Source organism: Paraflavitalea sp. CAU 1676 (assembly GCF_029223285.1).
Taxonomy (GTDB): domain Bacteria; phylum Bacteroidota; class Bacteroidia; order Chitinophagales; family Chitinophagaceae; genus Paraflavitalea.
The window spans coordinates 461,374-519,044 of record NZ_JARHUJ010000001.1 but is presented as its reverse complement, the minus strand read 5'-3'; the positions used below and the strand labels follow the sequence as shown (position 1 = coordinate 519,044).

The 57,671-nt window shown below is 49.1% G+C and carries 44 protein-coding genes, 1 tRNA gene and 1 riboswitch (2 of these 46 only partly in view); of the genes, 22 read left to right on the top strand and 23 right to left on the bottom strand.

Annotated features, from left to right (window positions below; translation table 11 throughout):
- Both P2H89_RS02175 and P2H89_RS02170 read right to left on the bottom strand, forming a co-directional pair.
- A protein-coding gene (locus tag P2H89_RS02175) for a DUF4271 domain-containing protein (protein WP_275824846.1) crosses the window boundary here: on the bottom strand, positions 1 to 342 show its start. The gene continues 708 nt to the left of window position 1, outside the view; the window shows 342 of its 1,050 coding nt (coding positions 1-342); its start codon is at positions 340 to 342; its stop codon lies beyond the left edge, outside the window.
- 135 nt (positions 343 to 477) lie between these two features.
- Positions 478 to 2,292, bottom strand: a complete 1,815-nt coding sequence (locus P2H89_RS02170) for a BamA/TamA family outer membrane protein (protein ID WP_275824845.1) — start codon at positions 2,290 to 2,292, stop codon at positions 478 to 480.
- 47 nt (positions 2,293 to 2,339) lie between these two features.
- On the opposite strand from P2H89_RS02170, the gene hemW reads away from it, so the two are divergent.
- Complete coding sequence (gene hemW / locus P2H89_RS02165) at positions 2,340 to 3,461, top strand: radical SAM family heme chaperone HemW (RefSeq protein ID WP_275824844.1); 1,122 nt, start codon at positions 2,340 to 2,342, stop codon at positions 3,459 to 3,461.
- Between the two features lie 171 nt (positions 3,462 to 3,632).
- Here hemW and P2H89_RS02160 read toward each other — a convergent pair whose 3' ends face one another.
- The 5 genes from P2H89_RS02160 to P2H89_RS02140 form a co-directional block, all read right to left on the bottom strand.
- Positions 3,633 to 4,667, bottom strand: a complete 1,035-nt coding sequence (locus tag P2H89_RS02160) for an NAD(P)H-dependent glycerol-3-phosphate dehydrogenase (RefSeq protein WP_275824843.1) — start codon at positions 4,665 to 4,667, stop codon at positions 3,633 to 3,635.
- Between the two features lie 120 nt (positions 4,668 to 4,787).
- Positions 4,788 to 6,161, bottom strand: coding sequence for an efflux RND transporter periplasmic adaptor subunit (locus P2H89_RS02155; RefSeq protein WP_275824842.1), 1,374 nt, complete (start codon positions 6,159 to 6,161; stop codon positions 4,788 to 4,790).
- Positions 6,162 to 6,198: 37 nt separating this feature from the next.
- Positions 6,199 to 7,653 carry a TolC family protein gene (locus tag P2H89_RS02150; RefSeq protein ID WP_275824841.1) on the bottom strand — a complete coding sequence of 485 codons (1,455 nt, stop codon included), beginning with the start codon at positions 7,651 to 7,653 and terminating at the stop codon, positions 6,199 to 6,201.
- Positions 7,654 to 7,888: 235 nt separating this feature from the next.
- The gene (locus tag P2H89_RS02145; RefSeq protein WP_275824840.1) at positions 7,889 to 9,064 is read right to left on the bottom strand and encodes a PLP-dependent aspartate aminotransferase family protein; all 1,176 of its coding nucleotides are present in this window, start codon (positions 9,062 to 9,064) and stop codon (positions 7,889 to 7,891) included.
- 3 nt (positions 9,065 to 9,067) lie between these two features.
- On the bottom strand, positions 9,068 to 10,402 hold the full coding sequence (locus P2H89_RS02140; RefSeq protein ID WP_275824839.1) for an APC family permease: 1,335 nt from the start codon (positions 10,400 to 10,402) through the stop codon (positions 9,068 to 9,070).
- 277 nt (positions 10,403 to 10,679) lie between these two features.
- Between P2H89_RS02140 and P2H89_RS02135 the strand changes: the two genes are divergently transcribed.
- The 12 genes from P2H89_RS02135 to P2H89_RS02080 all read left to right on the top strand — a co-directional run bounded on the left by P2H89_RS02135 (position 10,680) and on the right by P2H89_RS02080 (position 21,630).
- A complete protein-coding gene (locus P2H89_RS02135) occupies positions 10,680 to 12,728 on the top strand; it encodes a TonB-dependent receptor (RefSeq protein WP_275824838.1) in 2,049 nt (682 codons plus the stop codon).
- Positions 12,729 to 12,868: 140 nt separating this feature from the next.
- A riboswitch (cobalamin riboswitch) is annotated at positions 12,869 to 13,122 on the top strand.
- A gap of 121 nt (positions 13,123 to 13,243) precedes the next feature.
- The gene (locus P2H89_RS02130) at positions 13,244 to 15,226 is read left to right on the top strand and encodes a TonB-dependent receptor (protein ID WP_275824837.1); all 1,983 of its coding nucleotides are present in this window, start codon (positions 13,244 to 13,246) and stop codon (positions 15,224 to 15,226) included.
- Between the two features lie 17 nt (positions 15,227 to 15,243).
- Positions 15,244 to 15,834 (top strand): DUF6580 family putative transport protein, encoded by a 591-nt coding sequence (locus P2H89_RS02125; protein WP_275824836.1) that lies wholly within the window; start codon positions 15,244 to 15,246, stop codon positions 15,832 to 15,834.
- Positions 15,835 to 15,930: 96 nt separating this feature from the next.
- On the top strand, positions 15,931 to 16,872 hold the full coding sequence (locus P2H89_RS02120; protein WP_275824835.1) for an ABC transporter substrate-binding protein: 942 nt from the start codon (positions 15,931 to 15,933) through the stop codon (positions 16,870 to 16,872).
- On the top strand, positions 16,859 to 17,083 hold the full coding sequence (locus P2H89_RS02115; RefSeq protein WP_275824834.1) for a cysteine-rich CWC family protein: 225 nt from the start codon (positions 16,859 to 16,861) through the stop codon (positions 17,081 to 17,083). The genes P2H89_RS02120 and P2H89_RS02115 overlap by 14 nt, the downstream gene beginning before the upstream one ends.
- The gene (locus tag P2H89_RS02110; RefSeq protein ID WP_275824833.1) at positions 17,070 to 17,600 is read left to right on the top strand and encodes a bifunctional adenosylcobinamide kinase/adenosylcobinamide-phosphate guanylyltransferase; all 531 of its coding nucleotides are present in this window, start codon (positions 17,070 to 17,072) and stop codon (positions 17,598 to 17,600) included. The genes P2H89_RS02115 and P2H89_RS02110 overlap by 14 nt, the downstream gene beginning before the upstream one ends.
- A 9-nt stretch (positions 17,601 to 17,609) precedes the next feature.
- Positions 17,610 to 18,332 carry a diphthine--ammonia ligase gene (locus P2H89_RS02105; protein ID WP_275824832.1) on the top strand — a complete coding sequence of 241 codons (723 nt, stop codon included), beginning with the start codon at positions 17,610 to 17,612 and terminating at the stop codon, positions 18,330 to 18,332.
- The gene (gene cobT / locus P2H89_RS02100; protein WP_275824831.1) at positions 18,329 to 19,396 is read left to right on the top strand and encodes a nicotinate-nucleotide--dimethylbenzimidazole phosphoribosyltransferase; all 1,068 of its coding nucleotides are present in this window, start codon (positions 18,329 to 18,331) and stop codon (positions 19,394 to 19,396) included. Before P2H89_RS02105 ends, cobT begins: the two co-directional genes overlap by 4 nt.
- Before the next feature lies 1 nt (position 19,397).
- The gene (locus P2H89_RS02095) at positions 19,398 to 20,210 is read left to right on the top strand and encodes an adenosylcobinamide-GDP ribazoletransferase (protein ID WP_275824830.1); all 813 of its coding nucleotides are present in this window, start codon (positions 19,398 to 19,400) and stop codon (positions 20,208 to 20,210) included.
- A gap of 33 nt (positions 20,211 to 20,243) precedes the next feature.
- Positions 20,244 to 20,846, top strand: coding sequence for an alpha-ribazole phosphatase (gene cobC / locus P2H89_RS02090; RefSeq protein WP_275824829.1), 603 nt, complete (start codon positions 20,244 to 20,246; stop codon positions 20,844 to 20,846).
- Positions 20,847 to 20,972: 126 nt separating this feature from the next.
- Positions 20,973 to 21,551 carry a MarC family protein gene (locus P2H89_RS02085; RefSeq protein ID WP_275824828.1) on the top strand — a complete coding sequence of 193 codons (579 nt, stop codon included), beginning with the start codon at positions 20,973 to 20,975 and terminating at the stop codon, positions 21,549 to 21,551.
- Positions 21,552 to 21,558: 7 nt separating this feature from the next.
- Positions 21,559 to 21,630: transfer RNA gene (locus tag P2H89_RS02080), tRNA-Arg, on the top strand.
- 227 nt (positions 21,631 to 21,857) lie between these two features.
- On the opposite strand, the gene P2H89_RS02075 is transcribed toward P2H89_RS02080, so the two are convergent.
- Positions 21,858 to 23,321, bottom strand: coding sequence for a RagB/SusD family nutrient uptake outer membrane protein (locus tag P2H89_RS02075; RefSeq protein WP_275824827.1), 1,464 nt, complete (start codon positions 23,319 to 23,321; stop codon positions 21,858 to 21,860).
- A 20-nt stretch (positions 23,322 to 23,341) separates the two neighbouring features.
- Positions 23,342 to 26,506: a TonB-dependent receptor gene (locus P2H89_RS02070; protein WP_275824826.1), complete on the bottom strand. Its 3,165-nt coding sequence runs from the start codon at positions 26,504 to 26,506 to the stop codon at positions 23,342 to 23,344.
- A gap of 973 nt (positions 26,507 to 27,479) precedes the next feature.
- Here P2H89_RS02070 and P2H89_RS02065 point away from each other — a divergent pair.
- From P2H89_RS02065 to P2H89_RS02050, 4 genes are all read left to right on the top strand, one after another.
- Positions 27,480 to 28,220 (top strand): hypothetical protein, encoded by a 741-nt coding sequence (locus tag P2H89_RS02065; protein ID WP_275824825.1) that lies wholly within the window; start codon positions 27,480 to 27,482, stop codon positions 28,218 to 28,220.
- A gap of 42 nt (positions 28,221 to 28,262) precedes the next feature.
- Complete coding sequence (locus tag P2H89_RS02060; RefSeq protein ID WP_275824824.1) at positions 28,263 to 28,796, top strand: sigma-70 family RNA polymerase sigma factor; 534 nt, start codon at positions 28,263 to 28,265, stop codon at positions 28,794 to 28,796.
- 12 nt (positions 28,797 to 28,808) lie between these two features.
- On the top strand, positions 28,809 to 30,167 hold the full coding sequence (locus P2H89_RS02055; RefSeq protein ID WP_275824822.1) for a hypothetical protein: 1,359 nt from the start codon (positions 28,809 to 28,811) through the stop codon (positions 30,165 to 30,167).
- A gap of 102 nt (positions 30,168 to 30,269) precedes the next feature.
- Positions 30,270 to 31,826 (top strand): M20/M25/M40 family metallo-hydrolase, encoded by a 1,557-nt coding sequence (locus P2H89_RS02050; protein WP_275824821.1) that lies wholly within the window; start codon positions 30,270 to 30,272, stop codon positions 31,824 to 31,826.
- Between the two features lie 57 nt (positions 31,827 to 31,883).
- Here the strand turns inward: P2H89_RS02050 and P2H89_RS02045 are convergent, their stop codons facing one another.
- A complete protein-coding gene (locus P2H89_RS02045; RefSeq protein ID WP_275824820.1) occupies positions 31,884 to 33,083 on the bottom strand; it encodes a DUF5009 domain-containing protein in 1,200 nt (399 codons plus the stop codon).
- Between the two features lie 112 nt (positions 33,084 to 33,195).
- Positions 33,196 to 33,732 carry a hypothetical protein gene (locus P2H89_RS02040; RefSeq protein ID WP_275824819.1) on the bottom strand — a complete coding sequence of 179 codons (537 nt, stop codon included), beginning with the start codon at positions 33,730 to 33,732 and terminating at the stop codon, positions 33,196 to 33,198.
- Positions 33,733 to 33,970: 238 nt separating this feature from the next.
- On the opposite strand from P2H89_RS02040, the gene P2H89_RS02035 reads away from it, so the two are divergent.
- From P2H89_RS02035 to P2H89_RS02020, 4 genes are read left to right on the top strand one after another with little or no spacing between them, the layout of a single operon-like run.
- The gene (locus tag P2H89_RS02035; RefSeq protein WP_275824818.1) at positions 33,971 to 34,696 is read left to right on the top strand and encodes a hypothetical protein; all 726 of its coding nucleotides are present in this window, start codon (positions 33,971 to 33,973) and stop codon (positions 34,694 to 34,696) included.
- Position 34,697: 1 nt separating this feature from the next.
- A complete protein-coding gene (locus P2H89_RS02030) occupies positions 34,698 to 37,472 on the top strand; it encodes a TonB-dependent receptor (RefSeq protein ID WP_275824817.1) in 2,775 nt (924 codons plus the stop codon).
- A 10-nt stretch (positions 37,473 to 37,482) separates the two neighbouring features.
- Positions 37,483 to 38,631: a DUF4249 domain-containing protein gene (locus tag P2H89_RS02025; protein ID WP_275824816.1), complete on the top strand. Its 1,149-nt coding sequence runs from the start codon at positions 37,483 to 37,485 to the stop codon at positions 38,629 to 38,631.
- Positions 38,632 to 38,662: 31 nt separating this feature from the next.
- Positions 38,663 to 41,074, top strand: coding sequence for a hypothetical protein (locus P2H89_RS02020; RefSeq protein ID WP_275824815.1), 2,412 nt, complete (start codon positions 38,663 to 38,665; stop codon positions 41,072 to 41,074).
- A 313-nt stretch (positions 41,075 to 41,387) separates the two neighbouring features.
- On the opposite strand, the gene P2H89_RS02015 is transcribed toward P2H89_RS02020, so the two are convergent.
- The 9 genes from P2H89_RS02015 to kdpA all read right to left on the bottom strand — a co-directional run bounded on the left by P2H89_RS02015 (position 41,388) and on the right by kdpA (position 51,816).
- The gene (locus P2H89_RS02015) at positions 41,388 to 41,918 is read right to left on the bottom strand and encodes a DUF6265 family protein (RefSeq protein ID WP_275824814.1); all 531 of its coding nucleotides are present in this window, start codon (positions 41,916 to 41,918) and stop codon (positions 41,388 to 41,390) included.
- Between the two features lie 413 nt (positions 41,919 to 42,331).
- Complete coding sequence (locus tag P2H89_RS02010; protein WP_275824813.1) at positions 42,332 to 44,035, bottom strand: ATP-binding protein; 1,704 nt, start codon at positions 44,033 to 44,035, stop codon at positions 42,332 to 42,334.
- 7 nt (positions 44,036 to 44,042) lie between these two features.
- On the bottom strand, positions 44,043 to 45,167 hold the full coding sequence (locus P2H89_RS02005) for a sensor protein KdpD (RefSeq protein WP_275824812.1): 1,125 nt from the start codon (positions 45,165 to 45,167) through the stop codon (positions 44,043 to 44,045).
- Between the two features lie 22 nt (positions 45,168 to 45,189).
- Positions 45,190 to 45,804 carry a GNAT family N-acetyltransferase gene (locus tag P2H89_RS02000; RefSeq protein WP_275824810.1) on the bottom strand — a complete coding sequence of 205 codons (615 nt, stop codon included), beginning with the start codon at positions 45,802 to 45,804 and terminating at the stop codon, positions 45,190 to 45,192.
- A 19-nt stretch (positions 45,805 to 45,823) separates the two neighbouring features.
- Entirely contained in the window at positions 45,824 to 46,183 is a 360-nt protein-coding gene (locus tag P2H89_RS01995; RefSeq protein ID WP_275824809.1) for a hypothetical protein, read from the bottom strand.
- Between the two features lie 73 nt (positions 46,184 to 46,256).
- Entirely contained in the window at positions 46,257 to 47,330 is a 1,074-nt protein-coding gene (locus tag P2H89_RS01990) for a porin (protein WP_275824808.1), read from the bottom strand.
- 55 nt (positions 47,331 to 47,385) lie between these two features.
- Entirely contained in the window at positions 47,386 to 47,949 is a 564-nt protein-coding gene (locus P2H89_RS01985) for a K(+)-transporting ATPase subunit C (RefSeq protein ID WP_275824807.1), read from the bottom strand.
- An 18-nt stretch (positions 47,950 to 47,967) separates the two neighbouring features.
- A complete protein-coding gene (gene kdpB, locus P2H89_RS01980; RefSeq protein WP_275824806.1) occupies positions 47,968 to 50,016 on the bottom strand; it encodes a potassium-transporting ATPase subunit KdpB in 2,049 nt (682 codons plus the stop codon).
- Positions 50,017 to 50,103: 87 nt separating this feature from the next.
- Positions 50,104 to 51,816 carry a potassium-transporting ATPase subunit KdpA gene (gene kdpA, locus P2H89_RS01975; RefSeq protein WP_275824805.1) on the bottom strand — a complete coding sequence of 571 codons (1,713 nt, stop codon included), beginning with the start codon at positions 51,814 to 51,816 and terminating at the stop codon, positions 50,104 to 50,106.
- 550 nt (positions 51,817 to 52,366) lie between these two features.
- Here kdpA and P2H89_RS01970 point away from each other — a divergent pair.
- Positions 52,367 to 53,626, top strand: coding sequence for a dicarboxylate/amino acid:cation symporter (locus P2H89_RS01970; RefSeq protein ID WP_275824804.1), 1,260 nt, complete (start codon positions 52,367 to 52,369; stop codon positions 53,624 to 53,626).
- Here the strand turns inward: P2H89_RS01970 and P2H89_RS01965 are convergent.
- From P2H89_RS01965 to P2H89_RS01955, 3 genes are all read right to left on the bottom strand, one after another.
- The gene (locus P2H89_RS01965; RefSeq protein WP_275824803.1) at positions 53,618 to 54,964 is read right to left on the bottom strand and encodes a sigma-54 dependent transcriptional regulator; all 1,347 of its coding nucleotides are present in this window, start codon (positions 54,962 to 54,964) and stop codon (positions 53,618 to 53,620) included. The genes P2H89_RS01970 and P2H89_RS01965 overlap by 9 nt on opposite strands.
- An 89-nt stretch (positions 54,965 to 55,053) precedes the next feature.
- Positions 55,054 to 56,991, bottom strand: a complete 1,938-nt coding sequence (locus tag P2H89_RS01960) for a T9SS type A sorting domain-containing protein (RefSeq protein WP_275824802.1) — start codon at positions 56,989 to 56,991, stop codon at positions 55,054 to 55,056.
- A gap of 209 nt (positions 56,992 to 57,200) precedes the next feature.
- Positions 57,201 to 57,671: the final stretch of a lycopene cyclase family protein gene (locus P2H89_RS01955; RefSeq protein WP_275824801.1), read on the bottom strand. It continues 672 nt past the right edge of the window; the window shows 471 of its 1,143 coding nt (coding positions 673-1,143); its start codon lies beyond the right edge, outside the window; the stop codon is at positions 57,201 to 57,203.

Below are 57,671 nucleotides of genomic sequence, written 5' to 3'. Positions count from 1 at the left end.
ATATGGGTGATTGCGCACTGCGGCCTGAAATCCTTCAAAGGTGTTCTCAACAGGATGGCTCTCTTCTTTGAGCCGGGCTGTCACGAGACTATCACTGGATTTTGCCGCAATCCGGACCAGTGAATCACGATAGATCGAATCGCGCCTGGCGGCTTGCAGCGCTCTTGCCAGAGAATCGGGCTTTTTCCGGACCACTGGCACCTTTCGTACACTCGTATCTTTTACGACCGGTGCCTGGGGCACAGCCGTATCGGGGGGACGCACCGCTGAATCCTGGGCTTGTGCAACGAAGTATAGGGACGACAGGATACAAGAGAAAACGAGTAGTACAATTTTTTTCACCAGCAATAATTGGGTGTGCAAAAGTATTAAGAATCTTTGGAGAACGACAAAGTGCCGTGCTTCATTATTTAAACCCGGAAGAAGTTTACATAAATCGCCACTCCTATTATATTACAAGGCTCCGTAAGGCAATCATCAAAAATAATTCACATAACCCAAATGGATCTTCGACTGGCGCAGGTTGAATTTGGCATCGTCGCGCTTGCCGGCCGCATAGGAGATATTAAAGATACCTGCTTTGGTTTCAAAGGCCATCCCCAGCCCCACTCCCAGAAAGGCATTGCTCACGTTGACCGCAGGCACCGAGTTTTTGGCCCAGCCCAGATCGGTAAAGGCAAACAAGAAAGAGTTCTGTCCCAATAAATACCGGTACTCCAGCGTACTGACGGCGTAGCGGGATGCAAATATGCTCTCCTCGTCAAATCCACGCAGCAGCCTGTAACCGCCTATCTGGAAAAGCTCGTTACGGAAAATACTGGGACTCTCAAACCATCCTCCACTCACTCCCAGTTTCAGTGCAGAAGCCCTTGTGAGCCGGAAATAATGGGTATAAGCCAGTTTGACCCTGAATTGATACGCATTCAGGTTTACCGTATCGTACAGACTATTAAAGTCAAAATCAGGGGCGCCTTCATCGCGCAACTTTACGATCGAGCTGTTCTTATTGATCTTTTTGGTACCAGCCGATAAGTTGATCAAAAACTCATTGCCACGCCGTGGGTTATAACGATAATCTGTATTGAACCACTCATAGTTCACCCCAATGTTTACAGAACGGACATCCGCCTCGGTGGGCAGCTTCCGGGAATTCTTTACCTGAAAGGTATCTACTGTAAGCAGGTTGGAGGTAAGGTTCTGCAGGTAAACACTGCCTGTTTTATTGGCCGCCAGCGCATATTGCAGCCCCAGCAGCAAACTGATATTGACAAAAGAGGAGTCCTTCTTAAAGAGGTCGAACCCAAAATTGATCCCAAATGGCGAATTGAATAAGTAAGGATAGGCGAATACGATATTGAGCCGCGGCGATTTCACCTGCACCTGCTGCCAGTTAAGTCCGATTGTTTCCCCGCCGCCCAGCGCATTCTTCAGATTGATGGTAGCTTCCCCTGTCACCAACAGTTTGTTATTGACCGTTTGATCGCTGGCGGGCAGAAAGCCTACCAACACGTTGACCTGACTGCTCTTTTTGGGAGCGAGGTAAACATTGAGGATCGATCCGGTGCCAAGCATGGTAAGATCCCAGGATTGCTGCTCCTGCACATAGGGCAATTCGTGGATCTTCTTACTGATGGTTTGTAGACGGTCTTTCCGGAAGACACTACCATTAGGTATGCCAAGGTAATGTTGCAGGAAGACGTCCGACAGCTTTGCACTGCCTTTATTGGTGATGCTGTCGATCCGATAAAGCGGGCCTTTGTCCACTTTCAGGGAAGCTTCATACGCATCGCCCTGAACATTGATACTGTCGAGGCGTACCCGGGCAAACGGATGACCATTGTTTTCAAGGTAGTCAAGTATACGCTGCTGAAGATTTTGCAGGGAATTAAAGTCCACCGGCTTCTGTGCTGCGCCTTTCCTGTTTGCCCAGTTCAGCTGTTCGAGAATTTTGCGGTCTACGGAATCCATATTGAGCCGCGCCCATTGCAAGGGCTCGCCCACATACAATTGCAGGGATGCCGAAAGGCTGTCGTATATAACACTGTCGACCGAAGCTGCCGGATATCCCTTAGCGCCCAGAACAGCCGGCAGGGCATTCACATATTCCACACACTGATCGCCATTCCGGAAATCGGTTTGGAGGCGCAGGTTCCGGACAATGAAAATGGAATCTTTGTCTACCGAATTGATCTTCAATCTATACTGGGCCGATAGCAGGCAGGGCAGCAGAAGAAGGATGATCGCGATGCCCCCGCTGCCCATATGCCGATATACTGCTACCTTTGCCATCATCCGTTTCAACAATTGAACTGTAATATCCGATAAAAATACGGAACCCAATGGCAGGCATCTATCTCCACATACCCTTTTGCAAACGTGCATGTCATTATTGTAATTTCCATTTTTCAACGACGTTACGACTCAAGAACGATTTTCTGGATGCTTTATTGAAGGAGATCGAACTGCAGAAAGACTATCTAGGCACCGAATCGGTCGAAACCATCTATTTTGGCGGCGGCACGCCATCGCTTCTTACCGCCAATGAACTTCAACGCATACTTTCGGCATTGGGGAATACCTTCAACATTGCGCCTGGCGCCGAAGTGACCCTCGAAGCTAATCCCGATGATATTACCGCCTCGTTATTGTCGGAGTGGCGGGGCAATGGGGTGAACCGATTGAGTATCGGCATACAATCTTTTTTCGAAGAAGACCTGCAATGGATGAACCGGGCTCATACGGCCCGGCAGGCTATCGACCAACTCGAGTTGGCATTACAGCAATTTGACAACATGACCATCGACCTGATCTACGGCACGCCCACCCTGTCGGATGAACGCTGGCAGGAAAACGTGCAGCGCGCTTTGTCCCTGAAAATACCTCACCTGTCCTGCTATGCGCTGACTGTGGAGCCGAAAACCGCGCTTGACAAAATGATACAGAAACACCAGGTCAGTAATGTACAACCCGACGACCAGGCGCGTCAGTTCCTCCTGTTAATGGACTGGGCAGGGGCAGCTGGTTATGAGCATTATGAGATCTCCAACTTTGCCTTGCCGGGACATCGCAGCCGGCACAACAGCTCGTACTGGCAAGGAAAGAAATACCTCGGGCTTGGCCCGTCGGCACACTCCTTCGATGGTAAAGGTCGACAATGGAACATCGCGAACAACGCCCTATATATTCAATCGCTTGTCAAAGGCACGGTACCCTTCGAAGAGGAAATACTGACAGCCGATCAGCGGCTGAATGAATATATTATGATCTCGTTGCGGACGATGGAAGGATTAAACCTGGAGCAGGTGAAGGTATTGGCCGGAGAAAAGGTCATGAATGAGATCCACCGGCAAAGCCTACGATACATTGATCAGCAATTGTTGACCGAAAAACACAATCGGCTGACTTTGACCAAACAGGGGAAATTATTTGCAGACAGGATGGCGGGTGACCTGTTTGTTTAGGAAATACATTAACCCAAGAGAAGGTTAGGCTTATACGTTAATGCTCTCCTTTGTGGCCTTTGAGGTATTTCACCAATTCCACCAAAGAAAGTATCCCGATGATCACCAGGATGGCAAAGGGGCCATATGCTTGAAATGAGAAAGGCATAATCTTATAACAAGGTACACATTTTAGACCAGTACGGTTTCTATTTGTTTAAATCCAGTGCCAGGTTTAACATTTTCCCACAGTATCCGGTAAACGGCGGTGGCAATAGGCATATCCGCCTGAACGGCTTGATTTATGTCATGAATACATTTACACGCATAATACCCTTCAGCCACCATGTTCATTTCCAGTTGGGTAGCCCTCACCGAATATCCCTTACCGATCATATTACCAAAAGTTCGGTTACGACTGAACAGTGAATAGCAGGTTACCAGCAGGTCGCCCAGGTATACCGAAGCCGAGTAATTGGCGGCTTTTCGATGGGTAACCGGGTCTTCCTCGTGGATGCCCACCTCTATATGCTGAATACCGACCTTTTTTAGAAAACCCGCCATCTCATCAGCACAATTGGCGATCAGCACACTCAAAAAATTATCTCCGTACTCCAGTCCATGAGCAATCCCTGCTCCCAGTGCATAGATATTTTTGAGAATGGCGGCATATTGCACCCCGTACACATCATGGTTGACGATGGTGTTGATATTCTCTGTCTTAAAATAAGTCGCGATTTCCTCGGTAAATGTTACATCCACCCCCGAAAAAGTGAGGTACGACAATTTCTCCGCAGCGACTTCCTCGGCATGGCAGGGGCCCATCACCGTAAAATAGTCGGATTGCGGTAAACCGTATTCCGCTTCGAGGTAGTCGTTCAACAATAAATTCTTCTGGGGGATGATCCCTTTTACGGCCGAAATGATCTTTTTTCCGGCAAAGGCCGCCTTGTCAAGTGGTTGAAGGGTATCGAGAATATAAGCGGAAGGGACTGCGATCACGAGGCAATCGCTATTGGCTACCACCGTTTTAATATCGGTGTTAAGGGCAAGCAGGGAAGTGTCGAAAGAAACGGAGTGCAGGTAATGCGGATTATGGTGGCGCTGTTGCAGGTGCTTTACGATCTCTTCTCTGCGCACCCACCAGTTGATCGCCTTCTTATTATCGGTCAGGATCTTCGCCAATGCTGTTGCCCAGCTACCGCTGCCTATAACTCCTACTCTCATGGATATCGTTATTTGCCCCAAATGTAAGGAAACGGGTGCAAGGTACAAGGCCCGGGCGAATGCCCGGGCCTTGTACCTTGTTGAATCTTATTTATTTGCATCGGCACCTTCGCCATGCCGTTACTTCTTCACTTCAAATAATTTGTCGGCTGGCACTACTTTCACTTTCTGGCCATCCTTCAGCGTTTTGCTGATGATGTTGTAAGGAGCCGTTACGATCTCCTCGCCTTCCTTCAAACCTCCGAGTATTTCGATATAATTAATATCCTGGATGCCGGTGCGCACTTTCACGCGCTTTACGGTCCCGCCGGGCTGCATGACGAATACGACCTCATCAAGATCGCTCGCCAGGCCGGCCTTCGTTTCCTGTTGAATTCCTTCTTCTTCCTTTTTATCTTTCTGCTCATTCGCCACTTTGTCGGTCCCTTTTTCACGCGTCGTTACGGCGTTGATGGCAGCAGCGATCACATTTGCCTTGGTGAGCGTTTGTATGTCGGCACTGGCATTCATACCCGGACGGAAGGGAAACTTCTTGGGTTTGGAAGGATCGATGAGGTCTTTGTACGAGCTGGGCAGGATGCGTATGTGCACTTTATAGTTCGTAACATCGTTGGAGGTAGCCGCAGCAGCGCTGGCAGCAGTGGTATTACTGCTCGCGATCTTGGTAACGATACCTTTAAATTTCCGGTTGTTGTAGGCATCGACCTCGATGAGGGCGGAATCGCCCAGGTTCACTTTGGGAATATCGTTCTCGCCTACGTCCACCTGTACTTCCATGACACTGAGGTCGGCAATGCGCATCATTTCAGTACCCGCCATCATAGAGTTACCTACCACCCTTTCGCCCTTCTTGACGTTCATGAGCGATACTACGCCGTGCATGGTTGCCACTACAGCAGTACGGCTAAGGTCTTTATCGGCTCGTTCGAGACTGGCGCGGGCGCTCGCGATGGCTGCCTCGCCGCTACGAATATTCTGCAGTGCCGCGTCGTAATTAGCCTGGGCCGTACGCAGGTTGTTGGTAGCTTGGTCAAACTCCGACTCAGAGATCACTTTATCGGACCTCAATTGCTTTTGACGTTCGTGCGTTCGCTTAGCCAGTTCCAGGGCCGACTTGAGGCTTTCGAGCTGGGCTTTGCTGTTTCCCACAGTCGCCTGCTGTTGATCTACCTGTGCGGCAGCCTGTGTGCGCTGTGAAGAATAAATATCTGCGTAGATACGGGCCAGTACAGCGCCTTTCCGAACGCTATCGCCCTCATCGTAATTCAACTCCACGATCTCACCCGAAATATCGGGACTGATCTTCACCTCCACTTCCGGAAACACTTTTCCACTGGCATTTACGGTTTCGATGATCGTGCGTTTGGTGACCTTTTCAGTCGACACCTTAATGCCTTCTTCCTTGCCGATCACCCCACCACCTTTCAGCGCCAGCAGCAGTACTACAACAACTACCAGTATGATGATGATCCACCAGATTTTTTTCTTCTTCATAATTCGATTATTGGTTGTACAGTTAGTCTGATATCTCTTATTTGGAAAGCCTGATCCCTTCCCCTTTATAGAACTCCAGAACCTTCATCTTGAACACATAGTCAAATTGGGCGGAAGCCCTGTCGAATTTAGCGCGGGTCAGGTTATTTTGACTGATGAGCAGATCATAGGTATTGAGCAACCCAACCTCATAACGCTTCATGGCATAGTCATAGGTTTTCTGGGTAATGTCTACCGATTTTTGTGATGCATTAAACTTTTGCAAGGCGGCAGAAGCGCTGTAGTAGGCTTTGTAAATATCGTTCTTCAGGGTTTGATCTATTTGCTCTTTCGTCACCAGGGCATTTTTTACATTCAATTTTGCCCGCTCATAACTAAACTTAGCCTGCCCACCACTGAGAATGGGTACTGAAATAGTAAACCCAAGGTTTTGGCCAAAGTTGTTGTTGATCTGGCTTCCCCAGCCATCCCAGATCTGACCAAATGATTTCTTGTTGGTGGTAAACCCGGTTTTAGGAATATATACGGGATATTGCGCCGTTGGTGTCTGCGCGTATCCGATTGCTTCAACACCATTGAGGAAAGGACTGCTTTCTTTGGTGGCGCTCGTGAAATTGGTACCAAGTCCGCCACCTATTGAGATAGTCGGAAACATACCTGCCCTGATAGATTTTAAGGACGAATTAAAAGACTGGATCCGCAAGCCAATAGCCTTTTGGGCAGGTTGACTTTTCATAGCGATCTGAAATACTGTTTCCGGCTGCAATTGCAGTATCGGATCGACCGGAATCTGATCAACCGGAGGATTTTCGATATCAAAAGGTGCGCCGGCATCGACGTTCAACGCCACTTTCAAGGTGAGCATAGCCTGATCGACATTGGACAGTGCAGTAATATAGTTAGAACTGTCGGTGGCATATTGGCCTTCAATGGTCAATGCATCCAACTCCGGCACGGTACCGGCATCTACTTTCTTGCGGGTAAAATCGATCTGGCTCTTGGTTTGATGCATCGCAACCTGAGTAATCTCAAGTTGTTGCCTCGCCAGCAAAACCTGCAGGTAATAAGTAGCTACATTGAGCGCCACATCATTTTTGGATTTCTCTACGTCCATATGAGCCGCATCCTTCAAAAAGCGGCTGGATAGTATATTATTCTTGATCCGGTTCCAGTTAAAAACGGTCACACCCGCGCTCACATTGAAGCTTTGAAAGACATTCGATATATTGGTGTAAACGTTGGTGGTGCGGTCGATGGATCGACCCCATTGTACACCCGTGCTGGTGCTGAAATCGACGCCCGGATACTGGCCCCATTTGCTTTGCTTGAGGTCAATATCAGCAATCTCGGCGTCTATACTGCTTTGTTTAATGGTTATGTTATTGGCCCATGCATATTCCACACACCGCTTCAGGTCCCACTTTTCCTGGCAGGTAACGGTACCCAACAAACCAAATTGCAACAATACAGGTAACAGAATTTTCCTTTTCATAGAACAATTCAATGATTAATATTCGGGGGATTGCCTGGTAAGCAACTTTGCTCCTGACCTAACCACACAAAATACAGCAAGCCCAGCAAAGCATGAAAAAAAATACGGTTAAAATTGCCTCCGATCGTAAGCAGAAAGCCTGCCAGCAACCATTTCGAGGGCATGAAGGTCTATCTGCTCCGGTATTCCGGAAACACGCAAAGGCGCACCTGATCATGCTGCCGCCCGGGCAACATCAGTGCACCGCCGCAAAGGCTTGTTCTATATCTGCCACCAGGTAGTCGGGCTCTTCCAGTCCGATGTAGAACCTGATCATCCGGTGTTCTCTTTCGGCAGCATCGAATTGGTCTGGTTGAACAGAAGCACAACGGGGGATAGCCAGGCTTTCGTAGCCGCCCCAGCTGACCGCCATCATAATATGTCGCAGTGATTCACAGAAGGTTACAATTTCGTCCATTTTTTTTGCCCGCATCACGATCGTCAGCAGGCCGCAGGCGCCTGTCATTTGCTTGCGCGCCAGCTCATACTGGGCAAATCCTTCGTCGAGCGGGAAGATCACCTCTTCTACCATGGGGTGTTGCTGCAGGTAGGCAATCACCTTGCGGGTCGATTGCGAAATGCGATCCAGACGGGCGGGCAGGGTGCGGAGGCCCCTGATCAGCAGCCAGGCGTTGAAGGGAGATACGCCGTTGCCCATATTCAGCAGTTCATTGTCGAAGATCTTTTTCATCATGTCGCGGGTGCCCGAAAGCACGCCCGCCACCACGTCGCTATGCCCACCGATGTATTTGGTGGCCGATTGCAGCACCATGTCAATACCCATTTCGATCGGTTTCTGGAACAAAGGCGTGCTGTAGCTGTTGTCGCAGATGGTCACAATGCCCTCGGCGCGGGCCAGCTCGGCAACCGCACGGAGGTCCTGCAGGGCATAATCCCAGCTATTGGGCGATTCAAGGTAGATCACTTTGGTATTAGGGAGAATGGCCCTTTCGAAGTTTTCGATCTGCGTACCATCCACATAGGTCGTATTGACACCAAATCGAGGCAGCGCATTATCGAACATCTTTTGTGCCCAGGTATAGGGCTTTTTGACCGAAACGATATGATCGCCCGACTGCACGTTGGCGAATACGGAAGCAAAGATGGCCGAAGCCCCGCTGTTGAATACGAGGCAGTCTTCTGCCCTATCGAGCGCAGCGAGCTTCTTTCGCAATATGTCTATCGTAGGATTGAGCCCCCGGGTATACAGGTAATTGCTGTATTCGTCTTCAAATACCTTGCGCAGCTCCTCCACCCTCTTGAAGGCGAAGTTGCTGGTTTGCATGATGGGAGGTGCAATCGCTCGGAAATACTGCTCGCGGTCTTCCCCCAGTTCATTGAGGATGTATGACAGGTCATTGTCGGGCATCATAACTTAATTATCAGTTTTCGTTGGGCTTGTTTTCGGCATTAAAAAATACAGTATCATAAAACCGGCCAGTACCAGCACGCCGATCAGGGCCGTCATCGGCTTATTGATGATGATGCTGATGCAGACAAAAATATAGGCGGCTATGAAGATCAGGGGTTGCAGCGGATAGAGTTTCATAGAATAGATGCCGGTGCCATCCAGGTGTTTCGTTCGTTTACGGAGCATGAAGATCGAGCCGGCCGAAAGCGCCATTCCAAAGCAATCGAGAAAAATGGTAAAGCTCAATATCTCGTCGAAGGTTTTGGCGAAGAACAGCACGATGATACAAACAATGGTAAATACCGTGAGTGAAGTCACCACCACTTCCTTTTGTTTCGACTTGGCCTTGAACACGGCTGGCAATACACCGTCTTCACTCATGGCGAACATGACACGCGGGTTGCTCAGGAGTTGCACGTTCACGTAGGCTAGCACCGAGAGGAAAAGCAGGCCCGAGAAGATATCGGCACCGTCCTGCCCCAGCAATTTAAAGGCGATCACCGAGGCAATTTCATTGGTATTCTTCAGATTCTCGAATCCAACGATCTTATAGTAACTGTAATTGACGGCCAGGTAGAGCGCAATAATGGCTGCGATGCCAATAAAAATGCCTCTCGGAATATTGCGGGAGGCATTGTTCACTTCATGTCCGAAGTTGATGGTTTGCTGGTAACCGCCGTAGGTAAAGGAGACCGCTACCAGGCTCATACCAAAGGATTTGATGTATTGATCCCAGCCGGCTGCTGCAGGAGCCACGTGGGCTGCGCTGTTATCATGATAAAGTGATGGAAAGAACAGCGCCGCAATCAGCATTACGACCATGCCGATCTTGATGATCATGAGTACGTTCTGCGTTTTAGCGCTCATACGCAGTCCCAATAGATTAACCCCGTAAAAGACGATGATCCCTACTGCGGCGATGAATACCTTGGTAAGGTCGGAGACTGGCCCGGGAAGCAGCACTTTACTGATATATCCGGCGCCGATCAAAGCCACACCCGATAAAGAACCAGCATTCGATACGAGGATGAGACAGTTTATGGAGAACGCCAACGAAGGGTGATAGGCATAAGAAAAGATGCGGTAATATCCGCCGGTGGCCGGGTGCCGGGAACCGATTTCGGCGTAGGTAAGGGCCCCGCAAAGGGCCACCAGACCGCCCACGATCCAGGCGGCGAAAAACACACCGGGGGTTAAGGCATCCTTAGCAGAGTTCGAAGCAGTTCTGAATATGCCCATTCCGATCACCAGGCCAATAACGATCATGGTGAGATCGAATAAGCTGAGTTTGGACTTCATTCGCGGAAGATAAAGAAAAGCAATGATCTTTAAACCACGCATTTTCCGGCATTAACGCCTTCCGGCAACCGGTTGACGCCGTTTCATTTTGAGCCTGGCCACATTTTATGGATATCATAGCACCTGCCCGGCCAATAGCCCGGCATAGATTGCTGATGTTTACGTCGCGTGCCGTTTGTTTTTGATTATTTTTACATCCTGGCTCTCCCGATAGAAACAGCCAACTTTGGAGCTGTTTCCGGGCGATTACCAGTTCATAAAAACGAAGACACTTCGGATGAAAAACACCCTGCTTTTTGTACTCACCGGCCTGCCGGCCGTTCACCTCACTGCCCAGGAAAGACCCGCTCCCGATACGGCAGTCACCCTGCAAACGGTCACTGTAAAAGCATACGAACAGAACCGCCAGTTGAAAGAGGTTTCGGGCGCTATCAATTACATTGGCAAGCCCCAGTTGGAAAGATTCAGCAATACCAGCCTGTTGCCAGCCCTCAATACCACGCCCGGCGTGCACATGGAAGAACGCTCGCCCGGCAGCTTCCGCCTTAATGTTCGCGGCAGCACCCTTCGTTCACCTTTTGGAGTCCGTAACATAAAGGTGTACTGGAACAATATCCCTTTTACCGATCCCGGCGGCAATACCTATCTCAATCAGCTGAGTTATTATAATATCAATTCCATCGAAGTGATCAAAGGACCCGCCGGCAGCCTGTATGGAGCCGGTACGGGTGGCGCCGTGTTGCTGAACAGTCAGCCCGACCAATGGACCAAAGGCGCCGATGCCGGTTACATTCTGGGCAGCTATAACCTGAACAGTCTTTATGCACAGGTGAGGCTGGGCGGCGAAGACAACCACAATAGCTTTGGATATACCCACCAAACCAGCGATGGTTATCGCGATCATACCCAGACGCGGCGCGATGTGGCCACCTGGGAAACACAATTAAGGATCAACGAACGCCAGTCGCTGCAGGCCAGTGTACTGTACGGCGACCTTTATTATCAAACGCCAGGTGGGTTGACAAAGACTGAATACAACAACAATCCCCGCGGCGCCAGGCCCAATGCCGATGCGTTGAAAGCAGGTATTTATCAGCAAACATTCCTCGCCGGCCTTTCGCACCAATACCGCATCACCGACAAGCTCGATAACAACTCGGTAGTATATGGCGCTTTCTCCATTATCAAAAACCCCACCTTCCGCAATTACGAGAAAAGGACCGAACCGCATTTTGGCGGCCGCACAGTATTCAACTGGCTCCATGCTTTCGAGGCAACGCAGTTAAAACTTTCCTGGGGTGCCGAAGCACAGCGTGGCTTCTTCAACACCAAAACCTTCCAAAACAAACAGGGCAATCCTGATTCTGTCCTAACCGATGATGATATCAACAACTGGCTCTATTCGGTATTTGCACAGGCATCTGTGCAATTGCCCGGCAACTGGAATCTAGACGCAGGAATCAGCTTCAATAAATCATCTATCACCATCACACGCCTGTCTGTCCCTTCTTTTGTGCCGGTAAATCGAACATACAGCAACGAGTGGGCGCCCCGTGTGGCCTTGTCGAAGAAGATCATTCCTCAACTATTGATCTACGCCAGTGTGGCTAAAGGTTTTTCTCCACCCACTACCCAGGAGGTACTGCCTTCTACGTCGGTGATCAGCACGGGCCTCAACCCGGAACAGGGCATAAATTATGAAGCAGGCATTAAAAGCAGTTGGCTGCAACAGCGCCTATATGTGGAAGTGAATGTTTTCGACTACCGCTTGAAGAATGCGATCGTTCAGCGCCGCGATGCCAGCAATGCCGATTATTTCGTCAATGCAGGTTCTACGAAACAGTTTGGAATTGAATCGCAGGCCTATTACCAATTGCTGCCGGGCCGCCATGGTTTCATTAGTGGTGCCAAGGTGTGGGTGAGTCATACCTGGAGCCGTTTCAAATACGATGAATTTAAACAAGGGGCTACCGATTTCTCGGGCAAGCAATTACCCAGCGTAGCGCCGCATATCGTAGCCGCGGGCCTGGACCTTACGACACGCCCAGGCATTTACGCCAACCTCACCTGGTATTATAGCGATCCCATCGCCCTCAACGACGCCAACACCGAGAAGGCATCGGCTTACCAGCTGAGTGGTGGTCGCCTGGGCTGGCGCACCCGCCTCGCAAAAGGCTTGATGGCCGATTTCTTTGCCGGGGCCGATAACCTGTTCGATGTGCGTTACAGTTTGGGTAATGACATCAATGCCGCTGCTGGCAGGTATTTCAATGCAGCTGCCGGCGCCAATTATTTTGGAGGCATCATCCTGAAATACAACAAATAACAACTTCCCTTCCCGGCGAGGTCACCAGACATCCGGGAAGGGTTTTTTATTGCATTGGCACCTACCCAGGTTGGGGTTGAAACAGCCCCTGCCCCTGTTTGTGAAAATTAAAGAACAGTTAAAAACCCCAACTCTTTATTACATTTGCAGCCGTAATTGGTTTCCGGCCGCCCGCACAAGCGGCCTGGATTAAAAGGGAAACCGGTGTAAATCCGGTGCTATCCCCGTAGCTGTAAGTTTTAGTGATTCGGACTTTTATGACAGGTAACCTTATCGCCGTTCGTCATGCCGATTCTCTTTAAGTTCAATCTTCAAACCACTGTTTGACCCAACAAACGGGAAGGTGTTGAACTCAAAACAAGCCAGAAGACCTGCCAGTTATACGCATCGACATCGACGAGCTTTCGGGTGAAAAGCCGGGATGAAAAGGTCTTACTGCAGAAGACATTTCATTTCTGTTTGTATTCATTTATTGCCGAAGGTTCATAGTTCTTCATTTCAAACAAACTATGAGCATGATTAAAAGATTACTTTCTCTCACTGCCCTGCTGGCTGCTCTTTATTCACAGGCGCAGGATTCTACGGCTGCAAGAGCCATGGACGAAGTAGTGGTAACCGCCACTAAATATCCTAAAAAGACTTCCGAAACCGGTAAGGTGATCACAGTGATTAGCCGCGCACAGCTTGACCGCAGCGCCGGCAAGGACCTTTCCCAATTACTCAATGAACAGGCTGGCATTTCCGTAAATGGGGCCAACAGTAACCCAGGAAAAGATAAGGCCGTTTACCTGCGTGGCGCCAAATCAGACTACACGCTGATCATGGTGGATGGCGCTCCTGTTTATGATGCCACCGGCTCCAGCAGCAACTTCGACCTGCGTATGATGCCCATCGACAATATCGAGCGCATCGAAATACTTAAAGGAAGTCAGTCAACACTCTATGGCTCCGACGCAGTGGCCGGTGTTATCAACATCATCACCCGCCAGGGAGGCGGCAAGCAGGTCGCTTCGCCTTACGCCACCGTTTCTTACGGCAGTTACGAGACACGTAAGGTGAATGCAGGCGTTAATGGCAGCGTAGACAGATTTTCTTATAATGTAGGCTTCACCCATTTAAAGACAGCTGGTATCAGCGAAGCAACCGATGCCGGGAATACCGGCAAGTTCGACAAAGACGGCTATGAGCAAAACTCTATCCTCGCCAACTTTGGAGTGAAGGTATCGCACGCTGTTAAAATATCCCCCTTCTTTCGGTATAGCAAGTTCAACAGCCAGCTGGATGCCAACGCTTTTGCCGACGACAAGGATTATAGCTTCAACCAGCAGAACATACAAGGAGGTTTGCGCAGTGAAGTTTCGTTGGGTAGAGCCAAACTGAACCTCTTGTACAATTTAACCTATACAGAGCGGAACTACCTCAATGACTCTACCATCAAAGAATCTATTTTCGATGGTTACAGCACAGGCTATTATAAGGGCAATGAACATTTCCTGGATGCCTACATTCATACACCGCTTGCCGAGAACCTAACGTTCACCGGCGGCGTAGACTACCGTAATGGCATCACTGACGTGAAGACAGCCGGTGTATATAAATATGAAATGGGCGGGGTGATCTACAACGGCGAATATGCCAGTACGATCAGTACCGATTCGGCAAAACAGCACCAGGTGGGTGTGTATGGTGCACTGACCTACAACAGACGTGGCTTTAACGTAGAGGCCGGCGGCCGCTTCAATAATCACTCCGTGTATGGCAGCAACGGCGTATTCAGTTTCAACCCCTCCTACCTGATCAACCGGCAGTTCAAGGTATTTGCGAACATCTCTTCTGCTTACAAGGTACCCACCCTGTATCAGTTGTACTCCGAATACAAGAACCCGTTCACCGATCTTTCGCCCGAGAAAGCGATCACGTATGAAGGTGGTGTGCAATACGCTTCTACCAACAACCTGATCAACGCACGCGTGGCGGTGTTCAAACGCAACGTACGCGACGCGATCGTGTTCTATACCAACCCCAATACCTTTGCGAGCTACTACATCAACCAGGACAAACAAAAGGACTGGGGTTTCGAAATTGAGCCCACGATCAACATTAAGGAGAAAGTAAAACTGATCCTTTCCTGGGCACATGTTGATGGCGAGGTGACCACCAAAACCGGCGCGAAGGATACTACATATTTCAATCTGGCACGCCGCCCCAAAGATATTTTCAGTGCAACGGTGAACTATCATGTGATCAAGGGCTTGTTTGTGAGCGCCGGTGTGCAAAGCTTCGGCAAGCGTACAGACCTCGATTTCAGCACCTACCCCACATCGATCGCCAAACTGAAAGCCTATACCCTGGTGAATTTCTATGCAGAATACCAGGTGATCAAGGCCATCAAGGTTTTTGCCGATGTGAAGAACCTGGCGAATACTTCTTACGTGGAAGTGCTTGGTTATAACACTTTAGGGCGTAATTTCAATGCCGGAATCTCGGTACGTTTATAATTAATAAAACAATTGATATGTCTTCGAAGAAATTCAATCCCCGTATGTTGGTGCTGCTGGCCTTTATGCTGCTGGCTGCCGTGGTGAGGATCGTTCTTACCAAGGAAGCTAAAATGTCGCCCCTGGCAACCTTGACCCCGCTGGGTGCAATGGCCCTGTTTGGCGGCGCCTATTTCAGCAAAAGCTACAAAGCCTACCTGTTTCCTCTGCTCACACTCTGGATCAGCGATATTATCCTCAACAGGATGGTGTACTACGGCGAATGGCGTTTCTTCTTCGAAGGTTTTTACTGGACTTATGGTGCATTTGCATTGATCGCTTTTGCGGGTCAGCGCCTGATCAAAAAGGTATCAGTGACCAATGTGGTGCTGGCCTCTTTGGTCGCCACCCTGATCCACTGGATCGGCACCAGCCCCGGCTGTTTCGTGATCGCCGAATCGATGTATCCCAAAACCTGGGCCGGTTATTTCACCAGCCTGGTGGCAGCTATTCCCTACGAAAGAAGTTTTCTGTTGGGCACCCTGCTCTATAGCGGAGTATTCTTCGGAGGTTTCGAGCTGCTGCAAAGAAGGTTTACCACGCTGCAGGTTGCACAGCCCAAAGCTTAATATATCTTTTGTGTAAAGCCGGCGGCTGGTGGTCATGCACCGTTCGCCGGCTTTTCTTTTTTCACCATTATCCATTGACCACTTAATCGTTTAATTATGGTAGCCTGTTCTTTTCTTCCTGCCGCCACGCAAATGATCTACGATATGAACCTGCAGCACCTGCTGCACGGCATCACGTTCGAGTGCCCACACGCAGCCCTGGCCGAAAAGAGCAAAGTAGTGCGCTGTGTGCTCGAGGGCAAACAGTACAGCAGCATCGAGATAGACCGGATCTTCTCGGCCTCGAAAGCACAGGGCAAAAGCCTCTATTACGTAGATGAGGCCCTGCTCCAATCGATTGGTCCGGATGTTATCTTTACCCAGGACGTTTGTGAAGTGTGCCAGATCGATACTGCCTGTACGGCCGCTGCCGTGGCCAAACTGGATAAACAGCCGCAGCTGGTACCGCTTACGCCCAATAATCTCCAGGATGTATTCAATACAGCCATTACCATAGCATCAGCCCTGGGCCGGGAGGAAGCAGCCTATCCTTACCTGGCTGCCCTGCAAAACCGCATCGATGTGATCATCGATACCCTGCGCGCCCACAAGGCGCCTCCAAAAAGAGTGATGGTGATGGAATGGGTAGAGCCTATCTACAACTGCGGCCACTGGATACCCTACCAGGTAGCCTACGCGGGCGGCATCGATATGCTATCGAACCCCGCCGGCGACAGCATCGTTACCCCCTGGGAGAAGATCGTTCGATACAACCCGGAAGTATTGGTCATTGCCCCCTGTGGATTTACGGTTGAACGCACTATGGAAGAACTACATTTGCTGACCAAAAAACCGGAATGGAGTGGTTTAACGGCAGTGCAGCAAGCCGCTGTATACATTGCCGACTACGATCTTTTTACCCAGCCAAGTGCCAGCACCCTGGTGGATGGTATCGAGATACTGGCGTCGATGTTCCACCCTGGCCTGTTCAATGTACCAGCCGGTTTGGAACATAAATGTACTTCCCTGTATAAAATCATGGCCCATGTGCAAGCATGAACAAAAAAGCTGTCCGCGTTGCCAGCAGGTGTTTGAATGCAAAGTAGGCGATGTACACCATTGCCAGTGCTTTGGCATCTCCTTCAATGAAGAAGAGAAGGCTTTTATTGCCGGCCGCTATCAGGATTGCCTGTGCCGGAACTGTTTACTGGAACTGAAGCAACGTTCTGTTTTATTTACCGAGAAATTTTCTTTGGATGTCAATAAGTGATCAGCAGCCCGGCATCATATTCGTGACCGGAGGAGCCCGCAGCGGCAAAAGCCGTTACGCGCAGGACCTGGCCCTGCAATTAAGTGCAAACCCTGTTTATGTAGCTACTGCCCGCAAATGGGACAGCGAGTTCCATAACCGTATCAAGCGGCACCAGAACGACCGCGATGAACGGTGGACCTCTATCGAAGAAGAAAAGCAGATCAGCCAGCTCGATCTGGGCGGCAAGGTTTCTGTGATCGATTGTGTTACGCTATGGCTCACCAATTTCTTTATCGATAACAAGTATGATATCGACGCCTGCCTGGAAGCCTGCAAGCAGGAAGTGCTGCAATTGCAGCAACAGCCCGGCACCTTTATCATCATCAGCAATGAGATCGGTATGGGGGTGCATGCAGAAACCGAGATCGGCCGCAAGTTTACCGACCTGCAAGGCTGGGTGAACCAATTCATCGCAGCGCAGGCACGCAAAGTCGTATTTATGGTGAGCGGCATACCCATGGTGATCAAAGGATAAACGATACCGATGATCAAAGCATACATGAACTGGAGCGGCGGCAAGGATTCTTCCCTTTGCCTGCACCGCATAAAACAAGATAAGCGATACAGCGTAGAAAGTTTACTTACCAGCGTCAATGCGGCGCACAACCGCATTTCGATGCATGGCGTGCGGCGGGAGCTGCTGGTAGAACAGGCAAATGCTATCGAACTGCCTTTACATACCATCGAACTATCCGAACAACCAGGTATGGCGGAATATGAACAGGCTATGATGGAACGGGTAGGGACTCTCAAAGCTGCGGGGTATACCCATGCCGTATTTGGCGATATTTTTCTCGAGGACCTGAGGATCTACCGTGAGCAGAAGCTGGCTTCGATGGGCATGGAATGCGTTTTCCCTTTATGGAAGGTCTCCACTAAGGAGCTGATGGAGGAGTTTCTGGGGCTTGGGTTCAAGGCAGTCATTGTGTGCGTGAATGAAAAGTTCCTCGACAAGGGCTTTTGCGGGCGCCTGATCGACGAATCGTTTGTCCGCGACCTGCCCGATAACGTAGATGTTTGCGGCGAAAACGGCGAATATCATTCCTTTGTCTTTGACGGTCCTATTTTCAAATATCCGATTCCTTACACAAGCGGCGAGATCGTATACAAACGGTATGAGGCGCCGCAAACGACAGCCTCCTCCGACAATCGGATGGACCAGGCTTCCACTTTTGGCTTTTACTTTTGTGATCTATTACTACCATGACAACAAACTCAACGATTACTTCCCTGCAGGCCGATCTGCAGCACAAAATTGACAATAAAACCAAACCACCCGGGTCGCTGGGCGTATTGGAACAACTGGCACTGCAGGTGGGCCTGATCCAGGAAACCGTGTCGCCGGTGATCACCCAACCGCATATTGTCGTATTCGCAGGCGATCATGGGATTGCGCTAACGGGACTGGTGAACCCCTACCCACAGGCGGTTACAGCCCAGATGGTGTTGAACTTTCTGAATGGGGGTGCCGCGATCAATGTATTCTGCCGGCAGCACAACATTGCCTTGCAGGTAGTGGATGCGGGTGTGAATGCCGATCTTATTCCCGCCTCGAGTCAATTGAAGGTAAAAGGCGGCGAAGTATTTATCAACGCGAAGATCGACATGGGTACGACCAATTACCTCGAAGGCCCGGCTATGACCAAGGAGGCGGCACGCGCCGCCATCGATGAAGGACGGGCCATTGTAAATAGCCTTGCCGACCGTGGCTGCAACTGTATTGGCTTTGGAGAAATGGGTATCGGCAATACGTCTTCCGCCTCGCTGATCATGAGTGCTGTTACCGGAATGCCTGTTGCAGCCTGCGTGGGCCGCGGAACCGGCGTAAATAATAGTCAACTCGAAACAAAGGTTCAAACTCTGGAGAAAGTACATGCGCTGCATATGCTATCTGCGCTGGCCGATCAACCAATGGCTTTACTGGCAACGGTAGGCGGTTATGAGATCGCCATGATGGCGGGTGCTTATATCGAAGCGGCTGCTCAAAAGATGGTGATCGTGGTAGATGGCTTTATTACAACAGCAGCCTTGCTGATCGCCCAACAGCTCGATCCACGTGTTTTGCAGTATTGTGTATTCGCACATACCAGTGGCGAACATGGTCACGCCAGGATGCTGGAACATCTAAAAGCTACTCCCCTATTACAGTTGGGCTTGCGGCTGGGCGAAGGTACCGGTGCAGCATTGGCGATCCCGCTGATACAATCTGCCGTCAATTTCCTGGCAGAGATGGCTTCCTTTGAATCGGCCGGGGTGTCAAATAAAGAATGATATGAAAAAAGAAATACGCATTTTCTTCACTGCAATGATGTTCCTGACCAGGTTGCCGGTGCCGAAGTTTACCGACCATTCGCAGGAATACCTGGAAAAGTCTGCCCGTTATTTCCCCCTGATCGGGTGGATAGTGGCTGCCATTAGCGGACTTACCTTTCTTGTCTTCAACAAATACGTAAGCGAGGATATCGCCATCCTGGCTTCTATCATCGCGGGCATTCTCACCACCGGTGCTTTCCACGAAGACGGCTTTGCCGATGTGTGTGATGCCTTTGGCGGGGGCTGGACGAAGGAAAAGATACTCGCCATTATGAAAGACAGCCGGCTGGGCACCTATGGCGTTACCGGGCTGATCAGCATCTTATCCGCAAAATTCTTGTTACTGAAGGAACTTCCCAAATTCACGCCTGCACTCGATGAGCCTTCCATAAACATCTTCTACAATTACCGTCATTTCCTGTTGATACTGGTGGCTGCGCATGCGGTAAGCCGTTTGATGGGAGTATTGACCATTTGCCTGTTTGAATATGTGACCGATCCCGATGGCAGCAAGTCGAAACCGGTGACCAGCAACAAACCATCTGCTGTTACGATCCTCATGGCCATTGCTTTTGCGGTATTGCCATTGGTTTTCCTGAGCTGGCATTTTGCGTTGGCGATCATCCCGGTAATGATCATCGTCTACAGGCTGGCAAAGTACTTCAAGAAATGGATCGGTGGATATACCGGAGACTGCCTCGGTGCCATTCAGCAGGTAAGTGAACTAAGCTTTTACCTGTTTGCGCTGATCATCTGGCGGTACGCCCTTTAACCCGGCCTGTTCCGAATTTCTTATTATTGCACTATGAGCATTTATGTGATCCGTCATACCACCCCGTTGATCGAAAAAGGCACCTGCTATGGCCAGGCTGATATCGACGTAACCCGTACGTTCGAAGAGGAGGCTGCTATCATACGCCAACACCTGCCTGGTGGTTTGCAAGCCATCTACAGCAGTCCCTTGCAGCGTTGCAGCAAACTGGCGGAACACTTGTTCCCGGAACAGCCAATCAACTATGAGTCAAACCTTATGGAGATCTGCTGCGGTGAATGGGAATTGCAGCGGTGGGATGACATTCCCCGCGAGGTGGTTGACCCGTGGATGAACGATTTTGTCAACGTAAGCATACCCGGAGGAGAAAGCTATGTGCAGGTATTTGACCGGGTGAGCCGGGTATTCGATGCCGTGGCTGGCTCTGGCCAACGAGCGGCCATTGTTACGCACGGCGGAGTGATACGGAGCATTTTGGCTCATATCACAGGCACTCCACTGAAAGATTCTTTCAGCGCTTTTTCGCTGCACTATGGCTGCGTGGTCAGGATTGACCGGGAGGGCGATGGTTTCCGTCACGAAATGCTGTCGAACATCAATTCGGGCAAAGAGCAACACAAGCCGAGCTATCAATAAACTACACCCGGTTGAGCCAGTGCTTGCAGGCCGGGTCTTCGCCTGTTGTGGGCTGATGGTTTCACACGCCGGTTTGTGGGCAATTACTTGTAAATTGTAAGATCATTGTCAGCTAAATCTAAGGCTATGGATCTGCGACTGGACAACCTGATCACTGTTACCTTCACTTTATTTGCGATCATCGATATACTGGGCTCTATTCCCTTATTGATCACCCTGAAGAAAAAGATGGGGGGCATCGATGAGATCAAGGCCACACTGGTTTCGGGCGGATTGATGATCCTGTTCTTGCTGACGGGTGAAAAATTCCTTCAAATATTGGGACTGGATGTGCGCTCCTTTGCAGTAGGGGGATCCATCGTGATCTTTATTCTGGGGCTGGAAATGGTGCTGGGCGTGGAATTCATCAAAAGTGATGCGGATCATAAATCCGGTACGGTGGTTCCGATAGCTTTTCCGCTGATCGCCGGTTCCGGTACGTTGACCACCATCATTTCCCTGTCGGCCAATTACAACCAATGGACGGTGCTTTTCGGCATTTTGATCAACCTGATAATTGTTTTCCTCGTTTTGAAATCCCTGAATTATATTGCGAAACTTTTAGGACCGGCAGGATTATTAGCGGTGAGAAAGTTTTTTGGCGTAATTTTGCTGGCCATTGCCGTAAAAATCTTTGCGAGCAACGTTGGCGGACTGATCAAATAGTGTAATTGGCTTCGTAGTACAATGGATAGTATAAGAGTTTCCGAAGCTCCAGATCCAGGTTCGATTCCTGGCGAAGCCACAGAGAGCCCTATCCGAGGGAAAAGCAAAAAGCGCCTAACCGGCGCTTTTTGCTTTTCATACCCCCTTCCAGACCAGATTAGCCCGACGCTTCAGACAATCATGGTTCGTTCGGGACTTGCACCATATCGTTTGCGCCCGTGCCGGGCATGTACAGAAAAAAAAAAGACGACCGACGCAGGAACGCGTCGGTCGTCGTGTAAATATGTAAGCTCTGTTATAAACCCTTTAATACTGGGGGTTCTGCTGTGCCAGGATGCCTGGGTTTGCATTGATCTCTGCCTGAGAGATCGGTAACAGGGTTTTATAAAATGTTCTGTCAATTGTTTTCGGACGGGTAGCTACCGATATGCCGATGATCTCATCATTGAATGTTATGGATTTATTCAATCGGATCATATCAAAAAACCTTTGCCCTTCGCCATACAACTCTTTGCTCCTTTCATCTAGGATCATATCTACCGTTACTGTTGCTGCGGTAGCGGGTGCCAGATTGGGGGCACGTTTGCGGATCGCGTTTAAGTAAGTTGCTGCTTTCGTAGCATCTGTAGGCAAGACAGCTTCTGCAGCAATCAGATAAATTTCAGATAACCTGATCAATTTAAGATTTACTGCCGTCGGAGTAGCTTTACCATCACCCGCCAACGAAATGTTACCGCTATATTTATACAAGGACCCTTTTCGAGGATTGGCTGTAGTAGATATTTCATCCTCTTTCATAACACCCCATCTAACATCGGCTGCATCTTCATTTAGTCTGGTCAGAAAATAATCACTTGCTACAAACCAGCCTAAAATTGTACTTCCACCATCCCCTTTCCTTCTGTGGTACGCACCTATAGAAGCTGCACCCAGGTCTCCTTCTAGCGGATAAACACCGATCTCAAAGATGGATTCCGAGCCATACTGTGCTTTCCAGGAGTCGACCCAGGCCGCATTGCTGTAGAGCGTATATACGTTGCTCGTGATGATCTCCTCTGCTGCTTTTAAAGCATTGGCATTGTCCTTCATATACAGATAAACCCTTGCCTGCATAGCCAGGTTGCCGTAATAATTCACAAATCCATTGGATTTCGTTTTCGCCAACAATGGAGCACCCGCTTTGAGGTCGGATAATATTTGATTGTAGTTTTCGCTAACCGTATTCCTGAGAGGCTGTGCGGTGGATTTTAATGGTGTTGTAACGTTGGGAACACCAAATGCGTTCTTGTCCAAGTCATAAGACTTTCCATAAAGACGCACCATATCAAAATACATGATCGCACGAAGTGTTAATGCCTGTCCCTTATAGCTGTTATAGCCGGCGGCTCCAGTCGCTTCCAACCGGGCTATGTTTTCGAGGAGGTTGTTCACCTGCAGCAGGGAAAAATATATCTGCGACCAATAGCCAGAATAACTGTTGCTGGTGGCGGAGTGATTAAATGTATACAACGCATCGTCCCCTCTTCCCTGTGAAGGAACTGTCATGTCACCACCTTTCACATCGCCATAGAGAATGAATCTCCTTCCGTAGTAATCAGCGTTACTCATACTGCGTACAATACCATTGATCATTATCTGGGCATCGGCGGGCGTTTTTATGGATTCATTGGCATTTACCTGGTTGGTAGGCACCACATCGAGTGTCTTATTACATGAAAACAAACCAAACGCCACTATGCCGGCTAAAAATATTCTCAGTGTATTATTCATTTTATAAAGAGTTTAATGAATTAAAAATTAAGATCGAGCCCGAATGTGTAGGTCTTTCCGATGGGCGTTTCCCATCCACGGGTTCCATACTGGTTTACTTCAGGATCGGCAATTTTATACTTTGAGAAGGTCAGCAAATTACTTCCATTAAAGAACACTCTAACATTGGAAAGGCCAACTTTACCAATCAGATTCCTGGGCAGATCATAAGACAGGTTGACGTTCTTTAACCGAAAGAAGGTGGCACTGGACATCTGGCGGGTGCTGTACTGCATCGGATCGGTAAGATCGGTGCCTCTGAGGAGCGGCAAGTTTCCGGATGTGTTTTCGGGCGTCCACATATTTGCATACAGGGTTTCTGTCCTGATCCTTTCCCAGTAATAGCCATCATCTGAAACGTCCTTGAACGCTCCGTCATACAATTTGCCGCCAAGCTTATAAATAAAATTCAGCCCCAATGTAACCCCTTTATATTCCAGGCTGGTATTAAGCCCTCCATACACATCGGGCATTGCATCACCCACGATCTTGTAATTTGCTTTGTTAAATGAATAAGTAGCGCCTCTGTCATTGTATAAGAAGTCGCCTGCTTTTGCATCGGCTGGATTATTTACATACCATACATTGTTGCCATTCTTCGGATCTACGCCGCCCCACTCATAGCCATAATAGCTTAAAGTAGATGAACCTTCCCGGTAAATGAACTGTGCCCTGTTATCTCCTCCCGTTGGATCATACCAAATGATATCTCTGCCGCCATACAATTTGGTAACCTTTGATTTAATGAAGGATGCATTAACAGAAGCACTCCACCTGATAGATTTGTTGTTGATGATATCTCCACCAAGCTCCACTTCAATGCCCTTGTTATTTATTTCACCTACGTTTGCCAGTGCGCTCGAAAAACCGGTAGTGGTTGAAGTGGGAACATCCTGCAAAAGATTCCTCGAATCGCGGTTGAAATATTCAATAGTACCTGTTAACCGCTGTTTAAAGAGGCCGAATTCCAACCCAATATTGGTCGTATAATTCGTTTCCCAGGTAAGATCGGGGTTGGCGTTGGTAGACAGGTAACCACCTGCATTGCCATTGTAGCGGAGGGTATAACTCGTCAAAGACCTCCATCCATAATTCTGCGAAGGCAATGTACCATTGATGCCATAAGAAGCCCGCAACCTTAAATTACTGATAGGAGTAATCTCCTTCATGAATTCTTCATTACTGATCCTCCAGGATCCTGCCACTGACCAGAAATTACCCCAGCGGGTGTCGGGCGCCAGTTTTGATGAACCATCACGGCGGAAAGAACCAGAGAGGAAATATTTCTGTTTGTAATTGTACTCCAGCCGTGACAGCAGGGAAACGATGGAGTTGCCATACTCATACCCGCTGGCCGAAAACGCACCAGCCGGAGATAAGGTGGTCAATACACTTGATGGAAGATTTGTTCCCGTTGTGCTTTGGAAGTTTGTCCTGTTTTCCTCTACCTCAAACCCACCTAAGAATGAGACATTGTGGTCTCCGAAATTTTTGGCGTAGTTGACCGTATTGGAAGAAACCAGTTTCGAAATACTGGTACTCGTTTCATTTAAGGATCCATTCGTTGAAACCCCATTGTAGTGAATGGCGCTGTAATACAGGTGATCCTTGATCTCGGAATTGTCATAGGAGAAAATAGACTTAACATTCAATTCCGGCAGAATAGTCAGCAGGATCGTTTCGTTGACAGAAAACCTTTTGGTGATGGAACTGTTTTCCCATTGATCATTATAATAAAGATTGTTCTGCGCCAGGCTTCCATACCTTGCCGTATACGGCAGTCCTGTTTTGTAGTCAGTGGGCCAATAAAAAGGCCATAACAGGTTTCTTACCTGGTAAAGGTAGTTGGCCCCTGTATTCCTGGTATCATTAAACCCAGATTGCTTGTTCCTGGCAAGGCCTATGTTGGTAGTAAACTCCAGGTGTTTTCCCACCTTTTGTGAAATGTTGGTACGACCTGAAATACGATCGAATTTATTGACCCGGACCCTATTCTGGTCTTTGGTGTAGTTCAGCGAAGTATAATAGGTCGTATTCTGATCACCGCCGCCTACAGAGAGATCATTGGTTTGGTAAATACCTGTTCCAAAATAAGCATCGTCCCAATCAAAATAAGTTCCCTCGCGGTTCACCAGTCCATCGGTCATGCCACTGATGATCACATTGTCGGAAAGGGCTGTACCCGTGGTCGAAAATTTATACCCATGTTTATTGAACTTGGTATTGAGCTGCCCAAGTGCATAGGTATTGGCCTGGGCTGCAGTTTGTCCGGCAGAAGTCTTGTTATCATACAGTATCCTATACAACATATTTATTTGTTCCTGCGGACCTCCCACTTCGTAGTTGTCAGTGGCCCATCCTGGCGTAACACCAATAGAAGAGGATAAATGCACCACAGGTTTCCCTTTTTTCCCGCGTTTGGTGGTGATCACCACAACACCATTGGCTGCTCTTGAACCATACAGTGAAGAAGCTGCCGCATCTTTCAGGATCGTGATGGTTTCAATATCGGCCGGATTCAGCGTATTCATGATATTATTGGAACCGATCAATGAACCGCTCAGGTTGCCCTGATCGCCCGAAATAACGGGAACACCATCAATAACATACAGTGGTTCATTGCTCGCATTCATGGAGCCAATACCCCTGATGCGTATACTGGGAGTGGTGCCGGCCTGACCGCTTGCAGTTGTTACCTGCACACCGGATACTCTACCCACCAGGGCATTCTGGAAAGAAGTAGATGGAACATCTTTGATATCGTTTTGCTTGATTACTGAAGCAGCGCCGGTATAGGTGCCCTTTTTTGCATTACCGTAAGCAACTACCATCACTTCATTGAGCGATTCGAAGTCTGTCTCCAACTCAATATTGATCTCGCTGCGACCACTAATGGCCACTTCCTTTGAGTGGTAACCGGTAAACTGAAATACCAGTGTGGTAGCTTTGGGAGGGAGGGTAATTTCGTAACGGCCATCGTTGCCTGTAATGGTGGCCGTCTTGCTTCCTTTGACCAGTACGGTTGCGCCGGCCATGGGGCTTTTGCTGGTGTTATCGGTAACAACACCTCTTATACTGGTTTGTGCGTATGATGCAAGGCACCATGTGCAAAGCACAAACAATAAGACTGTAATTTGTTTGCTCATAGCTAGTGTTTGGGTTAAAAATTGTTATTTACAATAGGTTCTTAAACGATCTGCAGGTTTTTCATGTAAGCGGCATAGTTTGAAGCCAACGCTCCTCCTACCACTCATTAGCACGTTACTCGTCTTTGCGTATTTATGTCGAAAATTGCTGCTTTGTCTTTAACAGCACAAATACAATGATTTAGATCAAGATTCGTGTATCTACTACACTAAAAACCTGCATTTTGTAAACTTAATTAAAAAAGAAATACGCCAATATTTAACCTTCCCGCAAAAAACCGCATAATTACTCATATGCAAACAAATTCTACATCGACTATTCAGCTGTGTATTTAAGTATTGAAAATCAACATAAAATAGACGATATCCCTAAGAAACGACGGTAGTTTAGGGGTTCGCTTTCCTGCATAATGTGGCCGCTTGTACCTTTAAAACTATAGCATATTTGCAGGATTCCACTTTGCGATGGTACTATGCGAATGATGTGACGTGCTCCTCCCCAAGCCGGGACGGGCTTCGGCAATACCTGGGACGAACAGCTATTTCTTCTCAAATACCCCTATTAATTGGGACGGCGGGAGGAGATACCAGGTGCGAACGCCCTTATCCCGGGGACGGATAACACGATCTATCCGTTTTCTCCTCATTGCCTCCCCGATGTTACCCTTGTTCCCCTCTGTGCTACCTCGGATTCCGGGGAGGCAATGAGGACCCAAAGAGGACCCAATGAGGTATCATCAGGGCTCCATTGAGAAAGTTGACCCGTCCTAAAAAAATGCCCTTGCGCCGCTCTCTCTTTCGGGACTATAACACAGATACGGCTGCACAGACGATTTAATGAAGCCTTGCCTGAACTATACCGGTATTGCTTCCGGCTGATCCGTAAAGTGGCGTTACCGGAACCTGTAAATTTTCCCGTCATGCACCCAACCTTTGTTTCCGGAACAACCGTTCATCTATACAAAAGGGTTACATGAAGTTTCCAGTCCTCCTTTTAACGACCGGCATTGCAGGCATTCTACTGTCCTGCCAGAAAGATCAACAAGGCGAACCTGAACTTCTGGTGTCGGCCACGGATGTCAAATTTGGCGAGCTTGTTACAGCCAAGGTGGTAAACGCCCGGCCCGGCACCACGATCGACTGGCATTCCCGGTGCTACCAGGTTTTTGACAGCTTGACCGACGGCACCAAAGCGAAAATGTTCTTTGTGTGGAACGAAAAGGATTCCATCAAAGTAACGCTCTATCAAAACGGGCAGCCTTATGCGTCTTTTACAAAATACCTGAAGATAATACAGGAGCCGTTTCAGTTGGATAATACTATTCCGGGCCATTCGGCAGGATCGTTGAACGGGAAACGCCTATCTATCCATCCATTCATTTCCTATTTTGATTCAACACTCGCCTTCCTGGTCAACACCTCCGATAGTTATGATTGCCTCAATTCCTATATTCTTACCGATGCCGAGACTTTCTGCAAGAAGATCGATGTTTCTTTTTCCGAGGTGTGGGTACGCGGAGATTGCGAGAAAGGAACTTTGCAGGCATCCCGAATCCTATATACCCATACTTATTATTCGGACGGTTTGTATCCCATTAACATTAAAGTAGGCTCAAAAACATATACAGGTTCGTTAAAAGTGACTGGCTTTGCAACGAAATATGAGTTTTTGTGGCCACACGATGAAGTGAGCATCAGCCCAACGAATATCTGATTATACTAATATAAAAGAAGTGAATTAAATACAGTTGTTGTTTTGGACGAATTGCATGAGATCATAACGGGGTGCATCCGCAACGATCGTGCTGCGCAGGAGAAATTTTACCGGCATTTCTATCCTTCGATGTTTTGCCTGTGTAAGAAATTCTTCCGGGATGACCATGCTGCGTTGGAAGCCGTGAATGATGGCATGATGAAGGTATTTGCGCACCTGGCCGATTTTAAAGCAGAGAAGGGCGCCATTTTCAATTGGGTGTATACGATCGTGCGCCATACCGCCCTTGATAAACTGAAGGTGCCAGTGAGGGTGATCGTTCCCGATACCGACGATGAGGACCTCGAGATCCCTACCGGCAATATCCTCGAGCACCTGGAATGGAGAGACGTCTATCACTACCTCGACCACCTGCCGCCGGCCACCCGGGCAGTGTTCAGCCTGTTTTACCTCGAGCATTTCAAGATCCCGGCGATTGCTGAACGATTAAAGATCAGCACCGGTACGGTAAAATGGCAGTTGAGTGAGGGAAGGAAGATCATGCAACCGGTTTTAAAAAAGCATTTTTCACTATAAAGGCTATCATCAGTGAAAGAAAAGCAATTTGATCATTTGTTCTTTTCGGAAGAAAACAGTCCGGTGCCATTGGTACCGCCCGATGAAGCCTGGGCGACCATGCGGGCCAGGCTCGACGCACCGGCACCTGTAGAGAAGAGAAGGAGTACCTTGCTGTGGTGGACACCGCTTCGCTATGCCGCGCTACTATTGCTGATCCTTTGCGCGGGCTTTCTCCTTTGGCAAATAAACCAGGATTCAACCAGGGAATCCCGACGTAACCAAGGGCCGCCTGCCAGCGGGGGCATTGTAGATAATAATGATTCAACCGGGCGTCCTGTTCCAGCCGCTGATGCAGCATCTACACCTGATAATGAGCATAACCAGGAAGGCCCCCAACAACAGGCCAGGCAACACGACAAGCCTCCGGCTCACGCTTCGGAGGCGACTATCACTTCCGATAGGGCAGCTGTCCATGCTGCCAATGAAATTTCAACTGCAGCTTCCGGCAATGCGACCGATCATATAGCACGCACAAACAGGTTGATCACTGAAAAAATAATGAAAGCGGCTATTCCTGTTACAGCCAGCACCCTAAAAGACAGTAATACTTTACACTTCACACAAGTTGCAGGTACGCATTTTTATGCTTCCATCCGGGTCCAGCCTTTTCGATACTCTTTTCCCGGGTGGTTACCGGAAGGCCGTTCTATGCAGAACCCTTCCGGTAATACTCCTGCCCGCCAGCGCGGGTTAGCGATAGGCATCCAGGCAGAACTACAGGTACCTCTACCTTCCAATAATGTGTATTTCAAGAATACCGCTCTGAAGGATCGCTTTTATCAACCGGTCATCCCGGGCGTTTGGTTGAGCTATGTAAAGAACAGGCACCGCTTCAGCGCCGAATTAAAACCGTTTGCCAGCGCCTTGCTTCCAGATGCTGCCTATGAAACCTCGATGGATGCTTCCGGCACACGAACCAAGAAAACGCTGGCAAAAGTTTTCGGCATGCAGGCCGGACTCGGTTACGCCCGCCCTGTTGCACAACACTGGTGGCTGGGCGGTGCTTTAACCGCTTCGTTCTGGAAGCGCGGTCTGGTGAACAAAGTGCCCTATCCCGACTCGGCCTTTGAAAAGCCGGTCATAGAAATGGTACATCGTCGTTCGTTGCCTGCATTGCAAAGCTTTCAACCGGGCGCAGCCGTTCAGGTAGGATATGCCTGGCGCGACCTGGAAGCCATGCTGCAGGTGGAAGTGCCTTTCACCACCACTGCGAAGGGCGGTCCGTTGCCCGTTTGGACAAGGTTGGGGCTTCGCTGGCGTGTATGGCAGCCCAGGTTGTCGGGCGCTTCGGCTAAAGCGGTAATTTCCACAGATCGGGACAAGCTATAAGCCCTTCATTAATTTCACCGGACTTTATTTTAATTATGAACGGGGTTGAATTTCCTGCAATCCTTAATATTTTCGGGCAAACAGTTCAACCAATCGTTCATTATGAGAAGAAACACTTCTGCACTGACCCTGGCCCTCTTGTTGGCGGGCACTGGTGCGTTTGCCCAAACCAGGGATTCCCTGATGGTTAAGAGTATTATTGAAGAAGCCACCCAACGCTCCCAGTTACAGCAACTTGGACATGAGTTGATGGACGGCATTGGCCCAAGACTGGTGGGAACTCCGCAAATGAAGCAAGCGGCAGATTGGGCAGTAGCGAAATACCAGAGCTGGGGCATTGGCGCCAAAACCGAACAATATGGTGAATGGCGTGGTTGGGAAAGAGGCGTTACGCATATCGACATGGTATATCCGCGCATCAAATCGCTGGAAGGTACCCAACTGGCGTGGAGCCCTTCTACCAATGGCAAAACGATCACCGGCGAAGTGATCATTTTACCCGACGTGGCCGACTCTGTCGCATTTCAGCAATGGCTGCCTGCCGTGAAAGGCAAATTCGTGATGATCTCCATGTGCCAACCAACAGGACGCCCTGATTATAACTGGGAGGAATATGGTACCAAGGAATCATTTGAAAAGATGAAAAAAGAGCGGACCGCCCAAACAGATGCGTGGCGCAGTCGTATAACCAAGACCGGCCTCAACAATACCACCCTGCCGCAGGCGCTTGAAAAAGCCGGTGCCGCAGGTGTTGTAATGTCTTATTGGTCCAATGGTTTTGGTGTCAACAAGATCTTTGGCGCCAATACGACCAAAGTGCCTACCATCGATATTGCGCTGGAAGATTATGGCTTGTTGTACAGACTTACCGAAGGAGGTCAAAAACCAAAGATCAGTGTGCGCGCCGACTCCAAAGAGCTGGGTCTGGTTCCTACCTTCAATACCATTGCCGAGATCAAAGGTTCTGAAAAACCCGACGAATACGTGATCCTTTCCGCCCACTTCGATAGCTGGGATGGCGGCACCGGCGCTACCGATAATGGTACCGGTACACTGACGATGATGGAAGCGATGCGCATCCTGAAGAAAGTTTATCCCAATCCCAAACGCACTATCCTCGTAGGTCACTGGGGCAGTGAAGAACAGGGTTTAAATGGTTCCAGGGCTTTTGTAGAAGACCATCCGGAAATCGTTAAGAATATACAGGTATTGTTTAACCAGGATAATGGCACTGGTCGTGTGGTAAATCTTTCTGGTCAGGGCTTTTTGCATGCCTATGAGTACCTGGGCAGGTGGCTGACCAAAGTACCCAACGATATCCGCAGCCAGATCGACACCCGCTGGCCCGGCGCTCCCGGCGGCGGTGGCTCCGACTTTGCCTCTTTCGTAGCAGTGGGCGCTCCTGCTTTTTCGCTGAGCTCTACCAGTTGGTCGTATGGCAATTATACCTGGCACACCAATCGCGACACGTACGACAAGATCGTGTTTGACGATGTGCGCAGCAATGCCATCCTGACTGCGATCCTCGCTTATATGGCCAGTGAAGACCCCGTGAAGACCTCACGCGAAAAAAGTGTACTGCCGGTAAATCCCCGCACAGGCGAACCAGGCAGCTGGCCTGCTCCGGTTAAATCAAAAAGAAAAGGCGGGGTTAATTAAAACAGTTTGTCTATCTAAGTAATATTTGGAGGGAGCCCCGCTGGGCTCCCTTCTTCATTACAAGTGTAACCTGATCTTTGCCTTATTGAGCAAAATGGCGATGCCCATGATTAGGAGCGCATAAACAGCCGACCAGGCCACACCGAGCCAGCCTTCGTGAAATGCATGCGGCATGAAATAGAGTCCAAACAATACCTGCAGGTGATACAGGATCGATGGAAGTATATAGATCAATAACGGATTGGCGGCAGCTGGCTTGAAGAAAGCGGTCCAGCCACTAACCTTCTTAACATCCGTAAGCCAGTAGAGCAAGGAGAATAAAGCGCTGCAGATGGCCACACAATAAAGACACCACGATGGTGTAGCGTATATCTTCGAAATACCATGCAAGGGCCGCAGCGCCCAGGCAGCGATGGCCATAACTAACATAAATATGATGGCGGCCATAAAACGCTGGGTATTGGTTTGAATGCCTTTGCGCTCGAAGTAGATCAGGGAGAGCACCACTCCACATAAAACGATACCGGTGTGGGAGGCATGTCCTGCCTGGCCCGACATCCACCTTAATACGGCATAATGTTCTGCCACCGGAAGACGCCCCACCACATACCAACCCACACATACTACGATCATGATCAGTAATCCAATCAACCGGCCACGCACCAGTTGATAAATGATGCAACTAAACAGGTAGGCCCAGCCGATGAGCCCCAGGATTCCCCACCATTGCGGCGTGAGCCCTCTCGTACCATCATCGCCGCCTTTATAGAGCAAAGCAAGTATGATCAACCCAACAGCGCCGATGGCATTCAATACCAGCGACCAATTCTTATTTTTGAAGGGATAAACATTCCAGACCAGGATAGCGCAGCAGTAGAAGAGCAGCGACCAAAGGTGGATGGACATGCCCATGGCGGCCTCATTGTAACCTCCTTCGCCATTGACCATAAACACGCCCAGCACAAGCAGGCCGATCGTGCGCCAGGCGATATGCCCCTGCAGTTTCCAGAATGTATCACCTTTTGCCAGCCGGTTGTTGAGCGCGAAGGGCAAAGACATGCCGACTATAAAGAGGAAAGCGGGAAACACAATATCGACAAACGTCATGGCATCGGCGTCGGCAGGCATATGTTTCATCCACACCGGAATACCGGATACACCTGCCACATCATTCACGAAGATCATGACAAGTATAGTAATGCCCCGGAATACATCGATGGAAAGGATACGGTCGGTTGTTAACGCGTTGTACTTCATTGGCAGGGAGTTGGGTTTTCTAAAAATACAATGAAGTACAGGAATTACAACCTGCCGCCCGTTAAATCTTCTATTGGTAAGATGGGAATGCCCAATCAGAACAGCTCGAAAGTTACAGCACCAGGCCTATACGGATGCCCAGCAAGGCGAATCCGCCCCGTCTAAAAGGCGGCGCTTCGGGATAAGTCATGCCCGACTTTGTAGCGTTGTATCGTATACTAAGGTCGATTTGCTTTGTACCAACGGGTATCAAGGTGCCTATGGACGGCACAAATGCCATATGAGTTGCGCTGTTCTTGTGAGCACTGATGTTAACACCGGTCTCAAAACTTAAGTAGGTATTTTTGATCACATAACCTTTCAGTCCTGCGAGCAGGGGCACTACAGCATAGTTCTCTACCTCCTTATCATCAAATGCCTTCGCAGTGCCTTTAAAATATTGATACCCTGCATTGAGCGTGCCGGCGAAATACTTTCCCCATCCCCAATCCTTTTTGATATAGATGCCCGTTAGTAAGCCTTTCATCTCTCCCACCATAGCATAGGTTGGGATGGCCGCATCGATTCCAACAGACAGGTTGCTTCTACCTTGTGCACCAACTATTAATGTGCCGGCAGCAAGGATCAGCACCAGGAATATTCTTTTCATATTCTGATTTTAATAAAGGTAGCCCGTTACAGCGCCAGTCGCAAGGACACTTGTTTAAATTGAAGAACCGCTTGTTTGAAATAGTCAATTTTGGTTATGACACATATTCTTCGGCGATCGTTGCCGGAAATTAAAAAATCATTAATAACGTAATTTTGACGCTCACAGAAAAAACGGTGAGGACTCAACGGAAATAATGTAATTTGGCTCAACCTGTTAACCATTCATATTAAAACTAATGCGCAACCAACTGCTTATAGTTTGCCTGACGCTTGCAGGGTATTTTGCTACTGCACAGGACAACACTACAGACAGCAGCTTCACTGCATCTGCCATGCACAATGCGGTGACCAACTATCACCATTACACGGACAAACAATCCCGCCTTTTTAATGGTATTGAATTCTTCGGCTATTCGCCCAAGATCGAAGGCATACCTTACTACCTCGAAAACACCTGGCAAAGAGGACAAATTGTTTATGACGGTATCTTCTACGATACGGTGCAAATGATGTACGACATCGTGAAAGACCGTGTTGTCATTCTCCACTTCAACAATTTCTTCCGGCTTTCCCTGTTCAGCGAAAAAGTAAAAAGCTTTTCACTGATGGGTCATCAGTTCGTGCGTATAGAGCGCGACAGTACCAACCGGCAATCGCTGGCCACAGGTTTTTATGATCAGTTGTACAAAGGACCTACAAGTGTACTGGCCAAACGCAGCAAATTCATTGAAGAGACCGTGAAAGAGGTGCTGGAAAGAAAATTTGTAGAACAGTATCATTATTACGTTTTCAAGGACGGCAACTACCATATCGTAAGGACAAAGAAAGGTCTTTACTCTTTATTAAAGGACCACTCGCGCGAGATCAGGCAACACCTGAAGAAGAACAAGATCAAGTTCAGGAAAGATAAAGAGAACGCCATTTTGCAAGCCGCCATTCATTATGACTCCTTAAAAAACTGACATGAGACGATTGTCTTTAATTATGGCGTTGGGCCTTTTATTGATGGCCGGCCGGTCAACAGCCCAGCGAACCATATCCAATCCCATCAACCTGATCGTAAGCGATACTGCCATCGATGTCATCATCCAGGAGTTCGAGCGTCAATCGGGTTATCATTTCTATTACGACCGCAGTCAATTCGACAGCCTGCGGTTCAGCATTGTCATCAATAATCAGCCGCTCGACAAGGCATTGGAGCAAACCTTCAACAACACCCCATTTCACTTTACCGTGATGCCCGATCGCCAGTGGGTGTTCCTCACCAAGGGGGCTTCGATCAAAACCTCGCTGCCGGACAACTTCTTTGCCAGGGCAGCAAAAGATACTGCACGCCGTGACGTAGCCGCAGTTCCTGATTATGGCGACAAGAAAAAAGTGCGCGCCGATGCGTCTATCGAAAACAAATTATTTGAGATCGGCAGTAAAAATAATAGTGGCGGACCGGGCACTGTAACAATTGCCGGTCACATCCGCAACCTTAAGAGCGGTGAGCCGATCGTTGGCGCTACTGTATCGATCCCGAATACTTCCATCGGCACGGCTACCGACCAATATGGCTATTTTTCGCTCACAATCCCCAAGGGGCGTTATGTACTGAACATACAGGGCATCGGGATGAAGGACACCAGGCGCCAGGTCATGCTGTACACCGGCGGCAAACTGGATGTAGACATGGAAGAGCGCGTGGTTTCGCTCAAGGAAGTTATTGTGTCGGCTCAAAAGGTGGCCAATGTGAGAAATGTGCAGATGGGAACTGAACGGTTGACGATCCGCGCCATCAAGCAGATTCCCACCGCCTTTGGAGAGGCAGACATTATACGCGCTGTGCTCACCTTACCCGGCGTGAAGTCGGTAGGAGAGGCGAGTACAGGCTTTAATGTGCGCGGTGGATCGGCCGACCAAAACCTGATCCTGTTCAACGACGCCACGATCTATAACCCCTCTCACTTCTTTGGTTTCTTCTCGGCCTTCAACCCCGATATCGTGAAAGACGTGGAGTTGTACAAAAGCAGTATCCCCGCAAAGTATGGTGGCCGTTTGTCGTCGGTGCTGGATATTTCGAGCCGTGAAGGCAATAAAAAGGAAATCACCGGCAGCGCCGGCCTTGGCCTTATCACCAGCCGCTTCAATATTGAAGGCCCCATTCAAAAAGATAAAACCTCTTTCATTCTCGGTGCACGCACTACCTATGCCAAATGGCTGCTCAACCTGCTGCCCGACGAATATGAGAACAGCAAGGCTTCGTTCTATGATGTAAACCTGCATATCAGCCATCAGTTCAACAACAAGAACAACCTGTACGTGACCGGCTATACCAGCAAGGACCGTTTCAACCTGAACAATGATACCACCTACGGTTACAACAACAGCAATGTGGTGGTAAAGTGGAAACACATCTTCAACAATAAGCTAACCGGATTTTTGACAGCCGGCTATGATCGTTACGCCTACCATATCCAAAGCGAAAAGAACGAGATCAATGCCTATAAGCTCAACTTCGATATCAACCAGTTGAATGCCAAAGCAGATTTTACCTGGTACCTGACACCGGCCCATACGCTCGATTTTGGCGCAAGCACCATCCGCTACAAACTCAATCCCGGCAATTATGGCCCCATCGGCAAGGAATCGCTGATCGTTGCGGATGACGTTGCTGCCGAGCAAGCACAGGAAAGTGCCATCTATCTGTCGGAAAAATGGAATGTCACGCCTGAACTGTCCGTGCAGGCCGGTGCCCGTTTCTCTTATTTCCAATACCTGGGTCCTGGCAATATCAACCAGTATCCCAAGGGACTTCCCAAGAATGAGGACAATATCACCGGCGTAAAAACCTATGGCAAGGGTGATGTGATCCAAACCTACAATGGACCGGAATGGCGCGTTTCCGCCCGCTACCTGGTTACACCTACCTTCTCCGTGAAAGCCGGCTATAATACGCAAAGGCAGTATATCCACATGCTGTCGAATACCACGGCGATCTCGCCCACCGATATCTGGAAATTGAGCGATCCGAACATCAAACCGCAGTATGGCGACCAGGTTTCTCTGGGCCTGTATAAGAACCTGCGCTCGAATTCGATCGAAACATCGGTGGAAGTTTATTATAAGCGCATCAAGAATTACCTGGACTATAAGAGCGGAGCCAACCTCGTGATGAATGACCATATTGAAACCGACGTGATCGGCACAAAGGGCAAAGCCTATGGCCTGGAATTGATGATCAAAAAACAAAATGGCAAACTGAACGGCTGGATCAGTTACACCTACTCCCGTATCCTGTTGACCATGGACGACAGCACATCGGGAGAGTTGCTCAATGGAGGTAAAGAATACCCTGCCAATTACGACAAACCGCACGACTTCACCATGGTGGGTAACTACCGCTTCACGCACCGGTTCAGCATATCGCTGAATGCGACCTATAGCACCGGACGACCGATCACGGTTCCTATCGGCCGGTACTATTACGGAGGCTCCTGGCGGGCACTGTATGCCGACCGGAATGCTTACCGGATACCGGACTATTTCCGTACCGACTTTGCGATGATCCTGGAGGGCAACCACAAGGTGAAGCAGAAGTTTCACAACAGCTGGACCTTCGGACTGTACAACATCACCGGCAGAAAGAACCCTTATTCGGTTTATTTCACGTCGGAAAACGGCCGTGTGAATGGATATAAGCTGTCCATCTTCGGCAATATCATTCCATTCATTAATTACAACATTCGCTTCTAAATACCGCAGTATGAAAAAGCTATTTTATAGTTGCCTGGTATTGCTGACCCTGGGATGCAAACAACGATTTGATCCGCCGGTAACGGCGCCACCGAATGGCTACCTGGTGGTAGACGGCATCATCAACAGTGGCGGCGGCCCTACGAATATCCGGCTCTCGCGGGCCATCAGCCTTTCGGATACCAGCAGGATCAAATACGAACGCAATGCCGTGGTGCGCGTTGAGGGAGACAATAATTCATTTTATGTACTTCCCGAATCTTCCCAGGGCCTGTATTCGGCTGCCGGCCTGCCGCTGGCAAACAATGTGAAGTACAGGCTGTATGTGAGAACCACGGAAGGAAAGGAATACACGTCCGATTACACGACTGCGATCAAAACGCCCGCCATCGACGATATACGCTGGGAACAGCCCGAGGACCTGCAGCTTTATATCAACACCCACGATCCCCAGAACAAAACGAGGTATTATCGCTGGGAGTGGGAAGAGACCTGGGAATTTCATTCTGCCTATACAACCACTTTGAAATATTTACGCAATTCGTTTGGGGAGATCACAGGCATCGATTACCTGTATCCCAATATGATGTATGATACGATGAACTATATCTGCTGGAAAACGGAATACTCCACCAACCTGCTGATCGGTTCTTCGGCAAAACTAAGCAAAGACAGCATCGACCTGCCGATACATTTCATTCCGCATGCATCAGAAAAGGTGAGTCAGCTGTACAGCATTCTTGTAAGGCAATATGCCCTTAGCAAAGCTGGTTATGAGTTTTTGCAGAAGATGAAAAAGAACACCGAGCAAACGGGCACCCTGTTCGACGCCCAACCCTCGGAACTGAAAGGAAATATCCACGCTAACAGCAATCCCAATGAGATCGTGATCGGTTATGTGGAAGTTTGCGACATGCAGGAGAAACGCATCTTCATTAAGCCATCGGACCTCTTGGCCTGGGGCTACCGCACAGGTTGCATGGAATTGAAAGTGCCCAATAATGTCGACAGCATACGTGCTTACAGCTACCTGCATCCTACCAATGTAGCCGAGCTTACTCCGCGTGGTGACATTGCCTCCTTTTATGCTGCGGATGTTAGTTGTGTATTGTGCACCCAGAGAGGCGTACATATCAAACCGCCGTTCTGGCCCAGATAACCTTATACTGAATAATTATAAACCATTATAGATGTATCGCACATCACATCATACGATCAGGCTGGCTGTTTCTTTTTTTGCGGCTCTGTTGTTCCTGAATGGCTCCGGTGCACTGGCGCAGGATTTCAGCACCGTGATCCAAAATCAGTTCAATAACTACCGCAAAAACACGCTGCCGGAAAAAACCTACGTTCATACAGATAAGGGATTTTATCTGGCCGGAGAGATACTCTGGTTCAAGGTATACTATGTAAACGGGAACAATAACAAGCCGGTTGACCTGAGCAAGATAGCTTATGTGGAGTTGCTCGATAAAGAGCATAAGCCTGTTATGCAGGCTAAAGTTGCCCTCGCCAATGGACAGGGCAGTGGCTCGTTCTACCTGCCATCGTCGGTCAATGCCGGTAATTACATTTTGCGGGCCTATACCAACTGGATGAAGAATTTCGGACCTGATTGTTTTTATGAGCAGCAGGTAACGATCGTGAATTCGCTGAAGCCGCTTCCGGCTGCTCCGGTCGACACCACGATCTCTTATACAGCCCGCTTCTTTCCCGAAGGAGGAAACCTTGTGAAAGGAATCAACAGTAAGGTAGCATTTCAGGTTACCGATCAATTCGGCAAAGGATGTGCTTTCACCGGCACGCTGATCAACCAGCGCAACGAGACCATCCTCACTTTCAAGCCCGTGAAATTTGGCATCGGCCACTTCAGCTTTACGCCGGCGGCAGGTGATTCCTATTCTGCCACCATCGTGACGGAAGATGGCAAGTCGTTCACAAGTGCGCTCCCAGCCACCTACGACCAGGGCTATGTTATGCACGTGGAAGATGAAGCAAATGGCCAGCTCGTGGTAACGATCAATTCCAATATGCCCGCGCGCCCATCCGGTTCAGAAGAGCTATTCCTGTTCGTACACAGTCATGAGGTCGTTAAAAGCGCCATGAAGAAGGCCATTCAGAACGGATCGGTACGCTTTACTATCGACAAGCAACAATTGGGCGAAGGAGTATCGCAGATCACAGTATTTAACGACCAAAAGCAACCCGTGTGTGAGCGCCTGTATTTTAAACCATTGAAGGATCAACTCACGATCGGCGCAGCCGGTTACAAAGAACAATACGGCACCCGGAAGGAGATCAACCTATCGGTACAAACGGCCATTACTTCGGGTAAAGCTGCACCTTCCCATTTATCTCTTTCCGTTTACAGGATGGATTCATTGCCGAGCCCTGAGCAGGAAGATATTCAAAGCTACTTGTGGCTCAGCTCGGACCTGAAGGGCCATATTGAATCGCCCGGTTATTATTTCTCCGCGCAAACGCCCGAAGTGTTTACGGCGCTCGACAACCTGATGCTGGTACATGGCTGGAGAAGATTTAACTGGGATGTGGTGTTGAACAGCAATGCGCCTGCTTTCAAGTATACGCCCGAATTTGCGGGACACCAGATCACCGGCAGACTTACCCATTTGCTTACCGGCCAGCCGGTGGCCAACGCCAAAACCTATTTATCCATTGCAGGTACCAAGCTGCAGTTTTATCCGGTAATGAGTAACAGTAATGGAGATGTGCGCTTTGATGTACGGAATTATTACGGCCCCGGCGAGATCATCATTCAGGCAGAAGACCAGCCCGACAGCAGCTTCCATGTCGACATTCAGAGCCCTTATGCCGATAAGTTCTCCGAAACCGGCACCGCGCCGTTCTATCTTTCACCGGCCCTGCAGCAGGTACTAACTGAGGGCAGCATTAATATGCAGGTGCAAAATGCCTATTTCAGCGATCGACTCACACAGTTTTCCCTTCCTAAATATGATACCATGCCTTTCTTTGGCAATGGTTACCCCAAATACCTGATGGATGATTATGTTCGATTCACTACGACCGAAGAAATATTGCGGGAGTATGTACCGGATGTAGCAGTGCGCAAAAGCAATGGTGAATTCCAGTTGTATATTTTCAATTGGGAGATCGAAAGACATTACCGTGGCAGCCCGCTGGTGCTGTTGGATGGAGTGCCTGTGAGCATTCAAAAGGTGATGACCTACGATCCATTGAAATTGCGTCAGCTGCAGGTAGTTACCGACCGGTATGTGACCGGCGAATTTACTTACGACGGCATCGTCAGCTTTACTACCTACCATGGCGACCTTACGGAGTTGAAGCTCGACAATAAGGCGGTGATACTTGATTATGACGGTTTGCAGCTGCAACGCGAATTCTACGCACCGGAGTATGACTCGCAGGAAAAAGCCCAAAGCCGGCTGCCCGACTTCCGGAATCTTTTGTATTGGACACCGGATATTGAAACGGATGCTAATGGCAAAGCGGCGGTTCGCTTTTATTCATCGGACCTGAAGGGACGTTTTGCCGTCGTGGTGCAGGGCATCGACAGCAATGGACATGCAGGCAGTCATGCCTTTAGTTTTGAAGTACGGTAATTCTTTACAACATACTATTAGAAAGGGCCCCCATGCAGAGGGGCCCTTTTTGCTTACTATGCGCCGACCTAACACTAAGTTGAGCTAATACTATAATGACTACCTGATGCGCCCTGCGGGCGTCACTGTTGTTAGTATAAACCAGGAAATGACTGTGATCGTTTCCTCCAGGAAGAGAGCATGATAACCAAATGGAGGAATTGCGTGGTTGGGTGTAATAGACTGGATAAAGTTAGGGAGATTAGAAATTCCTATCGATTTTCCCTTAACCATTATAGGGATATATTATCCATGAGATGGATAATGAACCATCTTACTGCTTTTTAAACAGATAAGGTATGGACTTATCGCCCGCCGATATGATAGCAGTGAGTATGTTTCCTTCCAACTGATAGGATATTTTCTTTGGAAAATCGTGCGCAGGATTCTCGCAGATAAATCCGGAGGGAGTAATTGAAGTGAGTTCGAAATATACCGGCGCTTTGTTTTCGGGTACATCTGCCACGTACCAGATCTTGTTGTCTTTGATCTCCAACCTGATCTTTTCTGTGATCAGGGTATCATTGCCTTTCATGCTTACTCCCCATCCTTTCATGGCCCGGTCGCCATCCATTTCCCAACGCTCGTAGCCAGAGCGGCCAGGTTTAGCATTCGTTCGTTGCCAGGTACCGGAAAGCCAGTGAAGTTTTTTGAAATCATCGGGCACAGCGGCAGATGGTTGTTGCGCTTGTACCTGATCCAGGAAGCAAAGCATGAGCAACGCCATGAGCGCGGGTCTGGCCGTTAATAGCAACTTTGCGGTAATGACCATAAGCGTGGCAGCTGAATTACGATGTTCGTTCATATTGCTGGTTTTTATGTCAGGCGAATGATTGCAATATTCCGGAGGCTGTTTTTTGTGAAAAAACGCTCTTTTTGTTGACTACGCTATTTTCATACACCATCTATGGAGTATCTATGCAACATCCATGCACCGTCCATACACCGTCCCCGCATCATCTATGCTAAACCGAGCCTTTATTTCTCTTTCATTTCCCGTAACCGGCACCTTGTCATTTCAACAACCCTATGGCTAATCTCCATTGGTGCTCAACAAACCTATAAAGAATACGGTACCAGACCAAATGTGGTTGTCCGGATTTGGTCGTTTGGTCCGAATTGGCCGAAATGTCCGGCCTGCTTGGGAATAGGCGCTCTGTTCGCCGATACTGCTAGACAAATTGGTCAGTATCTTAAGAGAAAAAATCAGCTTGCAGATCACCCCCTGGCTACCGCCAACTCAAACCCAAAGCGGCTTCCTTCGCCGATGCGGCTATTGACCCAGATGGTTCCCCCCTGGGCTTCTATAAACTCTTTGGAGATGGCCAGGCCGAGGCCGGTACCATTACGCTCATGAGTGCCCGGCACTTTGAAGTACCGGTCGAACAGGCGGGTGAGGTATTTTTCATCGATGCCCTTGCCGTAGTCGGTTACGGTGAAGATCACCTTATTGCTCTGCAGACTGGCTTCTATATCAATGAACGAGGTGTCGGGTGAATAGCGGATGGCGTTGGTGAGAAAGTTGATCAATACCCAGGAAGTCTTCTCTACATCGGCCTGCACCTGCGGAAGTGTTGCCGCCAGTTTCGTACGCAGGGCAATGTTCTTTTGCTGTGCCTGGAACTGTACGGCCTGCACAGCCTGCTCGATGATGGCTTCCGGTCGCGAAGGCTGCAGTTTGAGTTGGATGTTGCCTGTTTCTACCTGCGACATATTGAGCAGTTCACTGGTTATGTTCAAGAGCCTGTCGGCATCTTCCGTGATGCTTTTGGTGAGCTCCTGCTGTTCTGCGTTCATCTCCCCTACCCTGTTATCGGTCAGCAGGCGTGCGCTCATCTTAATGGAGGAGATCGGTGTTTTTAGTTCATGCGATACCGTGGCGATGAAATTGGTCTTGGCTTCATTGAGTTCATGAAACAGGGTAATGTTGCGCAATACGATCACTTGTCCAGCCACCTGGCCATTGTTCATCACATCCAATACATCCTTACTAAAGTAACTCTCCTTCTCATCGGCATAGATCTTCAATTCTTTCTTTGCCTGCTCATCGCGCAGGAGCGTACGCATAAGATCGTTTTTAAGCGCCAGATCGGGGGCATACTTACCGATCATCTCTGCTTCCTTAAGACCCAGCAGCTTTTCAGCAACGGCATTGAGGAAAAGGATATGGCCTCTGTCATCGAGCCCAATGATGCCATCGCGCATCTGGTTGATGATCGTTTCAATTCGTTTCTTCTCAAAGGTAAGTTTAGCCAGGTTGCTGTTCTCGTATTCATCGAGTTTGGCGGCCATGCTGTTGAATGCCTGGGCCAGCTCACCAAATTCATCTTCCTGCTTAAGGTAAATACGTTTGCTATAATTCTTGTTGGCTATTTCACGAATACCATCAGCCAGTTTAGCAATGGGTTCGGCAATGACGCCCGGGAAATTATAGATAAAGGTGAGTACGATCAGTATGAGGCTGGTAAAGATGATCGTGATCCATAGCTGCGCATTTTTTGCCGTTGTGGCAGCAATGGCATTTTTTTTCAGGATCGATTCATGATTGATCTCATTGATCATGCGGATCGATTCGCGGAGGCGGGCATAATTCAATGAATCGGTCCGTTGGTGCTGCAACTGACCGAAGTTCCTTCGAAGTGCTTCTGTCACCTCCCGTTCGCCCGACTCGGTAACATTGGCTTCCTGGTTGCGCAGGTTGGCATCGAACAGGGTAAAGGCACTGGTATCGCCCGGCATCTCTTCGAGCGCCTTCAGCATATTGTTGGAATATACGAGCGACTCATAATTATTCCGGAGGATACGGTCGGCATCGCTGCTGAGCCGGTTGATATAATACAAACTGAGGATCCCGAATGTAAGTATCACCAGGAAGAGAAAGCCGAGGCCCAGCGACAGTTTTGTTTTTAAACGAACGCCCATAGGTTTATTATGATAGGATGACGATGTCAATTTCAGCTGCCGACAACTTATTCAATAACTGGTTGAACACGGCGGTACTGAGGATGACATTAAACAGGTTGAGGTGTGGCTTTCCTACGCAGATGGTCGTTATCTTTCGCTGCTCGGCCACTTCGATGATCCCCTTGGCAATATTACTGTGTTTTATTTTAATCACTTCCCCGCCCAGCTCGGTAGCCAGCTTAAAGTTATTGATCAGGTGTCGTTGCGCTGCCAGCCCGATCTTATCGCCGTCTTCCCGGGGTGTTTGCACATACAGGAGGTACCATTTGCTATTGTAGTAACTGGAGAGCCGGGCGGTTTTCCGTATCACCTTTCTCGCCACTTCATGGTTACTGCTGATGCAGGCCAGGAATCGCTCCTGCCTGGCATTGCCGTTACGCGGCAGCTCGGTCTCAATTTTCCGTTCTACCTGGCTGGCTACTTCCTTGAGTGCAAGCTCACGGAGCTGAAGGATCTTTTCGGATTGGAAGAAATTGCGCAAGGCAGTTTCCACTTTCTCAGGTGCATAGATCTTTCCCTCCCGCAGCCTGGTCACCAGTTCATCGGCCGTAAGGTCGATGTTGACAACCTCATCGGCCTGCTTGAGGATACTATCGGGAATACGTTCGGCAACTTCTATGCCTGTAATGTCCTTTACCTCTTCATTGAGGCTTTCGATATGCTGGATATTCACAGCGCTGATCACATTGATGCCTGCATCGAGTATATCCATCACATCCTGCCAGCGCTTTTCGTTCTTGCTGCCTTCTATATTGGAGTGAGCGAGCTCATCCACCACCACTACCTCGGGATGCAGGTTGAGGATGGCCTGCACATTCAGCTCCTCCAACTCCTTGCCTTTGTAAAAAAGTTTACGACGCGGTATTACCGGCAACCCTTCCAGCAAGGCATGGGTCTCCTTGCGCTGATGCGTTTCGATGTAACCAATCTTGACATCGACCCCGTTGCGCAGCAGGGTATGTGCTTCCTGGAGCATGCGGTAGGTTTTTCCGACACCGGCGCTCATGCCAATATAGACCTTGAACTTACCGCGCCTCGACTGGCGGATGAGTTCAATAAAATGTTCTACGTTTTTATCTCTGTCGGGCATATATACTTTTAGTAGTTCCTGATTATCCGGCAACAATTGTCTTCGACCCGGTTAAGCCCGATTCTAAGTTACCTTTTTCCGGGCCGGGAATAAAGAGCATCGCGGTACAGAGGCAGTTCCTGCACTGTTTTCTTTGCAGGATATCGTAGTGCACGCAGCTCTTGCAGCCATTCCAGAATGCTTCCTCCCGCACGATATTATCGAATGTAACCGGCTCAAAACCAAGGCGTGTATTCATTTTCATGATCGCCATACTGGTGGTGATGCTGAAGATCTTTGTTTCGGGATACAGTTGGCGCGACAACTCAAAGACCTTTTCCTTGATGGCCCTTGCCACGCCCTGCTCGCGCCAGGCCGGACTAACGATAAGCCCCGAGTTGGATACAAACTCCCCGGCCGCCCACACTTCTAAGTAAGAGAAGCCTACCCAGCGGCCATTGGCAGTCAAAGCGATCACGCCTTTACCCTGTTTCATTTTTTCCGCTATCGAGGCCGGCGACCTTTTGGATATACCGGTACCGCGGGCTTTTGCGGAACTTTCCATTTCCGCTACGATCTCTTGCGCGTACTGTTCGTCCTCGCTATTGGCTATACGAACGATGATACTATCAGGTTCCGTTTTACTATCGGGTTCCATAATATTTCTTTTATTGATTTTAGCAGCCTGAACCCATTACCTGCTTCAGGTAAACGGTGTAGAGAGCGGCTGGTATCATAGAACGGAGGATCAGTTTCTCTACTTTGTCTTTAGGCATAAAGGCAGAGAAGGAAAACACATAGGTATTCTCGATCACATTCTTTACCAGGTGATCGCCTTGATGGTAAAGCTTATCTGCCAGCGCGAAGCATTTCCGGACCAGGTTATGATTGTGCTCTTGTACCGCCATACAGGTATAGGCTGAAAAACTTTGTACCGACTTATAGATATCCATCGGGAAACGGGCCGGATAGTGAATTTCGGATATCGCAGGCAACGCTTCTTTCAACAGGGCCGGCACTTCATATTGGGTAATCATCTTTTCCGGTTTTAAGAGCCAGCTCCCTTCCACACGGGAAGAGGCTGGCGATGAAAAGGAATAGGCAAGTCTGTTAAAAACTCACGGCTACTGAAGCTGTAACAAAAGTGTTGTTCTTTTGAACATCTTTCTCTTTAACGAAGATGGCATCTTTGCTGCTCAGGTTTCTTCCTTCGAGGCGTACCAGCACATTGGGCGCTGGCGCGTAATCGAGGTTGAGGGAGTAACCGGTAGTTTTGAACCCATTTTCGGTTCCGGTGGCAATGATCACACCATTCTTGTCTTCATAATATTCCCCCCTGGCGGCAATAGCCCACTGATCATTGATCGTGTATTTGAGGATAAGCACAGGCGTGTACCAGGTATTCATCGCACTGCTGCCTTTGGCTTTTTGTTCCTGGCCAATATCGAAGCCGGCAGTAACACCCAGTTTGGGACTCAGGTTAAAGGTTGCATACAGGTTATGGAAGTAACGCATGAGCCTAACGCTATCGGGTTTGTCGGAGCCGATGAAGGTGCTGTAGTTAAAAGTGGTAGTGCTGTTTGGCTTGAACTGCACCTGCGTTGCCCAGCTCATCAGTGAATTGCCATCTACTCTTTTGATACGTTGCCAGCCGTTGAGTGCGAGTGCACTCAATACCCACTTATTGTTATCGGTGGCATAGGTAAGTTTAGCACCTGCTTCGTAATAAGGCGAATTTTCGGCCGCGAGGCTTCTGGTGAGTGTCCAGCAATCTTTAGAGATGGCGCTTTCGAATCCTATATGCGATCCAAAGATACCGGCATCGAGCCAGAGGTTCTTTTTCTTTGACAGCTTCACGCCAGCGTTGGCTTCATATACATTTTTCAATACGCCGGGCTCAGCTGCATAGTTGGCATTCATGTAGGTGCCTGCTGCGATGGCCAGGTTGGCGCGCACCCGCTCTGTTGCATAAGCAGCTTTCAGATAACCCACATTGAGGTTGAATTCGTTACTGCGGTTGTGGCTGTACATAAATCCTGGACGATTGTTATCCAGCGGTTTGTTAAAATCGTAGGTATAATACACTTCAGCATATCCACTAAAGGTAAGCGGCGAGGGTTTCGTGTCCTGCGCCAGGGCGCTCATACCTGTAAGTAAGAGGGCGCCAGCGATGATCTGTTTCATGGTTCTTTCTCTTGTATTATTAGTGTTTGTTCTATCGCGAATATTACGGGGCTGTTTATTTTAATTGGTCGAGTGCGATGTTCAGCTTGAGTACGTTCACTTTAGCCGGGCCAAAGAGTCCGAGGAAGGGGCCTTCGGTTTGTTTGTCGACCAGCGCTATCAGTGTTGATTCTTCGATGTGCCGAAGAACAGCAATCCGTTTTACCTGCACTTTAGCGGCTGTGGGTGACAGATCGGGATCGAGGCCACTGCCTGAAGCTGTTACCAGTTCGGCCGGTAGCTGCTCTTTCTTTACACCAGGGTTGTGCACCAGGAATGTGTCGATGCGCTCCTGCACTGTTGTAAGATAATCGGGATTGGATGGCCCTTTATTGGAACCTGCAGATCCGGCGGCATTGTAGTCGACCGCCGATGGACGTCCCTGAAAGTATTTATCGTCCGTGAATTTTTGTCCGACTAATGCGTAGCCAACTTCCTTCCCATTCACAATCACCTTTTCACCTTTTCCTCCTCCAGGCGCCATGGTGCCTACGGCTGCAATGAGTATGGGATAGATCACGCCCAGCAACAACACCATTACGATGGTCAACTTGAGGGAGGGCAATATATATTTCTTCATAACCTTGTTTTTATAGTATTACATGAATAAAGCCAGTACCATATCGATGAGCTTGATACCGATAAAGGGAACGATGATACCACCCAGGCCATAGATAAACAGGTTCCTGCGTAACAGCGCGCTGGCACCAATGGGCTTGTAGGCTACACCGCGCAATGCGAGTGGAATAAGCACTGGAATGATAATCGCGTTGAAGATCACCGCCGACAGGATGGCGCTTTCAGGGCTTTTCAGGTGCATGATATTGAGGGCCTGTAAAGCAGGTATCGAGGTAATGAACAGGGCCGGCACGATGGCAAAGTATTTGGCTACATCGTTGGCAATGGAGAAGGTGGTGAGCGTGCCCCTGGTCATCAACAATTGCTTGCCGATCTCCACGATCTCGATGAGCTTGGTGGGGTCGTTGTCAAGATCCACCATGTTACCTGCTTCTTTGGCTGCCTGGGTTCCACTGTTCATCGCCACACCTACGTCTGCCTGTGCGAGCGCCGGCGCATCGTTGGTACCATCGCCCATCATGGCCACCAGTTTACCGCCCTGCTGTTCCTTTTTGATATAGTTCATTTTATCTTCCGGCTTTGCCTCGGCGATATAATCGTCCACACCTGCTTTTTGGGCAATGTATTTTGCCGTAAGGGGGTTATCGCCTGTTACCATCACTGTTTTCACACCCATCTTACGCAGGCGTTCGAAACGCTCTTGTATACCCGGTTTGATGATATCCTGCAATTCAATCACGCCGAGCACAGATTCATTGCGGCTAACCACCAGGGGCGTACCGCCATTTTGAGCGATCTCCTTTACTTTGTCTTCCGTTTCAACCGGAAAGCCGTTTCCAGTCTTTTTCACCATGTTCTTGATCGCATCGGATGCTCCCTTGCGGATCTTGGTGCCATCCCGCAAATCGACCCCACTGCTTCTGGTTTCGGCCTTGAAAGGAATGAACTTAATACCATTGGCAGAAGGTGTGTGCTTTACCCCTTTACCGGCGGCCAGTTCGATGATCGATTTACCTTCAGGTGTTTCATCGGCCAGGGAGGCCAGCACGCAGGCTTCGATGAAATCGTTCTCACGGGTATTGCCCGATGGCCAGAAGTGGGTGGCCTTACGGTTACCGATGGTGATGGTACCAGTTTTATCGAGTAAGAGTGTATCAAGGTCGCCGGCCGTTTCTACGGCCTTACCGCTTTTGGTGATCACGTTTGCGCGTAGTGCTCTGTCCATACCGGCTATACCGATCGCGGAAAGCAATCCGCCAATGGTGGTAGGTATGAGACATACGAACAAGGAAATGAAGGCCGCGATGGTGATGGAGGTATTGGCGTAATCGGCAAATGGTTTCAGCGTTACGCATACGATGATAAAAATTAAGGTGAAGCTTGCCAGCAGGATCGTCAAGGCGATCTCGTTAGGTGTTTTCTGGCGGGAAGCACCTTCTACGAGTGCGATCATCTTGTCGAGAAAGCTTTCACCAGGTTCGGTGGTCACTTTTACGATAATGCGGTCGCTCAGTACTTTGGTACCTCCGGTTACGGATGACTTGTCGCCACCCGATTCGCGGATCACGGGCGCTGATTCGCCGGTAATGGCAGATTCATCGATGGTGGCAAGGCCCTGAATGATCTCACCGTCCATGGGTATTATATCACCGGCTTCACACACAAAGCTGTCGCCTTTGCGAAGCTCGGAAGAGGGTACGATCTTAATCTCGTTGGTAAATATTTCGCCTACAGCGAAGACCTTTTTGGCAGGTGTATCTTCTCTCGTTTTTCGAAGGCTATCTGCCTGTGCTTTACCTCGTGCTTCGGCAATGGCTTCTGCAAAATTGGCAAAGAGCACCGTGATAAATAAGATTGCTGTGATGAAGGCATTGTAAGCCAGGCTGCCCTGGGAAGTTTCGCCAGCGGCGATCCAGATACAAACACCCAGCATAACAAATGTTCCCAGTTCGACCGTAAACATAACCGGGTTACGGAACATGGAGCGGGGGTTGAGCTTTACGAACGACTGTTTCAGGGCGGTCATCACCAGGTCGCGCGGAAATAAAGCTGTTTTATTATTCTTCATTGTTAATAGTCTTTATGTTGCTTTGAAATCAAGCGATTGGTAAGTGACGAGGCCTTATTGCCAGCCCCGTCACCTACGTGCGCTTACCTACATGCTGAAATATTCAGCGAGTGGTCCCAGGGTCAATGCCGGGAAGAAGGATAGGGCATTAATGATTATAATAACTGCGAATGTCATCATACCAAAGGTCATGGAGTCGGTGCGAAGGGTTCCGGGTGATTCGGGTATGAATTTTTTGTTGGCCAGCAAACCAACGATCGCTACCGGACCAATGATGGGTATGAACCGCGAAAGGATGAGCACGATGCCCGTCGATACGTTCCAAAAGATATTATTATCACCGAGACCTTCAAATCCGCTACCATTGTTGGCATTGGCTGAGGTAAATTCGTACAACATTTCAGAGAAGCCGTGATAGCCAGGATTATTCAACCAGGCGCTGGGTTTTACGGCCCAGGCCATTTCCGGATGATGGGCTACGAAGTAGGCCGCGAGTGCCACACCAGCTTTCAGCAGGAAGGCTGAGAAAAGGGTTACGATGGCGGCGATCTTCACTTCGCGGGCTTCCACTTTGTGTCCCATAAACTCTGGCGTACGCCCCACCATCAGCCCGGCGATAAACACCGCAATGATGATATAGACAAGATAGTTGAGTATGCCTACTCCACAACCGCCATAGAAGGCATTGATCATCATACCCAACATTTGCATCATACCCGAGAGTGGCATGGAGCTATCATGCATGGAGTTGACGGAGCCAGTTGAAATGATCGTGGTAACGATGCTCCAGTAGCCGGAGGAGGCAGGGCCAAAGCGAACCTCTTTTCCTTCCATGGCGCCCATTGGTTGCGCCACACCGAGTTTTTCGATGGCCGGGCTGCCGGCTGTTTCCCAATGTATCGTGGGTATCAGCAGCAACAGCATACCTACCGTCATAACGCCGAATATCACGTACGCCAGTTTCTTGCGGTTGAGGTAAAAGCCGAGTGCGAAGATCATCGCGATAGGTATGATCATTTGCGCGATCAGCTCGACCATATTGGTGAAATAATTGGGATTCTCCAGCGGGTGCGCTGAGTTGGCCCCAAACCAACCGCCGCCATTGGTGCCTATGTGCTTGATCGCGATCATCCCGGCTGCGGGTCCGCGAGATACCTGTATCGTATCGCCCTGCAAGGTGGTCGTGGTATCTTTTCCATCAAAGCTGGCGGGTGTACCATTAAAGACCAGGATGAGGGCCACGACGATACAGAGCGGTAACAGGATGCGGGTAACCGTTTTGGTGAAGATGCTCCAGAAGTTACCCAGGTTGTTGGTGGTCTTTTCCCGCAGGCCATTGAGCACACCTACGAGAGCAGCAATGCCTGTAGCAGCACTGACGAACATGAGAAAGTTCATTACCAGCAACTGGGTGAGGTAAGTGACGCCCGATTCGCCGGAATAGTGCTGCAGGTCGCAGTTGACGAGAAAACTGATGGCGGTATTGAAGGCCAGATCGGGTGTCTGACCTGGATTGCCATCGGGGTTCAAAGGCAGCTTGTCCTGGAAAAGGAGCAGGAAGAAGGCGTAAACGAACCAAAGCATGTTGATGGTAAGCATGGCCTTGAGAAACTCCTTCCAATTCATCTTTTTAGCGGGATCGATACCACTGAAGCGGAAGATGAATTTTTCAACGGGATTCATGAAGTCGGTGATCGTTCTATCGCCGCGGAACACTTTGGCGATATAGCGTCCCAGTGGAAAAGCCAACAGTACTGTCAGCAGGAACGTTACGACCACACCGGTTAATTCTGTATTCATTGTCCAATCAGTTTAGCGTTAAAATTTTTCGGGTTTGAGCAGTACGTAGACCAGGTAAATAAATACGAGGATGGAGACTGCAAAGAGTATATTCATCATGACTGTTTAGTTTTTGCCTTTATCAATGTTTTCGCCTATACCTTTTCGAAAAAATCGACACATTTAAAAAAGAGTGCGAAACTGGTAATGCCGGCGATCAAAAGAATTATAGTGAGCATTTTGCTGGATTTTAGTGGGTGAGCGAGGATATGAGTAAAGCGATGAGCACGGCTACATACAAGGCCGGCACCACGATGTGCATGTTGAGCCGGTCGGCGAATGCCTTTTTGTTCGTTTTCATATTTGTCATTTGCCAATAGGGTTGGCAAAGGGTGTACCGGTAGCCGTACTTTTTTTTGAACAGTCAATTACTATTTGATTTATAAGCGCTTAGCCGCGAAGGATTGATTGCTGGCATGGCCGCCACTCGTTGGCCACCCTTTCATTTTGGTAGGGTGGCTTTTCAAAATGGAAAAAGAAGTGATACAAATTATTTCCCTATCTTGACGGCATGATCCCCAAGCGCAGTAAAAAGTTCTACCGGAGTCTTTATTTTCAGGTAATTGTAGCGATCGTTACCGGTATTTTGCTCGGCCATTTTTACCCTTCTTTTGCGGTACAGTTAAAGCCTCTGGGCGATGGGTTCATCCGCCTGGTGAAGATGTTGATCGGTCCGGTGATCTTCTGTACCATCGTGAGCGGTATGACGGGGATGGACGACATGAAGCGTGCGGGGACAGTAGGCGTAAAGGCGCTGCTCTATTTTGAGGTATTAACGACCATCGCGCTGTTGATCGGACTGGCAGCTATCAACATACTGAAGCCCGGCGTGGGAATGAATATAGATGTCACCAAACTGGACCCATCAGCGTTGAAAGATGTTGCTGTAGTGCCAAAGGCGCAAACCACGACTGAGTTTCTGCTGAATATTATTCCGCACACGATCTTCGATGCCTTTACGAAAGGCGACCTGTTGCAGATATTGCTGTTCTCGGTATTGTTTGGCGCTGCTGCGCTGAAGCTGGGAAGCCGGGTGCACCCGGTAATGACCTTTATTAAGGGTTTCTCTGATATTCTCTTTGGCATTATCCATGTGATCATGCGCGTGGCGCCGCTGGGTGCCCTCGGCGCCATGTCGTTCACCATCGGTAAATACGGTGCCGGCAGTTTGCAGCAACTGGCAAAACTGATGGGCACTTTCTACCTCACCTGTATCATCTTCATTGTAGTGGTACTGGGCAGCATACTATATTACATGCGGTTCAACATCTTTAAACTGCTGAAGTACCTGAAAGAAGAATTGCTCATTGTGTTGGGCACCTCCTCCAGTGAATCGGCCCTGCCGAGCCTGATCGAGAAGCTTGAAAATGCAGGCTGCTCCAAATCGGTGGTTGGACTGGTGGTACCTACCGGCTATTCGTTCAACCTCGACGGCACTTCCATTTACCTCACCATGGCTGCTATCTTTATTGCGCAGGCTACCAATACGCCCATGGACCTTGGCCAGCAGCTTACCCTGTTGCTGGTATTGATGATTACCTCCAAAGGAGCTGCGGGTGTTACCGGCAGCGGTTTCATTACGCTGGCCGCCACGCTGCCGGCTGCGGGTAATATCCCTGTTGCAGGGCTGGCCCTTATATTAGGCATAGATCGCTTCATGAGCGAGGCCCGCGCCCTCACCAATATTATTGGCAATGCGGTGGCAACTATCTTCGTATCGAAATGGGAGAAGGAACTGGATATGGAGAAGGCGAAAAAGGTGTTACAATAACTTGTATTCCTCTATTTTCCGGTATAAGGTAGTGAGACCGATATCCAACAACTTAGCGGCTTCGGTTTTATTACCATGGGTATGGTTGAGCACCCGTTGAATATGCAATTTCTCCATGCTGGCTAGCGAAAAGGCAGACAGTGTTGCGCCGGCTCCTGCGTCTGGCGCCTGTTGTAGTTCGAGCGGCAGGTCGCTCACCTGCAACTCGGGACCATCAGACATGATGACGGCACGCTCCATAATATTCTTCAACTCCCGGATGTTTCCTTTCCAGGCATGACGTTCCATTTGCTCGAGGAACTCGGCCGACATGCCTGTGATGCGCTGATTCGATTTACGGGCAAACACCTGCATGAAATAGATCGCCAGGGCGGGGATGTCCTTCTTGCGATCACGCAGCGCAGGTAGTGAGATGGTGAATACGTTCAGCCGGTAATAGAGATCTTCCCGGAACCTGCCTTCTTTCACTTCCTCGTGCAGGTGGCGGTTGGTTGCTGCAATGATCCTTACATTCACCCGTGTGGGTTTTGTATCGCCTACTTTAATGAATTCGCTGGTTTCGAGCACCCGCAGCAATTTACTCTGCAGGTCGATGTGCATCTCCCCTATTTCGTCGAGGAACAGCGTACCATTATTGGCTTCTTCAATGAGGCCTTTCTTATCCTTGACGGCACTGGTAAAGGCGCCGGCGCGGTAGCCAAACAATTCACTTTCGAGCAGCTCCTTGCTGAAGGCTCCGCAGTTGAGGGCCAGGAAGGGTTTACCGGCCCGTTTGCTGCCGGCGTGGATGGCCTGGGCAAATACTTCCTTTCCCGTACCTGTTTCCCCCAATAACAATACCGTTGCGTCGGCGGGCGCTACTTTGCGAGCCAGCGCGATCGCCTCTTTGATGGCCGGTGAGTGCCCGAGCACATTATCGAAACTGTATTTCTTTCCTACCTGCTGTTCGAGTTGTTCAATGCGTTTTTGCAGTTGCACTTTCTCCAGGGCCCGCATGAGGAGGGGTATGATCTTATCGTTGTCGTCGCCTTTGGTAATGTAGTCAAAGGCTCCGTTCTTCATAGCCTGTATGCCGTCGGGGATATTACCGTAAGCGGTAAGCAGAATGATCTCGACAACAGGATGTTTTGCTTTTACCTCCTTTACAAATTCGACGCCGCTGCCGTCGGGCAGTTTTACATCACAAAGCACGATGTCGATGGGTTCTTTTTCGAGTAGTTTGGCGCCGGCGCGGAGGTTGGAGGCTTCGAGGGTCGTAAACCCTTCGAGGGTGATGATGCGTTTCAGGAGTCCTCTCAGCTTTTCTTCATCGTCGATCAGGAGTATGGTGCCGGGCATAGGTATGCTTTGTTGGGGACAAAGCTACGGAAAAGTAAAATGAGCCGGCTCCCGCCTAACGCGGGTGACCGGCTCCTGGCATTGAGTGATTATTTAGTAACGACAAACTTTCGCATTTCTTTCGACTTTTCCGTTTCGAACCGGGCATAGTACACTCCACTTGTGAGCTCCTGTATGGGCAACTTCACAATATGTGTACCGGCCGTATAACTGCGGCTGTTGAGTACTGTTTTTACGAGGCGGCCTTCAGCATTGAAGATCGACACGTTGACCTTTGCATTTCCTTTGATGGTAAAGGTCATCGTAGTGGCAGGCGTTGCCGGGTTGGGATAGATGCTCAGTGCAAACTCCGAACTGGTGGGCGGCGGCTTGGGTTTATCGTCGTCGACGGCCAATACGGTAAAATCTTCCGACATGAACACAGGCGTACCAGTGAGCGGGATGCTGTTGGAGTTGACGATGCTGGTGGCCCTGCTGTAACTCCAGTCGAAGGCCCGCAGCTCCATGGTGGGCGACACCCCCAATGCCGCAGGAAAAGCATAGGTGGCAGAAGAGTTCTCACTCCAATCGCCGGTGGTTTTGGCCCACAGCACATACCTGTACAGGCCGGTAGAGTCCAGAAAGGCGCCACCTTCAATACTTGGGGGCAAGTTCAACGCGGCGGTTCTTGCTGCATCATATTTTGCTTTGTACAACAGGTTGGCAATTGTTTTAAATGCTTTGCCCGAATTCTTGATCTTCTGCTGGTAACCGGGACCTCCACTGGCAGGTCCGTTATCGGTGAGGCATTCATAAAGGCCCATGACGTCGAAGCTATAGGTTGCCTCCGATGCTTTCTTTCCATCGCCCAGTACAAAGAAATAAGTTTGTTTGATATCGTGCTTTTGGCTCAGCACCATTGTTTTGATAACATAGTTGGTTTGCGCCACATCCGAACCAATATATCCGTCAAAGGAGGCAGAGGCGATGTTGGTCTCGGTGCAGATGAAAAGCTTCTTGGGTTTCTGTACTCCATCATATCCGTACAGGGCGAGCAGGCTATCGAACAGGTATTTGCCTTCCACGAATTTCTCGGCAGCTTTATCGGACTGCCTTTCATACACAAAGCCATTGGCAGCGTTGCTCCAATAACCCAAAGCGTATTGCGGATAGCTGTGGTAGCTGAGTACATCGAAATACGCAGAAGCCGGTTTTGGATATTCGGGGGTCACACTACCATCGACGGGGTTATCGGTGTACCTGCAAAGGATATCGGCAAATGCCAGGTAGCCAATACCGCCGGGGCACACATAGGCCGTAGGGTCGAGTGTCTTCACAATATCGTAGGTGATACGCAGCCAGCGTATATAGTGGAATACGGGAGAGCGGAGATTGGTGAGTGCGCAGGGATCGGGCAGGTTCTCCCACCAGTTGCCCGGTTGTCCGCGACTGCGCCAGGCCACCTGTGTTTGATCGAAATCGGGTTCATTGACCACTTCCCAGAATTTGGTAAATGACTTATAGCGGGATACTATCTCGTAAACGTACTTCGCGCAGTAATTGGTGTCATTGTAAGGAGTGCCATTCAAGCCACCGTCCCAGATAGGTGTGTACATGTTCTTGAACATCCAGGATGACTGATTGCAGGTATTACCGGCAGCGGGTTTTCCGTCTGGACCATAAAAAGTGTTATCGCGCTGGCCAGGTACCGATCCGTTTAGAATGACGGTTACATCACGTACACCAAGATTTTGTGCATATTGAAACCCGGCGAGGCTCACGTCGTAGCCGTAATAGTCTACGAAGTCGGCCGGTATGGGTGGCCTGAAGGTTCTGCTTTCTATTCCAACAATGTTTTTGGATCGGTTACCGACGGAGATATCGGTGATGGATGTTCCATCCCAGGTCCAGTACCAGCCGCCATTGGTACCATAAAGAAAATCGCCGTTGTAGGGTGGAACAACATTGTCGGCAGTAAAACTAACCTGTGCGAATAGGGGTACACAACTGCATACCCATGCAGTCACACATAGAAACAGGCTTCTCATAAGATCACTTTCCTTGATTAATGAATGCTACGACTCAACGAGGAGATTGATCTACAATTATTCTGCCAAAATGTACCTCATTTATAAATACAAGCCGATTTGTGTTTTATCAAATCCACACCGGGCCTATATTTCATAAAATCATGAACGGATATGGGCATGTCACAAAGACAACTATTAATTGTCTATCAAACCGGTGGTGATCTTATTTAGAATAGTTGTTGGCATGCTGCGCGTAGAAATACCCTTTTTGGCAATACCGTAATTATTCTCATTTCCTGGAAGAGGCTGGTTTCATTGTCGAGGAACTGCAGGATATCGGTGATACGATTGTTTTTGAAGAGCTCTTTAAATATGATATCGCCGGGCAATTTTTTATGGGCAAGGATGTTGAGCAAGGTGGCATCGTACCAGTGAAAGCGCCGGTGGTGTTGTAAGTGTTTTTCTGTAGCTGGTTGTCGCTCATCCATCATGGTGACCAGGCTTGCCGTTTGTTTTTGGATGAATTGAAAGGTGTAGCCGGTGGAAGGTTTTGTTTGTCCGCCCGCCGTACCCAAATAAGTGATCGCTCCATCGGATACAGGGTATCGATAATTGGTCATTGGGATTGCTCCGAATTCTTCCTCTTCGATCGTATAATCGGTGATGCCGAGTACGCGATGGAGGTAATCTGTAAGACC

Coding starts and splice junctions, on each gene's coding strand:
- P2H89_RS02170 (WP_275824845.1), bottom strand. CDS start 2,292: ATGATGGCAAAGGTAGCAGTATATCGGCATATGGGCAGCGGGGGCATC.
- hemW (WP_275824844.1), top strand. CDS start 2,340: ATGGCAGGCATCTATCTCCACATACCCTTTTGCAAACGTGCATGTCAT.
- P2H89_RS02160 (WP_275824843.1), bottom strand. CDS start 4,667: ATGAGAGTAGGAGTTATAGGCAGCGGTAGCTGGGCAACAGCATTGGCG.
- P2H89_RS02155 (WP_275824842.1), bottom strand. CDS start 6,161: ATGAAGAAGAAAAAAATCTGGTGGATCATCATCATACTGGTAGTTGTT.
- P2H89_RS02150 (WP_275824841.1), bottom strand. CDS start 7,653: ATGAAAAGGAAAATTCTGTTACCTGTATTGTTGCAATTTGGTTTGTTG.
- P2H89_RS02145 (WP_275824840.1), bottom strand. CDS start 9,064: ATGATGCCCGACAATGACCTGTCATACATCCTCAATGAACTGGGGGAA.
- P2H89_RS02140 (WP_275824839.1), bottom strand. CDS start 10,402: ATGAAGTCCAAACTCAGCTTATTCGATCTCACCATGATCGTTATTGGC.
- P2H89_RS02135 (WP_275824838.1), top strand. CDS start 10,680: ATGAAAAACACCCTGCTTTTTGTACTCACCGGCCTGCCGGCCGTTCAC.
- P2H89_RS02130 (WP_275824837.1), top strand. CDS start 13,244: ATGATTAAAAGATTACTTTCTCTCACTGCCCTGCTGGCTGCTCTTTAT.
- P2H89_RS02125 (WP_275824836.1), top strand. CDS start 15,244: ATGTCTTCGAAGAAATTCAATCCCCGTATGTTGGTGCTGCTGGCCTTT.
- P2H89_RS02120 (WP_275824835.1), top strand. CDS start 15,931: ATGGTAGCCTGTTCTTTTCTTCCTGCCGCCACGCAAATGATCTACGAT.
- P2H89_RS02115 (WP_275824834.1), top strand. CDS start 16,859: ATGTGCAAGCATGAACAAAAAAGCTGTCCGCGTTGCCAGCAGGTGTTT.
- P2H89_RS02110 (WP_275824833.1), top strand. CDS start 17,070: ATGTCAATAAGTGATCAGCAGCCCGGCATCATATTCGTGACCGGAGGA.
- P2H89_RS02105 (WP_275824832.1), top strand. CDS start 17,610: ATGATCAAAGCATACATGAACTGGAGCGGCGGCAAGGATTCTTCCCTT.
- cobT (WP_275824831.1), top strand. CDS start 18,329: ATGACAACAAACTCAACGATTACTTCCCTGCAGGCCGATCTGCAGCAC.
- P2H89_RS02095 (WP_275824830.1), top strand. CDS start 19,398: ATGAAAAAAGAAATACGCATTTTCTTCACTGCAATGATGTTCCTGACC.
- cobC (WP_275824829.1), top strand. CDS start 20,244: ATGAGCATTTATGTGATCCGTCATACCACCCCGTTGATCGAAAAAGGC.
- P2H89_RS02085 (WP_275824828.1), top strand. CDS start 20,973: ATGGATCTGCGACTGGACAACCTGATCACTGTTACCTTCACTTTATTT.
- P2H89_RS02075 (WP_275824827.1), bottom strand. CDS start 23,321: ATGAATAATACACTGAGAATATTTTTAGCCGGCATAGTGGCGTTTGGT.
- P2H89_RS02070 (WP_275824826.1), bottom strand. CDS start 26,506: ATGAGCAAACAAATTACAGTCTTATTGTTTGTGCTTTGCACATGGTGC.
- P2H89_RS02065 (WP_275824825.1), top strand. CDS start 27,480: ATGAAGTTTCCAGTCCTCCTTTTAACGACCGGCATTGCAGGCATTCTA.
- P2H89_RS02050 (WP_275824821.1), top strand. CDS start 30,270: ATGAGAAGAAACACTTCTGCACTGACCCTGGCCCTCTTGTTGGCGGGC.
- P2H89_RS02045 (WP_275824820.1), bottom strand. CDS start 33,083: ATGAAGTACAACGCGTTAACAACCGACCGTATCCTTTCCATCGATGTA.
- P2H89_RS02040 (WP_275824819.1), bottom strand. CDS start 33,732: ATGAAAAGAATATTCCTGGTGCTGATCCTTGCTGCCGGCACATTAATA.
- P2H89_RS02035 (WP_275824818.1), top strand. CDS start 33,971: ATGCGCAACCAACTGCTTATAGTTTGCCTGACGCTTGCAGGGTATTTT.
- P2H89_RS02030 (WP_275824817.1), top strand. CDS start 34,698: ATGAGACGATTGTCTTTAATTATGGCGTTGGGCCTTTTATTGATGGCC.
- P2H89_RS02025 (WP_275824816.1), top strand. CDS start 37,483: ATGAAAAAGCTATTTTATAGTTGCCTGGTATTGCTGACCCTGGGATGC.
- P2H89_RS02020 (WP_275824815.1), top strand. CDS start 38,663: ATGTATCGCACATCACATCATACGATCAGGCTGGCTGTTTCTTTTTTT.
- P2H89_RS02015 (WP_275824814.1), bottom strand. CDS start 41,918: ATGAACGAACATCGTAATTCAGCTGCCACGCTTATGGTCATTACCGCA.
- P2H89_RS02010 (WP_275824813.1), bottom strand. CDS start 44,035: ATGGGCGTTCGTTTAAAAACAAAACTGTCGCTGGGCCTCGGCTTTCTC.
- P2H89_RS02005 (WP_275824812.1), bottom strand. CDS start 45,167: ATGCCCGACAGAGATAAAAACGTAGAACATTTTATTGAACTCATCCGC.
- P2H89_RS02000 (WP_275824810.1), bottom strand. CDS start 45,804: ATGGAACCCGATAGTAAAACGGAACCTGATAGTATCATCGTTCGTATA.
- P2H89_RS01995 (WP_275824809.1), bottom strand. CDS start 46,183: ATGATTACCCAATATGAAGTGCCGGCCCTGTTGAAAGAAGCGTTGCCT.
- P2H89_RS01990 (WP_275824808.1), bottom strand. CDS start 47,330: ATGAAACAGATCATCGCTGGCGCCCTCTTACTTACAGGTATGAGCGCC.
- P2H89_RS01985 (WP_275824807.1), bottom strand. CDS start 47,949: ATGAAGAAATATATATTGCCCTCCCTCAAGTTGACCATCGTAATGGTG.
- kdpB (WP_275824806.1), bottom strand. CDS start 50,016: ATGAAGAATAATAAAACAGCTTTATTTCCGCGCGACCTGGTGATGACC.
- kdpA (WP_275824805.1), bottom strand. CDS start 51,816: ATGAATACAGAATTAACCGGTGTGGTCGTAACGTTCCTGCTGACAGTA.
- P2H89_RS01970 (WP_275824804.1), top strand. CDS start 52,367: ATGATCCCCAAGCGCAGTAAAAAGTTCTACCGGAGTCTTTATTTTCAG.
- P2H89_RS01965 (WP_275824803.1), bottom strand. CDS start 54,964: ATGCCCGGCACCATACTCCTGATCGACGATGAAGAAAAGCTGAGAGGA.
- P2H89_RS01960 (WP_275824802.1), bottom strand. CDS start 56,991: ATGAGAAGCCTGTTTCTATGTGTGACTGCATGGGTATGCAGTTGTGTA.